The 57,671-nt window shown below is 28.3% G+C and carries 55 protein-coding genes, 1 tRNA gene and 1 rRNA gene; 56 read left to right on the forward strand and 1 reads right to left on the reverse strand.

What is annotated here, in order from left to right:
* Positions 1-138: 138 nt before the first annotated feature.
* A 5S ribosomal RNA gene (gene rrf, locus ACJDT4_RS09235) occupies positions 139-255 on the forward strand.
* Between the two features lie 543 nt (positions 256-798).
* Here rrf and ACJDT4_RS09240 read toward each other — a convergent pair.
* Positions 799-885 (reverse strand) — tRNA-Leu (locus ACJDT4_RS09240).
* 307 nt (positions 886-1,192) lie between these two features.
* Here ACJDT4_RS09240 and ACJDT4_RS09245 point away from each other — a divergent pair.
* The 55 genes from ACJDT4_RS09245 to cobC all read left to right on the forward strand — a co-directional run bounded on the left by ACJDT4_RS09245 (position 1,193) and on the right by cobC (position 57,615).
* Positions 1,193-4,168, forward strand: coding sequence for a 6-pyruvoyl-tetrahydropterin synthase-related protein (locus tag ACJDT4_RS09245; protein ID WP_406787273.1), 2,976 nt, complete (start codon positions 1,193-1,195; stop codon positions 4,166-4,168).
* Positions 4,152-4,790 (forward strand): Firmicu-CTERM sorting domain-containing protein, encoded by a 639-nt coding sequence (locus tag ACJDT4_RS09250; protein ID WP_406787274.1) that lies wholly within the window; start codon positions 4,152-4,154, stop codon positions 4,788-4,790. Before ACJDT4_RS09245 ends, ACJDT4_RS09250 begins: the two co-directional genes overlap by 17 nt.
* Positions 4,787-5,383 carry an exosortase family protein XrtG gene (gene xrtG, locus ACJDT4_RS09255; protein ID WP_406787275.1) on the forward strand — a complete coding sequence of 199 codons (597 nt, stop codon included), beginning with the start codon at positions 4,787-4,789 and terminating at the stop codon, positions 5,381-5,383. The genes ACJDT4_RS09250 and xrtG overlap by 4 nt, the downstream gene beginning before the upstream one ends.
* Entirely contained in the window at positions 5,364-6,734 is a 1,371-nt protein-coding gene (locus ACJDT4_RS09260; RefSeq protein ID WP_406787276.1) for a TIGR03111 family XrtG-associated glycosyltransferase, read from the forward strand. Before xrtG ends, ACJDT4_RS09260 begins: the two co-directional genes overlap by 20 nt.
* A 24-nt stretch (positions 6,735-6,758) precedes the next feature.
* Positions 6,759-7,970, forward strand: a complete 1,212-nt coding sequence (locus ACJDT4_RS09265; protein ID WP_406787277.1) for a diguanylate cyclase domain-containing protein — start codon at positions 6,759-6,761, stop codon at positions 7,968-7,970.
* Positions 7,960-8,433: a 6-carboxytetrahydropterin synthase gene (locus tag ACJDT4_RS09270; protein WP_406787278.1), complete on the forward strand. Its 474-nt coding sequence runs from the start codon at positions 7,960-7,962 to the stop codon at positions 8,431-8,433. The genes ACJDT4_RS09265 and ACJDT4_RS09270 overlap by 11 nt, the downstream gene beginning before the upstream one ends.
* A gap of 14 nt (positions 8,434-8,447) precedes the next feature.
* Positions 8,448-9,020, forward strand: a complete 573-nt coding sequence (gene mnmM / locus ACJDT4_RS09275; RefSeq protein WP_406787279.1) for a tRNA 5-(aminomethyl)-2-thiouridylate-methyltransferase MnmM — start codon at positions 8,448-8,450, stop codon at positions 9,018-9,020.
* A gap of 150 nt (positions 9,021-9,170) precedes the next feature.
* The gene (locus ACJDT4_RS09280; RefSeq protein ID WP_231015856.1) at positions 9,171-9,863 is read left to right on the forward strand and encodes an iron-sulfur cluster assembly scaffold protein; all 693 of its coding nucleotides are present in this window, start codon (positions 9,171-9,173) and stop codon (positions 9,861-9,863) included.
* A gap of 22 nt (positions 9,864-9,885) precedes the next feature.
* Positions 9,886-10,887, forward strand: coding sequence for a GGGtGRT protein (locus ACJDT4_RS09285; RefSeq protein ID WP_406787280.1), 1,002 nt, complete (start codon positions 9,886-9,888; stop codon positions 10,885-10,887).
* A 1,153-nt stretch (positions 10,888-12,040) separates the two neighbouring features.
* Positions 12,041-13,984, forward strand: a complete 1,944-nt coding sequence (locus tag ACJDT4_RS09290; RefSeq protein WP_406787281.1) for an AAA family ATPase — start codon at positions 12,041-12,043, stop codon at positions 13,982-13,984.
* Positions 13,977-15,020, forward strand: coding sequence for a hypothetical protein (locus tag ACJDT4_RS09295; protein ID WP_406787282.1), 1,044 nt, complete (start codon positions 13,977-13,979; stop codon positions 15,018-15,020). Before ACJDT4_RS09290 ends, ACJDT4_RS09295 begins: the two co-directional genes overlap by 8 nt.
* Positions 15,021-15,502: 482 nt before the next feature.
* Entirely contained in the window at positions 15,503-16,351 is an 849-nt protein-coding gene (locus ACJDT4_RS09300; RefSeq protein WP_406787283.1) for a hypothetical protein, read from the forward strand.
* Positions 16,352-16,450: 99 nt separating this feature from the next.
* The gene (locus ACJDT4_RS09305; RefSeq protein WP_406787284.1) at positions 16,451-17,170 is read left to right on the forward strand and encodes a hypothetical protein; all 720 of its coding nucleotides are present in this window, start codon (positions 16,451-16,453) and stop codon (positions 17,168-17,170) included.
* 94 nt (positions 17,171-17,264) lie between these two features.
* The gene (locus ACJDT4_RS09310) at positions 17,265-17,513 is read left to right on the forward strand and encodes a hypothetical protein (protein WP_406787285.1); all 249 of its coding nucleotides are present in this window, start codon (positions 17,265-17,267) and stop codon (positions 17,511-17,513) included.
* A gap of 175 nt (positions 17,514-17,688) precedes the next feature.
* On the forward strand, positions 17,689-18,918 hold the full coding sequence (locus ACJDT4_RS09315; RefSeq protein ID WP_406787286.1) for a competence protein CoiA family protein: 1,230 nt from the start codon (positions 17,689-17,691) through the stop codon (positions 18,916-18,918).
* A 121-nt stretch (positions 18,919-19,039) separates the two neighbouring features.
* On the forward strand, positions 19,040-20,806 hold the full coding sequence (locus ACJDT4_RS09320; RefSeq protein WP_406787287.1) for a hypothetical protein: 1,767 nt from the start codon (positions 19,040-19,042) through the stop codon (positions 20,804-20,806).
* 339 nt (positions 20,807-21,145) lie between these two features.
* Positions 21,146-22,300 (forward strand): AlbA family DNA-binding domain-containing protein, encoded by a 1,155-nt coding sequence (locus tag ACJDT4_RS09325; protein ID WP_406787288.1) that lies wholly within the window; start codon positions 21,146-21,148, stop codon positions 22,298-22,300.
* A gap of 76 nt (positions 22,301-22,376) precedes the next feature.
* Positions 22,377-22,550: a hypothetical protein gene (locus ACJDT4_RS09330; protein WP_406787289.1), complete on the forward strand. Its 174-nt coding sequence runs from the start codon at positions 22,377-22,379 to the stop codon at positions 22,548-22,550.
* 12 nt (positions 22,551-22,562) lie between these two features.
* On the forward strand, positions 22,563-23,201 hold the full coding sequence (locus tag ACJDT4_RS09335; protein ID WP_406787290.1) for a hypothetical protein: 639 nt from the start codon (positions 22,563-22,565) through the stop codon (positions 23,199-23,201).
* A 594-nt stretch (positions 23,202-23,795) separates the two neighbouring features.
* On the forward strand, positions 23,796-25,343 hold the full coding sequence (locus ACJDT4_RS09340) for a hypothetical protein (RefSeq protein WP_406787291.1): 1,548 nt from the start codon (positions 23,796-23,798) through the stop codon (positions 25,341-25,343).
* 56 nt (positions 25,344-25,399) lie between these two features.
* Positions 25,400-25,606, forward strand: a complete 207-nt coding sequence (locus tag ACJDT4_RS09345) for a hypothetical protein (protein WP_406787292.1) — start codon at positions 25,400-25,402, stop codon at positions 25,604-25,606.
* A gap of 694 nt (positions 25,607-26,300) precedes the next feature.
* Positions 26,301-26,744: a helix-turn-helix domain-containing protein gene (locus tag ACJDT4_RS09350; protein ID WP_406787293.1), complete on the forward strand. Its 444-nt coding sequence runs from the start codon at positions 26,301-26,303 to the stop codon at positions 26,742-26,744.
* A 50-nt stretch (positions 26,745-26,794) separates the two neighbouring features.
* Positions 26,795-27,232 carry a helix-turn-helix domain-containing protein gene (locus ACJDT4_RS09355; RefSeq protein ID WP_406787294.1) on the forward strand — a complete coding sequence of 146 codons (438 nt, stop codon included), beginning with the start codon at positions 26,795-26,797 and terminating at the stop codon, positions 27,230-27,232.
* Between the two features lie 66 nt (positions 27,233-27,298).
* Positions 27,299-28,273, forward strand: coding sequence for a hypothetical protein (locus ACJDT4_RS09360; RefSeq protein ID WP_406787295.1), 975 nt, complete (start codon positions 27,299-27,301; stop codon positions 28,271-28,273).
* Between the two features lie 273 nt (positions 28,274-28,546).
* Positions 28,547-29,224 (forward strand): Fic family protein, encoded by a 678-nt coding sequence (locus tag ACJDT4_RS09365; protein WP_406787296.1) that lies wholly within the window; start codon positions 28,547-28,549, stop codon positions 29,222-29,224.
* Positions 29,225-29,877: 653 nt separating this feature from the next.
* Positions 29,878-30,231, forward strand: coding sequence for a helix-turn-helix domain-containing protein (locus ACJDT4_RS09370; protein ID WP_406787297.1), 354 nt, complete (start codon positions 29,878-29,880; stop codon positions 30,229-30,231).
* 249 nt (positions 30,232-30,480) lie between these two features.
* Positions 30,481-30,708, forward strand: coding sequence for a hypothetical protein (locus ACJDT4_RS09375; protein ID WP_406787298.1), 228 nt, complete (start codon positions 30,481-30,483; stop codon positions 30,706-30,708).
* Positions 30,709-31,464: 756 nt separating this feature from the next.
* The gene (locus ACJDT4_RS09380; protein WP_406787299.1) at positions 31,465-32,754 is read left to right on the forward strand and encodes a hypothetical protein; all 1,290 of its coding nucleotides are present in this window, start codon (positions 31,465-31,467) and stop codon (positions 32,752-32,754) included.
* A 105-nt stretch (positions 32,755-32,859) separates the two neighbouring features.
* Positions 32,860-33,510 (forward strand): hypothetical protein, encoded by a 651-nt coding sequence (locus tag ACJDT4_RS09385; protein ID WP_406787300.1) that lies wholly within the window; start codon positions 32,860-32,862, stop codon positions 33,508-33,510.
* A complete protein-coding gene (recD2, locus tag ACJDT4_RS09390; protein ID WP_406787301.1) occupies positions 33,494-35,452 on the forward strand; it encodes an SF1B family DNA helicase RecD2 in 1,959 nt (652 codons plus the stop codon). The genes ACJDT4_RS09385 and recD2 overlap by 17 nt, the downstream gene beginning before the upstream one ends.
* Before the next feature lie 845 nt (positions 35,453-36,297).
* The gene (locus ACJDT4_RS09395) at positions 36,298-37,041 is read left to right on the forward strand and encodes a hypothetical protein (protein WP_406787302.1); all 744 of its coding nucleotides are present in this window, start codon (positions 36,298-36,300) and stop codon (positions 37,039-37,041) included.
* 144 nt (positions 37,042-37,185) lie between these two features.
* The gene (locus ACJDT4_RS09400; protein WP_406787303.1) at positions 37,186-37,497 is read left to right on the forward strand and encodes a hypothetical protein; all 312 of its coding nucleotides are present in this window, start codon (positions 37,186-37,188) and stop codon (positions 37,495-37,497) included.
* A 165-nt stretch (positions 37,498-37,662) separates the two neighbouring features.
* Entirely contained in the window at positions 37,663-37,938 is a 276-nt protein-coding gene (locus ACJDT4_RS09405) for a hypothetical protein (protein ID WP_406787304.1), read from the forward strand.
* Between the two features lie 28 nt (positions 37,939-37,966).
* Positions 37,967-38,380: a hypothetical protein gene (locus ACJDT4_RS09410; protein ID WP_406787305.1), complete on the forward strand. Its 414-nt coding sequence runs from the start codon at positions 37,967-37,969 to the stop codon at positions 38,378-38,380.
* A gap of 234 nt (positions 38,381-38,614) precedes the next feature.
* Positions 38,615-39,340, forward strand: a complete 726-nt coding sequence (locus tag ACJDT4_RS09415) for a hypothetical protein (RefSeq protein ID WP_406787306.1) — start codon at positions 38,615-38,617, stop codon at positions 39,338-39,340.
* A 20-nt stretch (positions 39,341-39,360) separates the two neighbouring features.
* Positions 39,361-39,774: a hypothetical protein gene (locus ACJDT4_RS09420; protein WP_406787307.1), complete on the forward strand. Its 414-nt coding sequence runs from the start codon at positions 39,361-39,363 to the stop codon at positions 39,772-39,774.
* A gap of 354 nt (positions 39,775-40,128) precedes the next feature.
* The gene (locus ACJDT4_RS09425; protein ID WP_406787308.1) at positions 40,129-41,646 is read left to right on the forward strand and encodes a type I restriction-modification system subunit M; all 1,518 of its coding nucleotides are present in this window, start codon (positions 40,129-40,131) and stop codon (positions 41,644-41,646) included.
* A gap of 97 nt (positions 41,647-41,743) precedes the next feature.
* On the forward strand, positions 41,744-43,033 hold the full coding sequence (locus tag ACJDT4_RS09430) for a restriction endonuclease subunit S (protein ID WP_406787309.1): 1,290 nt from the start codon (positions 41,744-41,746) through the stop codon (positions 43,031-43,033).
* Positions 43,034-43,069: 36 nt separating this feature from the next.
* Complete coding sequence (locus tag ACJDT4_RS09435) at positions 43,070-43,918, forward strand: HEAT repeat domain-containing protein (RefSeq protein WP_406787310.1); 849 nt, start codon at positions 43,070-43,072, stop codon at positions 43,916-43,918.
* A 63-nt stretch (positions 43,919-43,981) separates the two neighbouring features.
* Positions 43,982-45,049: a sigma factor-like helix-turn-helix DNA-binding protein gene (locus ACJDT4_RS09440; protein ID WP_406787311.1), complete on the forward strand. Its 1,068-nt coding sequence runs from the start codon at positions 43,982-43,984 to the stop codon at positions 45,047-45,049.
* 35 nt (positions 45,050-45,084) lie between these two features.
* Complete coding sequence (locus ACJDT4_RS09445) at positions 45,085-48,276, forward strand: type I restriction endonuclease subunit R (RefSeq protein WP_406787312.1); 3,192 nt, start codon at positions 45,085-45,087, stop codon at positions 48,274-48,276.
* Positions 48,277-48,325: 49 nt separating this feature from the next.
* Positions 48,326-48,565, forward strand: coding sequence for a hypothetical protein (locus ACJDT4_RS09450; RefSeq protein WP_406787313.1), 240 nt, complete (start codon positions 48,326-48,328; stop codon positions 48,563-48,565).
* A gap of 90 nt (positions 48,566-48,655) precedes the next feature.
* Entirely contained in the window at positions 48,656-49,369 is a 714-nt protein-coding gene (locus ACJDT4_RS09455; RefSeq protein ID WP_406787314.1) for a M48 family metallopeptidase, read from the forward strand.
* A gap of 112 nt (positions 49,370-49,481) precedes the next feature.
* Positions 49,482-49,736, forward strand: coding sequence for a CPCC family cysteine-rich protein (locus tag ACJDT4_RS09460; protein ID WP_406787315.1), 255 nt, complete (start codon positions 49,482-49,484; stop codon positions 49,734-49,736).
* A 286-nt stretch (positions 49,737-50,022) separates the two neighbouring features.
* Entirely contained in the window at positions 50,023-50,436 is a 414-nt protein-coding gene (locus ACJDT4_RS09465; RefSeq protein ID WP_406787316.1) for a hypothetical protein, read from the forward strand.
* 60 nt (positions 50,437-50,496) lie between these two features.
* Positions 50,497-50,733 carry a DUF1653 domain-containing protein gene (locus ACJDT4_RS09470; protein ID WP_406787317.1) on the forward strand — a complete coding sequence of 79 codons (237 nt, stop codon included), beginning with the start codon at positions 50,497-50,499 and terminating at the stop codon, positions 50,731-50,733.
* Positions 50,734-50,746: 13 nt separating this feature from the next.
* Positions 50,747-51,217 carry a hypothetical protein gene (locus ACJDT4_RS09475; protein ID WP_406787318.1) on the forward strand — a complete coding sequence of 157 codons (471 nt, stop codon included), beginning with the start codon at positions 50,747-50,749 and terminating at the stop codon, positions 51,215-51,217.
* 161 nt (positions 51,218-51,378) lie between these two features.
* On the forward strand, positions 51,379-51,768 hold the full coding sequence (locus ACJDT4_RS09480) for a VOC family protein (protein ID WP_406787319.1): 390 nt from the start codon (positions 51,379-51,381) through the stop codon (positions 51,766-51,768).
* Between the two features lie 245 nt (positions 51,769-52,013).
* A complete protein-coding gene (locus tag ACJDT4_RS09485) occupies positions 52,014-52,823 on the forward strand; it encodes a TIGR02452 family protein (protein WP_406787320.1) in 810 nt (269 codons plus the stop codon).
* Between the two features lie 19 nt (positions 52,824-52,842).
* Positions 52,843-53,364, forward strand: coding sequence for a cysteine hydrolase family protein (locus tag ACJDT4_RS09490; protein WP_406787321.1), 522 nt, complete (start codon positions 52,843-52,845; stop codon positions 53,362-53,364).
* 61 nt (positions 53,365-53,425) lie between these two features.
* Entirely contained in the window at positions 53,426-54,178 is a 753-nt protein-coding gene (locus tag ACJDT4_RS09495) for a helix-turn-helix transcriptional regulator (protein ID WP_406787322.1), read from the forward strand.
* 145 nt (positions 54,179-54,323) lie between these two features.
* Complete coding sequence (locus ACJDT4_RS09500; protein WP_406787323.1) at positions 54,324-55,019, forward strand: transglutaminase-like domain-containing protein; 696 nt, start codon at positions 54,324-54,326, stop codon at positions 55,017-55,019.
* Positions 55,020-55,128: 109 nt separating this feature from the next.
* Complete coding sequence (locus tag ACJDT4_RS09505; protein WP_406787324.1) at positions 55,129-55,884, forward strand: AAA family ATPase; 756 nt, start codon at positions 55,129-55,131, stop codon at positions 55,882-55,884.
* Between the two features lie 20 nt (positions 55,885-55,904).
* Positions 55,905-56,549, forward strand: a complete 645-nt coding sequence (locus ACJDT4_RS09510) for an HD domain-containing protein (protein WP_406787325.1) — start codon at positions 55,905-55,907, stop codon at positions 56,547-56,549.
* Between the two features lie 487 nt (positions 56,550-57,036).
* Positions 57,037-57,615 (forward strand): alpha-ribazole phosphatase, encoded by a 579-nt coding sequence (gene cobC / locus ACJDT4_RS09515; protein WP_406787326.1) that lies wholly within the window; start codon positions 57,037-57,039, stop codon positions 57,613-57,615.
* Positions 57,616-57,671 lie beyond the last annotated feature (56 nt).

Genomic DNA, 57,671 nt, shown 5'->3' on the forward strand with positions numbered 1-57,671 from the left:
TTTTTAGCTGACTAATACTAATAGGTCGAGGGCTTGACCAATTTAAAATAACTATTTGCTATGCAATTTTGAAAGTACAATGTACTTTCAATTACTACATATATAATTATGAAGTAATAAATAACTTAATAAGTGTAATCCGGTGACTATGGCTTAGTTGTAACACCCGTTCCCATTCCGAACACGAAGGTTAAGAACTAATACGCCGATGGTAGTGCAGGGGAGGCCCTGTGTGAGAGTAGGACGTTGCCGGGTAATTTTATTTTTTGGTGCTCCTATATACTTCTAATATAAGGTAGAGAGTTAGTTTAAATTTGGAGTAGCTAAAAAAGATATAAATCACTATACTAAGTAAATTTGTGTATGGTGATTTTTTTATTCTTTTGTATCTTTAAATTCAGTTGTCGAGATTATTTAAAGAGAAGTCAGGGTTTCCATGATGAATAATTTTAATATATAGATAAACCGTTTTAACTATTGAAATTCATGTGCACCATAATGTTCAGAGGACGGCATTTTAGTACAAATAAATTTCAAGTTTTAAAGTGGTTTATTTTTAGATCCACAAAAAAGGTTATGCCTATTCTATAAGGCACAACCTTTTTTATACTATAAGTTTACAGCAAGTCAATTTGGTGTAAGTTCTTTCTAAATTATCATATATACGGACTTTTATTTTATTCTTAAAAGTGTAATTTCTATAGAGAGACTAATTATAGCAATGGGAAAAGAAAAAACTAAAAAATAACTGTACTACAAAGCCTTAAACTAAGTAATACAGCCATTATCTAAAATTCTTGGTGCCGGAGGCGGGAGTCGAACCCGCATGGTATCGCTACCGACGGATTTTGAGTCCGTTGCGTCTGCCAATTCCACCACTTCGGCGTATCAACATGTAATAATATATCACAGTAAGCGAGGCTCGTCAAGCATTTTTTATAAAAATTATCTTTTTATATCATTATTTTAAGCAATAATTCATTAACGCATATTAACCATATAAATCTTTATTAAATTTACAATAGTTAAATATAAAAAAACTTACGTAAATATTTGGATTGATAATTGATTAATTTATTTTCTACTGATATTATATATATGTAGGATTTTAAGTAGAAATTTGAATAAAAACATACAAAAAAAGCAGTTAAAGGAAAAAATAAGCAATAAATACTTTTAATGGAGGACTAATGTGAAATTTAAAGGGTATGTATATAAATTTAAAATAAATTCTTCACACAATGTATTAATCAATGATAAACGCAGTAGTACCCACATTCATACATTTGTAATTTCAATTTTTGCTAAAATAATTAATGATGATTTTATTATATATGATGAAGTTGAAAGTATAGTGGAAAAATTTTTGCAAATTTATGATGGAAAGGAATTAAACAAAGTAAAACCCTTCAATAAGATAGAGCCAACCCTTGAAAATATAGGCGATTTTCTTTTTGATAAACTTAGGAAAATACTAAATGAAAATTATATTGAACTTGTAAAATTAGAAATTAATGAGACACCTACAAGGGTGTATGTAGTTAATTATAGTGAAGCTGAAGGTGGAATTACTAAAGGTTATAAAAATACTATATCGAAATTAGTGATAAATAGTGTTATGGAATCTTCAGCAGCCAATATTATGAGAAATTTTGAAGCTTTTGAGGATGAGGAGGAAGAAATTAGGTCTGAGGAACATGCAAAAGAATTGCTTAAGCCTAAAAAAAATAGAACTGCCATAAAAACAGCAGTAGCATTGGCATTTTTAATTATAGCAGCTATAATTTTAGTTATTTATTTAAAAAACTTAAAAGGATACCCTTGGGGAATAGATACCTATGGACATATATTTAAGGCAGATCTTCTATATAAAAACATGAAACAGGGAAATTTCTATCCTCTTTTTACAGGGCTTTGGTACAATGGAATACAACCCTTTAGATACTGGGCACCGCTTTCCTACTACATACTTGCACTGCTTCAGTTTTGTGCTGGAGGAAATTCTATAAATGCCTATATGCTTTTTATTGGATTTATATTTTTAACAGGAGCATTTGGGTGGCTTTTATGGGGAATTAAAGAGAATAGAATATTTATTTCTATAGTTTTTGGAGTTTTATGGTTCTTCTTACCAGAAAATATAAGGCTATTTTTCTTTGAAGGAAATATTCCAAGAGTACTAATTACAGCTATTATACCTTATCTATTTTATTTTTTATGGCAGTTTGTTGAGAAAGGGAAAAAGTCATCAATTGTTCCTGTGACAATATCTATGATGCTTATAACTTTGTCGCATCTTATGGTAGCTGCCATGACTGGAATTACTTCTTTTATATTTATGTTAATTTATTCTGTAACTTTCAAAAAGTTTTTAAGACCTTTTCAAGCTATAGCTTCAATGCTTTTATCCTTTGCTATTTGCGGTGTATGGCTTTATCCTGCACTTCATGGGGGACTTGTCTCTATGGATAGTGGAGCTACCTCTGAGGTTATGCAATCTTTAAGTACTCCATTTACGATTTCACTTAATCCTTTTGTTAGATTAAGTAGTATAGGGAATAATGGCTTTTTTTACTACGGTTTGTCTATTGTATTGATATCAGCCTTTGGAATTATTGTTTCAAATAAAAGAAGCATGTCTGGCTTTATTACAGTTATTATTGTATTTTTAGGAACTACAACAGCCTTTATACCAGTGCTTGTGAAGTTGCCTTTAAATCAACTCTTGTGGATGATGAGGTTTACGCCTATAGCTTATGGAATATTTATTTTAAGCTTGTTTAACTGGAAAAACTGCAAAAAAGTTTTTATGTTTATATTTATTATAATGCTTGCGTTAGACAGCTCTTTATCCTTTAATTTTTGGCTGTATCCTTCTGAGAAAAATGTGAAGGTAGAAAGTTTATTGAAATCGGCAAAAAATATTACAAGGCAAAGAATAGCACTTCTTGACAGCAGTATGTTTGGTTCATATCCATCTTTTTACATAAGCAGTGAAGGAAAAGAAACAGCATATTCTTATGGATGGGCATGGCAGGGAGCAGCAACAGCCTCCAATATAGTGCTTTTAAATACAGCACTTGAAAATGGATATTACAATTACATGTTCGATAGATCACTTGAAATGGGCTGTGATACTGTTGTTATAAGAAAAGCATCACTTAAAAGAGGAAAAACAAGCTTTGATGAAATTAATAGTGCTGCAGGACTTTCAAATTACAGATTGTATAAGGAAACAGAGGAAGGCTATGTATATCACAGAAAAACTCCAGCTAGCTTTGGTATTGTTTCAGATTATTCCAGCTTGTGCATAGGTCGTTCTGCAGTAGAGCTTCAACTTCAATATCCAAGCTTTAAGGCAGGAAAATCTTTAAATATTGAAGACTATTCTATTGATGAGCTTAAAAAATATAGAACCATTTATTTGTCAGATTTTAAATACAATGATAGGGCTAAAGCAGAAGCCATGATCTCAAAACTAAGCGGCCTTGGAGTAAATGTGGTAATAGATATGAATAAAATTCCATCGGATGATATTACAAAAAGAATGGTATTTATGGGAGTCAGTGCTCAGCCAATTGCGTTTGAATCAAAAATGCCGGATTTGTTTTTTAAGGAACAAAAATATGCTAGTGGAAAATTTGATTATAAGTATAAGGAATGGCATACAGTATATCTTCAAAATCTTTCTAAGGTAACGGGAATTTCATGGATAAACAATAAAAAGTTTGCGTTTATGGGACAAGGTCAGGGAGAGAATAAAAATGTGACCTTCGTTGGATTTAATTTAATGTTTCATGCTATGGAGGATGACGATGAAAATTCTATAAATATAATGAATGAGGTTATGAAAACCAATGAAGAGGTTCTTCCAAAGCGTAGCATTGAAGCTGTAGATATTAAATATGGAAAAAATTCTATTGTTATAAATTCGCCTAGAAATAATTTGAATACTACCCTTGCATTTTTAGATTCCTATAAGAGCAGCAGTAGAATATATGAAGATGAGAATCTTTTAAAAGTAAATAGAGGTTCCAGTTATATAAAAATAGGGTATCCATATTTGACAGGAGGAATACTTTTAACAATCCTTGGACTTATTGGTTTTCTTGGACTACTTAAATTTATATATAGAGGGGAGGAAATTAAAAATGAAAAAAATAGTTAAACCTATAGTTGTTTTAATGACGATTTTTGTATTTTTATTTCCAAAATCAGTTTATGCAGCTACAGGCAGTGAGATTGTACTAGATGGGTATTTTGACGATTGGGTAAATAAACCAAGCACTACAATAAAATATGGGTGGCAGAACCCGGGACAATATTCAACGGTAAAATGGTATTGTGATAATGAAAATTTATACTTGTATATAAAGATGGGTGAGGTTGGATACAGTAGCATGAGCAACAATATGATAGAATATTGGATTGATGGTGCACAAATGCCAGATATACAGCTTTCTCTTGATACACCAGCAAAAGGTCGTACATCAATTTACAATTACAGTTATGACTATAGACCATTTTCTGCAGATGGATATATAGTAAGAGGGGGAACTAATGGAATAAAAGGTGATCAAGCGGAGTTTAGAATACCTTTAACTCTTTTTCAAAAGAGCAGTAAAAATCAGATGCTTGATTTAAAAATGAGGTTTCCGGATTTGGGAGATCAGTATATAGAATTTCAAGTGGGAAGTACAAAGCCATATCTTGGAATAGCAGTTTCTGGTATTGCGGCAGCTTCAGGATTTATTATTTATAAAAGAAGAAAGAGAAGAGTACTTGCATGAAAATATTAATGTTTTTTCTACTTGTTATATGGGCATATTCAATAAGTGTGCTGGAGAGAGCAAAACTGCATTTTTTTAGGTTCCTAATTGGAGCTGTAGGATTATTTTTCTTTATGATGGTGTTTTTTCAGCCTTATCTTGTTAGTATTTTAAGCAAGCTTGTAACAGTTGTATCTGGAGCAATCGGAAACTTAACAGGGTACTATGATGCTTTTTATGAATATTCGCTGGTACTTATAAAAAGTGGAAATACTACAATTTCAATGTATATAGATTATGAATGTTCAGGAGTAATAGAAATACTTGCTTTTACAGCATTGTTGTGGTTTTTTCCATTATATAATGCTATGGAAAAGTTTATGTACAGCTTAATAGGTATACTTTGGATATTTATGGCTAATATAATTAGAATTTTTATAATATGTGTACTTGTGTATTATTATGGCAACAATATTTTTTACTTTGCTCATACCATATTTGCAAGAATAGTTTTTTATGCCTTGTCTATAGTCTTATATTTTTATGTTTTTACAAAGTCACAAATAAAAAGGCAGAAAGTAGGTAATGTTTTATATGGACATGATATTAAGTAAGAGTTATAAGGAAATGATCTTTTGGATGGCATGGATTATAATTCCATTTATAATGGAAATTGTTCCTGCTATAGGAGGTTTTTTTATACTAGCAAAAAAAAGAATGTCTATAAAAAAAGAAGATTTTCAAGGAAAACTTCCACAAATTACACTTATTGTGCCTGTATATAATTCTGAGAGGACCTTAATGGGATGTCTTGAATCCGTATATAATTCAGATTATCCTTCTGAACTTATTGATGTGATGCTCATAAATAATATGAGTAGTGATAAAAGTTTTGAGGTGTTTATGGAGAGCCAAAAGAAATTTAAAGGTCTTTCTATGAGATATATGAATGCCAAGCAAGGCAAATCTAAGGCACTTAATATGGCACTTTTCAATAGTGAGGGTAAATACATAATTCATATTGACAGTGATGGAAAGCTTCATAGGGATGCAATAAAAAATATGGTTGTTCGCTTTGAACAAAATTCAGATATCCATTGCATGACAGGAGCAGTTTTGACAGATAAAGATTACATAGAAAGCACTAAAGGTAGGTTTTTAAAATTGGTGCGTAAGTGCGAATTTTTTGAGTATGCACAGGCTTTTCTGGCAGGAAGAAATTTTGAATCTGAACTAGACAGCATATATACTTTGTCAGGAGCTTTTTCAGCTTTTAGGAAGTCTACAATTTTAAAAACACAGCTTTATAATAGTGAAACTGTATGTGAGGATACTCAAATAACCTTTCAAATAAGGCATTTGCTTAATAAAAAAGTATATTTATGCGAAAATTCCTTGTTCTTTGTGGACCCAATTGATAATTTGAGCAAGCTTTATACTCAGCGTCAAAGGTGGCAAAGAGGAGAGATAGAGGTTTCACATATGTTTTTAAAGGATAAGATGTCCATAACTAAGGGCTTTTTTAGCAATTTTATGATTAGGATGCTTATGTATGATCATACCTTTGCTTTCCCAAGAATGATATGGTATTTTGCACTCATATTTCTTTTGTTTATGAATTATCCATTTTATCTTATAGCAGGTTCTGTAATTGCAATATATCTTTTATATGTTTTGTCTGCAATTCTGTTTTATTTCAATATACTTTCATATTTAAAGGAGTATAAGGAAATTAGAAAGTATTACTCAAAAAAATTTTATTTGGCTTTATTAATGCCAATGTATAATTTGGTAATATTCTGGATAAGATTTGCTGGAATTATAAACAGCATAAAAGATGAGGGGACATGGAAAACATTAAACTTTAGTGAAGAATACAAGGCTTTCTGTGATGTAATTAAGGCTGATTGTAAAAGTGTGGTTAAGATAATAAAGACAGTAAGAAAAATTGTTAATAACGAATAAATTACAGAAAGGGTTATAATAATAATGAACAATAAAAATAAACTTGTTTTAAAGGTATTTGCGATTTTTGCATTAACTGCTTTATTTATTGCTGCTTCCTGGAGATTTGTAAAATATGAAATTGATAATCACAAAGAAAATACTATAAATTCTTTTCTAGATGAGCAGTATTTAGAAAATTCAAAGCTTGCAGCTGAGCTTCAAATAAATTTAGAGGATAATGTAAGCTATAAAAGATTAACTTCTGATTTATCAGAAAAAGCTGTAATAAAGGATATTATTAAAAAGGAAACAAACTCTAAAAATAGATACATATTTTTTTATGATGACAATGGCGTTCTCTTTGAAAAAAACGATGAAGCAACAAAAAAATATAATGGCAAAGATATAAAGAAGCTTTTTAAGGATTGGGAGTACAACGGAGCAAATGCTTCATATAACAGCGGCGTAAAGGGACTTATATTAAATGGTGAAAATGGGACAGGAGAGCTTGTAAAGGATAGTAGAAGAAATTATGAAGTTGTTTCTTGGTGCTTTTTTACTGCCAATGGAAAAAGATATTTAATAGGAATTTCTACTTTAGAAGATTACCTTATGAACAAAACGATGTTTAATCAGCATGCTTTGAGAATCTATTCTATGTGTGGTATATTTACTATAGTTTTTTTAATAATTTCAATAGCTTTTTCAATTGAGCTGCTATTTTCCTTTAGAAAGTCTAATGTTCTTCAAAGGGAAGCAATAAATAAGAATGTTCAAATACAAGAATTTGTCCAACGGGTAGATACCTTAACTAGAACGGCTAAAATGGCATGTATATATGATTCACTAACTAAAGTTTATAATAGAGAGTTTTTTTACACAGTTCTAAGAAAGCTGGATGAAGAATTATTTTTGCCAATTACAATTATAGTTGCAAGAATAGATAATTTAAATGAAGATGTTGAGTATAAAAAGTATGATGAAATGCTGGTAGATATTGCTAAAATATTTAAGGAATACTGTAAGACTCCAAATCTTATATCAAGAGTGGATGAAGATGAATTTGCCATGATATTTATAAATACAGATGAAAGTACAGTAAAGAATATATTAAATACTATAGAAGATGAAATAGGAAATAGCTATATTAGTGATTTATGTGAGATTCATTTTAAAACATTTGCTAAAGTCTCAGAAAAGCATAACTTAGTTAATATATTGAAGAGCATAAGGAGGGATAAATTTGAAGTATAATCAGTATAGGTTTAAGTTTTATCTTAACGCATCACATTCAATATATTTAAAAGGCACTCTTGGCCAGGAACATCCTCATACCTGGGAAATTATTCTTAATACAGTAAAGCTTAAAAGCAACTTTATTATTTTTAATGATATAGAAAAGAGTATAGAAAAATATTTAACTAAATATCAGGATTCATATCTTAATAATGTTGAACCCTTTATTACTTTAAATCCTACACTTGAAAATATATGCGAATACTTAAAAAATGAATTTCAAAAGTTACTATTTGAGAATGGTTGGCTTCTTTTGTCTATGGAAATAAGCGAAACACCAACACGTTCTTATATTATAGATATTTCCGATGAAGCCGACTATAATAAGATTTTTGAGGAGGAAGATGCAGATAGCTCTGATCTTGATATTATGGATGAAAATGCTAAAAAGCAAATTGAAAGCATAAAAGAGTCAATTTAACTGGAGATGTAAATATGAGTAGTGATAATTTTAACAATGTTGTGACTATAGCAAAGGATATATGTGAAAAAATAGTAAAGCCTGGTGATACTGCTGTTGATTGTACGGCGGGACATGGGAATGATACGGCTTTTTTAGCCAGTCTTGTAGGTGAAGGCGGTAAGGTTTATGCCTTTGATATTCAAAAAGAGGCTATAGAAAGTACAAGGAAAAAGCTTGAAGAAAATAATTTTTTAAAAAGAGTAAATTTGATAAATGATGGTCATGAAAAAATTGATGAGTACATAAATGAAAAAGTAAAACTTTTTATTTTTAACCTTGGATATCTACCTAAACTGTCACATGAAATTACGACTAAGGCAAATACTACTCTAGAAGCTGTAGTGAAGTGCATGGATGTGCTTCAAACAAATGGAGTAATTGTTATTAATATTTACTATGGACATGAAAACGGGAAAAAAGAAAAAGAAGTTCTTGAAGAATTTTGTCAAAAAATTAATCAAAAGGAATTCAACGTATTTAGGCTATCTTTCATGAATCAAGCTAATAATCCACCGGAATTAATATGCATAGAAAGAAGAAATTAAATATTATTTTATAAAAACGTATTGTTAGAAAGGTTTAGATTTGCTAAAATAAAAGAGTTGAAGAATAATGAAATTGGTAATAATGTGTTATTATTGATTGCGTTTATTTTAACAAGCTACATAATCAATTATAAGGAAGGAGATTTTTTTATGATTTATTCATCAGAAGTTGACAGAATGGTATGCGTAGCAAAAGGACCAAATCATGGACCAGCTCCAATACCAGAAGAAGGAAAATGGGTACAAGCTAAAGAAATAAAAGATATATCAGGTTTAACACACGGAATTGGTTGGTGTGCTCCACAGCAAGGTGGTTGTAAATTAACTTTAAATGTTAAAGATGGTGTAATTGAAGAAGCTTTAGTAGAAACAATAGGATGTTCAGGAATGACACATTCAGCTGCTATGGCATCAGAAATTCTTCCAGGAAAGACTATCCTTGAAGCATTAAATACTGACCTTGTTTGTGATGCTATAAATGTTGCAATGAGAGAATTATTCTTACAGATAGCTTATGGAAGAACTCAGACTGCATTCTCAGAAGGTGGACTTCCAGTAGGAGCAGGTCTTGAAGATTTAGGAAAGGGACTTAGAAGCCAAGTTGGTACTATGTATGGAACTAAGGCTAAAGGAACTAGATATCTTGAAATGGCAGAAGGATATGTTAAACACATAGCTCTTGACAAGAACAACGAAGTTATAGGATATGAATTCATAAGCCTTGGAAAAATGATGGACTTCATTAAAAAGGGAATCGAGCCTGCAGAAGCTTTAGAAAAAGCTACAGGAACTTACGGAAGATATGCTGAAGCTGCAAAAATTATCGACCCAAGACAAGAATAAGAGATAGGAGGAGAAGATTGTTATGGCATTATTTGAAAGTTATGAAAGAAGAGTAGACCAAATATTACCTGTATTGAAGAAATACGGTATAAATTCAATAGAAGAAGCTAAAGCTGTTTGCGATGAAAAAGGCGTAGACGCTTATAATATAGTTAAAGGCGTTCAACAAATTTGCTTTGAAAATGCATGTTGGGCTTATACAGTTGGAGCTGCAATAGCAATTAAAAAAGGATGCAAAAAAGCTGCTGAAGCTGCTGAAGCTATAGGAGAAGGCTTACAAGCTTTCTGTATTCCTGGTTCAGTTGCAGATGACAGAAAAGTTGGACTTGGACACGGAAATCTTGCTGCAATGCTTTTAAGAGAAGAAACTGATTGTTTCGCATTCTTAGCTGGACACGAATCTTTTGCAGCTGCTGAAGGTGCAATTGGACTTGCTAATTCAGCAAACAAAGCAAGAAAGAAACCATTAAGAGTTATATTAAACGGTCTTGGAAAAGATGCTGCATTCATAATCTCAAGAATTAATGGTTTCACATATGTTCAAACTAAGTTTGACTACTACACTGGAGAACTTAAAATAGTTAAAGAAACTGCTTACTCAGATGGAGAAAGAGCAAAGGTTAGATGCTATGGAGCAGACGACGTTAGAGAAGGTGTTGCTATAATGCACCATGAAGGCGTTGACGTATCTATAACTGGAAACTCAACTAACCCAACAAGATTCCAGCACCCAGTTGCAGGAACTTACAAGAAAGAATGTATCGAACAAGGAAAGAAATACTTCTCAGTTGCATCAGGTGGTGGTACTGGAAGAACTCTTCACCCAGATAACATGGCAGCAGGTCCTGCTTCATATGGTATGACTGATACTATGGGAAGAATGCATTCAGATGCTCAATTCGCAGGTTCATCATCAGTTCCAGCTCACGTTGAAATGATGGGATTAATCGGAATGGGTAACAACCCAATGGTTGGAGCTTCAGTTGCAGTAGCAGTTGCTGTTGAAGAGGCTATGAATAAATAGGATAAATTTGTCTACTAATAAAAAAACTCCCCATCTACAACTCAAAATCCCCAAACTCATAAAAAAGTTCGGGAAAAATAGATAGGGATTGGTTGAAAAGTACGATTTAAAAGCATGGAAGAAATGCAAGAGAAAATCTTGTGTTCTTTCATGCTTTTTTATTTTTAGCTCTACATTAAGCAATATTCATTGAGAATAGATTGGATGAAAGAAAGATAGACCTCATGAGGGATTGATTGAGAAAAGGCGTGTGGGAAGCGTGGGGGACGAGAAAGCTCCGCAGGAGCTTTCGAGATTACACTATGATGATTGGGACGTGGATTGATTCCATATTTGAAGGAAGCAAGCAAAAAACCAGTCATTTTAAACGTGTTTTTTTCATTGGATCTTTTGGGGAACTTTATTATGATTTTGATGTTTTATTCTTAACTCCAACCTGTGGATAAGTTCCAGAATAGAGCTGTTTTTGCTTGGGGATTTTTAATATGATACAGAAATTGGAATGTGGCTTTAGGGGAGGATGGATAAGTGGTGAGAGGGTGTGGGAGAGATGGGGAGGTTTTTTATTATGAAACATAGATAGAGAAAATCTTAATAGATTTTCAAAGGATTAAGGTTAAGGTTGAATTATATGCAGGATTTAGTGAAATGAAATGTAGTAGGATTAGAAATTAAGGGATTAGCAGGTTATTAGTAGAAATTAATATAAAAAACAACTTAAATGATGATATAATTAAAATATGCTTGTGTATAAATAGATTTTTAAGCAAGGTGTTTTTTTATTAATATGAATTATTTTCATAATTTAATTTAGATGAATTGATAACTGAGAAGGTATGGGTAGTTAAGGAAATGATTCCATAATTAGGCTATCAGTCAAGAGAATGACAAGAAGATACGCTCTTGATATTTGTGATGTTATTGTAGAAGATAAACATATTATAATAGAAGTAGCTGTTGGAATAGGAATTTGTTGTGCGATTTTTTTTGGTGATATTATATTGGTAGTATTCTGAAAAGCAATAATAGATATAAATTTTCGCCTATTCGGAAATAAATTCTTTATGTATTTGAATTGGAAAATTTTAAAATTGAAAAGATAGCTTTAATGTGCAAAAAAATTAAAAATAAGTGAAAGATAGATGAGATAAAAATGGAATTGATTTATGTTTGGATTGAAAAGTTTAGAAATATAGAACAATGTGGGATTAGATTATCTAAAGATTTTTTAGTTACAATAAAAAATTGTGGTATTAATGAAAAAGATAATATTAGCATAAGTGTTAAAGAAATTATTGTGAAGAAGATTTCAGAAAGTCCCAATATATATGGTGATAATGTTATTAATATAAATGCAATTGTTGGTAAAAATGGTGTTGGTAAAAGTAACTTTCTTACATGTATCGGTGAATTAGTGACGTCATTTCATGAATCAAGTTTTATTCTCATATATTATAATAGAGAGAAAAAAAAATATGTTTTGGAATGTAATCAAATTGCCTTAAAAAATAGAAATGAGGAAATAATTTATTCTATTCAAGAAAATTGTCAGCCTAAAACATCAATATATAATTATTATAATGGGGAAATTACTCAATATAAGATTAAGGAGCCAATATTATATGATATTGAGTTTATAATGATTAGAGAAAATATGGATATTATGACTCATCCGAATTCTAATAATGTCTATTCTTACATTGGTAGATTTGGTTTACCATTAAATAGAAGTGGATTGTTTTACAAGTTTATGTATTTAATGAATTTTAATAATCATGATGAAAATTTAAAAAATAATGACATAAAAATTAGATTTGAGATTAAAGATGTAATTAGTAATGAAAATGCATATAAATTAAAAATTTTGCCTGAGTTTTTTCCTAATGATAGATGTCTTTTTGATTTTAACGAGAAAGATGGTAAAAGTATCTATAAAAAAGTTTTTATGTTGAGGTTTTTCGAGAAAGTTATAAATAATATGCAACTTGTTGAATACAATAATGTCCCAAATATGATAAATGATTTACATGAAATAATAAAAAATTGTAATGAAGACATATACAATTTGCTAAATCACTATGATGAAATTAAGTGTAAAACTATAGAGTTAAAAGATGCACTTATGAAGGGGAGATATGAAAATGTTATAGATATAGATAAGTGTTATAAGGATTTTGTAGATCAATTAGAAAAAGTATTAAATATGATTGATAAAAACAATTTTAGAAATTCTTTTACATGCTGGATTAATGGTTCTGATATTATAGGTAAAAAAGATTTTGCTGACAATATTGAAAAATTATTAAAACTTGCAGATTCTGAAGATGTTTGTAAAGAATTTGTGCCTCGGAATATAGATATTAGTATTGAAAATTTATCAGATGGAATTAAGTATTTATTATCATTATATTCGGCAATACATAAGTGTTTTAAACATAATGAGATTAATAAATATAAAACTATAGTTTTAATTTTGGATGAACCTGATGTACATATGCACCCAGAATGGTCAAGGAAATTAATAAACAGTATTCTAAAATTTTTGAAACAGGAATTTCCTTGTAATAAGTTCCAAATTATTTTCTCGACTCATTCGCCGTTTATTTTATCAGATATAATTAAAGAAGATGTTATATATTTTCATAAAAATAATGAAGGACAATCTATAGTGAAAAACTGTAATTTAAATACTTTTGGAGCAAATATTCACACGTTATTAAAGGATAGCTTTTTCATGGATTCAACTATTGGTGAATTTGCTAAAATTCAAATTAATGAAATTATTGCTTTTTTATTGAATGATGATTATATAGGGGATATGAATAAGGAAAAAGCAAAATATATAATTTATAATATAGGTGAAGGTTTAATTAGAAAAAAAATTTTAAAAATGTATTTTGACAAATATCCTGAAGAAATACAAGATGCAAATGATCAGATCAAGTATTATCAAAATGAAGTGGCATATTTACAAAAAATTATAGATAGTGGAATGATCATTGATAGAACGAGACTTTCTAATTTTCAGTCAGAATTAGAAAATACATTAAAGGTTGTTGCAAAGCTAATAAATAGTAATGGTGAACGAAATGATTAGAATAGATAGTACAAAACTTAATAATTGGAATGAAATAAAGAAAGATCAATGTGAGTATTTAAAGCTTGCAGTGGAAAAGGAGTTAAGTAATTTATATATTAAGAATAATAGTTACATTAGAAGTCGTAAAATACGAAAATCAAAAAAATATCACACGTATTATAAATTAAATAATAGTGAAAGAGAAGAAATAGAAAATATTTTTGGTGGGGTATTTACTGTTAAAAATCAAAAAAGCAAGTTTGTAGTTAGTGATGATAAAAAAATAGAGAAATTAGTAGTTGGCAAATTGGAAGAAGTAATATCTATATTTGAAAAGAATATAATTAATAAAAATGTAATTAATAGAATTTTTAATTATGAAAAATTTTGTAATAATAATGGATGGAATAGACATAGATTAATATCTAAACTTGGAATAAAAGTTTGTCCATATTGTAACAGACAATATATAACAAATTATGAGGATTTAAAAGGTAATAAAGAAAAAACTACAGCAGATTTGGACCACTTTTATTCAAAATCTTTATACCCATATTTGGCACTATCATTATACAATTTGATTCCAAGTTGTCAAATATGTAATTCACGATTTAAGTTAGATAAAGATTTTAGAAAGTATCCGCATATATACCCATATGAAGAGGGATTTGGGGATAATGCAAAGTTTAAGACTCGTGGCAATACGGTTGAATATCTTTTAGGAAATACGCTTGATTTTGATATATATTTAGATGTTTTTGAATCTAAATATAAAAATAAAATAGAAAACTCAATAAAAACTTTTCATTTAAATGAATTGTATAAAGTGCATACTGATTATGTACAGGAAATTATAAAAAAAATTATTATATATAATGATAGCAAACTTAATGAAATTCTATTAGATTTTCCTGAATTATTTTCATCTAAAAATGAAATGTTAAGGACGATATTTGGAAACTATATCGTTAATGAAGAGTTAGGTAAGAGGCCGCTTTCTAAATTAACAAAAGATATTTGTGAAGAGTTAGGATTAAATTTAAAAAATGTATAAGTTAAAAAATATAGAGTTTTAATGGGATTGGATTAAGAAATGAGACCAGGCAAGGATTAATCATCAATTAATCCAAAGCTAATCATTAATAAAAAAAAGAATATAATGTGAGATTTTTTGTGAGAAATAAGGAAAGGCTTTATTTGAATTAAATAAGGGTTTTCCTTTTTATATGATCTTAAGTACATATATATTGGCTTAATGAAAATTTATTTTTGAATTGTTGCTGGAAAATGAGGGGTTAAGGTGGAAACGTAGAAAATAACTTTTTTAATTGAACATAGTAGTAATAAAAATATAATGATTTTTATTAAGTTTTTTAGAGTTAGGGAATAAATTGTAAATGGTAATTAGAATTTTTGGGCTTATGTATCAAGAGCGGAAACTAAAATTTTGAAGTGGATTTTTATTGTATATTTTAAAGGAAAGTATAAAATTATAATAAGGACTTTCAAAATAAGGTAAATGAAAAGGGGATTAGAATGGATTATGGAAAGATGCCTATTTATTTTATTAGGCACAATATAAAAAAATATGAAAATATAGTAGATAATTTAAGTAAAACCAATAGAATAGCTATTCATGTAGCTTCTAACGAAGAAAAAAAGGACTGGAGTAATTTTTTAAATAGAAAAAAATTAAATATGCAACTTATACAGAGATGGGACGGACTTTGCAAATGTATTGAAAAGAGTGATGTTATTGTAATATCACAATATAATTCGCTTGGTTGTAAGATTGGAATAATTAAAAAGAACACAGAATGGACTGAACTAAATGAAGATAAGGATTTTAAAGTTTTTGAAATGAAGGAAACAAAAAGTATAAACTATAGTGATTTTATTTTACTTCCAGTAATAATACCAATCTCAGTTACATTAAGTCCAATTAAAAGTTTAAGAAATTATATACTGTATGCATATGGAAAAGAAAAATTAAAATACTGCTTAGAAAATCTACATTATAAAATGCAGGAGCAAATGTGTGTTGAATGGCTTAGATCAGAATTGTGTCCAAGCAATCTCAGAATTAAATATCAATTATTACAGACTGGGCATAACATGCGTGATATTGATATATATGGAGTTAATTATGCTGGAAACAAGATTTATGGACAAGTAACTTTTTATAATACTAATAATGGTAAGATAAATAAGAAGATTGATAAGCTTAAACCTTATTTAAAAGGTAACAATATAGTAATTATGTTTTCAAATGATGATGAAAATTTAAAAGGTTCAATATTATATATATCACTTAAAAAGGTTTGGGAGGATTTATGGAATAGCGAGTATCAAGATATGATTAAGGAAATGGTTGGAGGGTGTTAATGAGTGGAAGCTGATAAAAGTGATTTTGGAAAGTTAGTTAAGGACTAAAGAAGAGATTTTAACTAAATTTATTGTGATTTTATGAAATGGAGAATAAAAATGAGTAACTATATAATGCTAATAATGTATGCTTATAATGAAAAAGGTAAAGAGAAAAAAATAATTAAACCTAAAATTAATTTTTTTTGTTTTTTAGAGGAAAATAGAAAGTTTTCAATAGTTTTAATAATGGCGTTAATATCACTTATATTTTATATAACGGTATCATTTATAAAAATAGAACATAGTGGTCTATATCAAGCAATATCTTTAATAATATATATTATACTTTTAATAATCCTAATACCTTTATCTGAAAAAATAAATCAGAAAAACTATAAGAAAATTATTAAAGCACATGATTTGAGAATGGAAATACTTAGAGATGTATTAAAAAACGATTTCCGATTATACGAATCAGGAAGAATTCAAGAATTGATTAAGCAATGTGATATGTCAATAAAGTCATATAAACTTAGCACTGAAATATTTAAGCCATTAGTAGATATAGCAAAATCAGTATTATTTCCAATAGTAACATTTTCCTTTGGGTTAATAATTAAGAAGGTAGAAATAAGTGTAGACGATACTATAAGAATAACTAAATTAGTAATTGTAGTAATAGTAATGTTTTTTGGATTATTTCTTATAGTTAAAAATCCAGTAGAAAGCTTTTTAGATAGTCAAAGTAATAAAATTAAGGAGTTGAAAAATATGCTGGAAGATATTTTCATTAAAGATTTTATTAATAAAGAAACTAAAAATAAATTTTTATTGTAAAATGAATGTGATATTGAATGAAATACGATATAATACAGGCAACTGAGAGAATCTATACACTGGTATCTATTTTGTTATAAAGGAGAATAGCTTGATGGAAAAAATTATTTTAGACGACAAAGAATTTGAAGTTGTTTTAGAAAACAAAATAATTGATAAGTTAGAAAAAATAAATAAAACTAAAAAACAATTGATAGATATTTTAAATAGCAATAAACAGGAGTTAGAGGATGTAGATGAAAATGAAGATTTTATGCTTGAAGGTGACTTTGTTGTTGCTGGATATAAAATGGATTCTAAAATATTCATTATAGCTGTAATTAAAAAAGAAAATATATATTAATAAGATATGGCAAGTATTGAGGATTAGGAGATAATCCTCATTTTTGTTTTTTGTGAATAAAATTGAAAAAATCTATTGAATTATATTCATAAATAAAAAATTATTAAGGATACTTTTATTTGTGAAATATTAATGAGATAATTGTAATATTAGGAATAAAATGGGGTGTGGTAATATGCAGAAATGCCGATTAAATGGGGAAGCAGTATATGCTTTTAAGGTAATGGATGAAAATGATGTTGTAAATGTTGAATATGAAAAGATGTTAAGAAGAGCAAGTGAACAAGGAGAATTAAAATGTGAAGATTGTGGAGCAGATATAGTATTCAAATTTGGAGATGTTAAAATTCCGCACTTTTCACATAAAAATGTTTTAGTTGGCGGTGGGTGTTCGTATTCAAAAGAATCAGAAGAACATATTAAGGGAAAAAAGTTATTATTTGATTTAATGATAAAAGATTATCCTGATATTAAAGCAGAAATGAGATGTAGATTTTCTAATGGAAAGTGGGCAGATTTATATTTTGAATTTAATGATGGACAAAAGTTAGCTATAGAATTTCAGAGGAAGCTTAATAGCATAAGCTATTGGGAGGATAAAAGGAAGTTCTATAAAAGCATTAATGTTAAAGATTTGTGGATTGCCAGTGGTAAAAGGGATCAATTTGAAAATATATTAAGAGAGTATGAATTCATGTTTCAGCATAGGCTATTTCTTAATGATAATAGCAATAAGTTGCTTGTTTTAGATGTTGAAAGAAAAGAATTTCTTATAGCTTCTAAAATTATAGTTAGTGACAAAGAAACTAATAAAATAATTATGGATAAAATATTTTGGAGAATTTATAGTTTAAATGATATAAAAATTTTACCTAATGGTGATATAGAATGTGAATTTGATAAAGAATTTAAATATGAGGTTGATATATTTGTACAAGCATATTTAGAAGAAAAGCATAGAGCAGAAGTTAAGCAGGAGCTTCGCAGAAAAGAAGTGGAAGAAAGAAATAGAAAGAGAATTGAAGAACAGCAAAGAAGGTATAATGAAGAACATGAACGATTGAGTCAATTTACGGACCAAGCAAAAAATAATTATAAAAAGACAAATGATTTTAGCAAGGGTGGGTATGGTGGAAAAAGTTATAGTTGGAATGGCTATAAGAAAAAAACTAATTCAAGTTACAGTGCTTATAATAGAAAAAATGATGATTATTATAAAGATAAAGTGAATAAGGCAATTTTGGAATATAGATATGGTATGGATAATTTAGTAAGGATATTAGTAAATGGAGGATCAACTGAATACAATACTATTAAAAAAATGTTTGAAGAGAAAATTAATAAAGGTGATGTAAGAGCTGATAGAGTATTTAAAGAAGTAATGAGATTAGCAGGACTTGACTAAAAGATAAGTGCATGTAAGCATAAATATTGTCTAATTGTATAAAGATGAGAGAAGTTATATGTGTAAAGAGGTGTAATAAGATTATACAAAATAAATCTTTATAATATTAAGGAGGATGTATATGGATATAAATAATTATATACAGAATTATGATTTTAGTAACTACATTAAATGTTTGAAAGATGATTTTAAACAACGACCAAATGTAGAAAGGTATTTACAAAATAATTTGGAAGAGAATTTTAGAAAATTTTCAGAGGAATTTTGGGAAAATCCAAATATATCTATTGATTTATTAAAAGAGAGATATAATATTAATAGGCAAATAGCATATAGTGATATTATTAAAATTTATTCTTCTAATAGATATATGGAATTTTTAAAATCATATTATAATAATGTAACTATAGATAATTTAATAAAAGAGTTCGCTATACCATATAATAGAATTGAAAACCTGATAATACCAGTAATAATCAATGATTCAGAAAAGTATTGTAGTAATTGTTTTAATAATTCATTTGAAATTAATGTAAGTATAAATTCGTCGAGTCAAGAAAAGTTAACGTATAGATGTCAACAATGTAATAGAATACAAGTATATCCTGAGTTGTTGACTAAAGAAGATGCAGATATAAAAATGGCAAAGAATGTTAAGGAAAAGGCAGAATTTGATGAAGAAATTTTGAAATGTGAAGCTATCTTAGAAGAAATTAAATGTCCTAAATGTCAGGAAGAACTTTATATTAACAAGTTGGATAATTCATTTGAATATTTGATTAGATGTAAAAAGTGTAATTATGTAAGTAATAATATAGAAGAAACTATTGAGGCATTTCAATCATGGAAAAGAAGAGCGGCCATGATGATAGCAATTAAAGCAAAAGAGCAAGAATTAATTGAAAAAACATTAGAAAGTAAAAAAGAGAAGGATATAATATTTGTTAAAGAAGATATTATAGAAAATAGTGAAAATAATAAAACCTTAGCTTTTTTTCAAACAACTTCTAAGATGGATAATATTCAATTATGGAGAGAAGTTTTAACACGAATAAAATCGTGTAATAGATTAGAAAAAATATTATTAAGTAAAATAATTAAATTAGCTAATGGACAAACTGGCAAAAAAGTAATTTCGTTTGGAGCAGAAAAAATTTCTATATATGCGTATATGCCTAAAGATCCTTTAGTTTATGATTTGATAAATAAAACGAAAATAATAGTTGTAAGGCAAATGCTCAGAAGACTTATGAAAAGAAATTTTATTGTAGTAAGTGAAGAAGGAAATTATATATTAATTCCTGAAATTTTAATTAACAATTTAGAAGCTATAGAAAAATTAATAACAGTAGCTAATGATGAAAATAAAAATATAAAGTATTTAATTTTTCAAAGACAAGATTTTACATGCATGACTTGTGGAGAAACAGGAAGACCGCTAAAAATTGCTTATTTAACTTCTGATAAAAATATTAACGATTTGGGTAGCATGGTAGCTCTGTGTGATCAATGTTATGAACTTATGACAAAAAATGAAATTTTGATTGATGGAAATATAACATTTGAAGTTGATTTTTTAGAGAAAAAGAAATTAAAGAGTCTTGAATTTTTAATTCAATATCATCCTGAATTAAAAGATAATGAAACCGTGATAAAATCCTTAGAAAATTGGGAAAATGATTTTAACATAAATGATGTGATAAAAGCATTAACTATTACAATTGATAGAATTAAGAAAAATAAAGTAGAAGGAACTGTAGGTACTCTAATAAGCTATACAAGTGGTATTTTAAGGAGGACTGCTGAAACGGGTGATTCTGTAAACATATATGGAAATTTAAACGAACAGTATGATTTGGAAAAATGGATAGAAGGTGTTTTTGATTAAGTAATTTATTTAAAAAAATGAATTTGGAATTTGTTAATATACTTATACTTCTTACAATACCATTAAAGTATTTTCATGGATTATTAAGAGATATGTTTACACATTTAATATTATCTAAAAGAATACATAGAGCAGGCTTAAATAAGACCAGTGTGATAAAAAAGCACTGGCTTAATTTATGTAAATAGCTATTTTTTTATTTGCTAACATAGATAGGGGAAATTCAAGGGAATTTCAAAGGATTAAGGTCAAAAGAGAATATATTATATTACAAAGACTACTGCTTTTTTATATAATAAAATTAGTTATAAATTGGATTATGTATAAGAGGGGTTAATGATGAGAGATAAAAAAGATACTTTCCGAAGAATAAAGAAATTAATAGACAGTAAATCAGAGGGTGATTATTGGGATTTTAAACAAGAATGGCATAAAGATAATGAAAGGCTCTTACATGATATTATTTGTTTTGCCAATACAGTACATGATAAGGATTGCTATTTAATAATCGGTGTATCTGATACAGGGCAAATAGTTGGAGTGAGTGAAGAAAATAGAAAGAAACAAGCTGAAATACTGGATTTACTTTCGAATACGGTTTTTGCAGGGGACAATATTCCGAAGATTGAGTTAACTACAATAGAAATCGAAGATAAAGAAATTGATGTATTAACAATATTCAATTCTTATTTAGTTCCTTATTATTTAAAAAGCAAGAGTAAAAAGTATAATAATATAAGAGAGGGATACATATATACAAGAGTTGGTGATAAAAATACTCCAATAAATCAAAATTCAAGCATACATAATATAGAAATGCTTTGGAAGAAGAGATTTGGGTTAACACAACCGCCATTAGTGCAAATAGTAAATAGATTAGAAAATAAATTAGAGTGGGTTCAAAATGATGATACTTATTACAATACTTATAGACCAGAATTTAAGTTAGTAGAAGAATATGATGACGATGAGTACGAAAGAAGAAAAGGCGAATTTTATGTATACTCTCAAATGAATTCAAGATGCATGTATAAAAATTTAAAAATAAAGTATAACGAAACTATTCTAAAGGAGCTTCAATTAGTAATTTTAGATAGTGGGAGATATAAAACACCTGTGCCACGATGGGGGTATGCAGGCTATGATGAGTTTGGTGTTAATTACAAGTATGCTTATAAATACTTCTTAAAAGATAGTATTGATTATAAATTACAGCGTTTTTTCTTTGACACGGAGGATAGAGAAGAAGTATATGCAAAAGATAGATTAGATGAAGTAATAATATATTATGAAAATGAGGAAGAAAAATTAGCATTTGAATATTATGTGGAAAGTAATCAAGCAATGGTTGAGTCTTATATAAATAAAGCTGATGAGGTATATTTTCAAGTAGATACTAATAATAAATTAGAAGCCAAAACTTATAAGCATAGACTATCAACAGGGTTGGCATTAAATAGAATTTTGAAAGAATTTAGAAAATTGTATAAATAGTGAGTTGAAGTATATAAGGATAAGTTAAAATAATACGATATAATTATATATTATACTTATACAATGGAGGTAACAAATGAGTAGTTATACAAAATTGGAAAATGTAGGTTATGTCGCAGTAGGTAGCAATGAACAATTTTCATTTAAAGATGAAGAAAGTATAAATGATATTAAGCGAATTAAGAAAATTTTAAATTATATAGGTAAAAATGCAGATAATCTATATATTAATATGTTTCCCTTATTTTAAGGTGCGACAGAATTGGTATACTTTGATGGAATTTGTTTATATAAGTTTCCTCCTTATCAAATTACTGATTATGACGTGTTTAAAAGTAAGTTTTTAGAATATGAAAATAAATTTTATAAAGCATATGAGAATGGACAATATGATAATATTAGTATTTATATAGATAAAAAATTTGAACCTATAATATTTAATATTTTTTACCACAAAATGTCTGATGAAGATAAGTTTATAAATTATATATATATGTATAAAAATTGTGATTATGCTTTGCAAAAGTTGCCTTTAAAACTTATAAAAGAAATTTATAAGTTCATACCTAAAGATTTATTAGAAAAGCGTAAGAATAGTGGCTTAGTTGACTGTAATGGGTATATAAATATTTATCGGGGAGTAGGATCTAAATCATCAAAAGGTAGCAGAGCAATTTCGTGGACTACAGACAAGAATGTAGCTAAGTGGTTTGCTAATAGATTTAACAAGGTTGCAAAGATTATTAATGGCAAAATTCATATTAATGATGTTATATTTATTTTTGATGAAGAATTGGTATATTTAAGTGAAGATGAATTCTATAAAGACGAGGAAAAAGAAATAATTGTTATTCCAGAAAAGGTTGTTATTATAGGGGAAGATAAAGTAAATAAAAATTAATGAGATTGTTATAAATTTTATTAGTAATATACTTTATCGATATAACTAATAAAGGATTTATATATATTTTAAATAACAATAAACAAGAGTTAGAAGATATAGATGAAGATGAAGATTTTATGATTCAAAGTGACCTTGCTGTTACTGGCTATAAAATGGGCTCTCAAATATTCATTATTTCTGTAATTGAAAAGGAAAATATGTATTAATAAGATATGATACGTATTGGGTATTAGAATATAATCCTGGCAGTTTTAGAAGAATAATTTAATTATTGCTATTTAAATATATAATTTGTATAATGAAATTATAGAGTAGAAAGAAAATGCTCTAAGTAAAAAAACACCATTGATGTACACACTCTATTTTTAATGTGCGAGAGATATATCTAAAAAATTAACTAAGGTGATTAAATGGATAAATACTGTTATCTTGTAAAATTAAATATAAATTTAAAAAAGACATCCTAAAAGTTTTTGGGGTGTCTTAATTTTTTCGTTGACAATAGTAAATATTTTAGATAGGAGGAAGACTTAAGGAAAATAATAAGGGATATTTGCAAAATACTAAAAATAACTAAGGAGGATGAAGAATATGGGAGTATACATTAATTTAGACATTATGCCAAGCAAAATAAGTAAGGAAGATTGGGAGGGTGTGTATAAAGAGACTTTGGAGCTAATACATGCATATGCTTTTGCATGTATAAAAACAGATTGTGTACAGGATATAGAGAGGATATTCATTGATAGGGCTGAGGAAATCGTAGAAGATGATGTGGACAGAGAAATAAGATATTGGAGGGTATGCGGAGACTTAGAGACAAAAAGAACAGGAGAAACATTTTTATTATACGAAGATATAGAAAAGTATAATAAAAACGCCGAGAAAGATATAAATGATATTCTTGAACTTTATTTAAATGATGATACAAATGGAGTGAGCAGAATCTTTAACAGCAAAACACAGGGAGAGGAGTATCACATATATGTTCTTGCAATAGCCTGCCTCATTGAAAGCAGACTAAAAGGAAAAGCAGTTGTATATGGAGATGTTACAAAAGAACAAGCAGAGATTGCCATAGAATGGGCAAATGGAATTCTTAAAACTCCAATACAGTTACCAGTCAGGACAGATTATAATGAGTTAGTTTCAAGGTTAAATGGATTAGTAGGGGAGAATGTATTAGGTAGCTTTATGTCACTAAAAATTGGAGAAAATGAAGAGAGATTAAATGAATTTATTGCTGAGAATTTTGATAAAGAAGAAATTAATAAATATTATATGTCCAAGCTGAAAAAGCATTATACAAGTTTAGGACAACTTGGAGCTGAAAAAATACTTATAAACTATTTGAATATGGGATATTCTTTAGAAGAGATAAGCGATTTGTTTTGTTATAAGGAAGAAGGACCAAAATTTAATGAAATTGATTTTGTAAAGGCTATTGCAGATACATGGCTGTTTATTCCATTAAAACATCGAGAATGCATGAATATATTGAAAAAGTCCTCAGATAATCCTACTAAAATATATCATCAATTTGGTCTTATGTTTTTGAATATGGGCTTTTTGGGAAGATTAAATAATAAGTACTTACCTTTTGAAGAGGGGTTAGCTATACTAAATAATAAATTTCCAGAGGTACAAGATATAAGAAAACTTGTTGAGGATAAAAATATAGAGATAATAGGTACTCTCCAAAAGATGGAAACTGAACTTAGTCAAATTTCTGAGAGCGCTATTGAATTGCATGAAAATAAAATAATTTGTGATTTTGATGAACTTATGTATTATACGGCTGAACATCAATTAAGTCAGGAGATTGAGGAGCTGATTAAGCAAGTAAAAGAGTTTGCATTAAATATAATGAAGAGCAATGAGAATATAATAGAAATATTAAGGGATATTGATAAAAAAGATGATTATGTAAAATTATTAGTTAGAGTAACTAAGAAAGATAATTTATTACTATCCAGACAAGCATGGAATTGGGTGGAAGGAATTAACGATATTAAGGTATATAAAGTTTTAATAGGAATTGCTTTGACGGTTGCAAGCGAAAACGTAAGGGATTTAAAGAAGGCAGTTTTTGAAAATAGAGAATTCTTTACAAAATATATAGCGTCAATCTGCAAATAAAAGCTGTGAAGGGTATAAGCGTTGCAAGTAATATTAATACGAAGGGGCGATGTATTATGGATGATAATAAATTAGATTGTGATAAACTTTTGAATATGATAGCCGAGTCTATGGGAGGGAAAGTAGTAACTTGGAATACCGTAAATGAAACAATAACGAAGAATATATCATTCGCCAGAATAGTTAGTACATCGAAATATATAAGTAAGGAAGAGCGTGAGATAATTGAACAGAGAAGCTATGTTGGAGAAATACAAGAATAACCATTAAATTGTAAGGGGCTTAAATAAAGCTATCTTCTATTTAAATAATTTATTGACAAACAGGAAAGCATATAAAAAATTTCCTACTAATAGATTTTAAATGAACGGTTGAAGATAGGATATTTAATAATACAGACGACATACTCCTATTATATTTGCAACTTTCAGAATATTCACCACATGGTCTAAAACATAAACCTATATATAATATAAAAAGTTTTGATTAAAAAATAATATGTTTGTAAAATATTAAAAAATATATAAAGATAAAATATATAAAAATACAAATGATAAAGAAATATTTATGAATTTGAGAGATAAATCTAAAAACAGTAATTTAAAAAGTTTTTTAGAAAGGCAAGGGTATACCTTTAAAAAAGAAGATAAAGATAGTTACACATAGAAGTGTTTTTGTAGCTATTATAAAGTCAGAGTATAGAGAGCTGTAACAATAAGAATAAATTCTACAACATATTGCATTATCAGTTGATTTATAAAGTAATATGTTGTATGTAAAATTCTTAATGTGACAGCCTTTTTTTATTCTTTTTTTGCTGAAGAACATAACGTACAATTTTAGTATCTACCAAAATACTATTTATAAAAACAGAAGCTACTGTATATAATACATTATTAAACAAATAAAAAAGGAATTGTTTAATGCAGTTGATTAACAAAGGAAAGGTGATGCAAAATGGAAGATACAAATGTAAGCTTTGGAAAGCTAATTAGACATCTTAGAATTGATAAGAATATGTCATTAAAGGAACTGTCTCAAATCACCACTTTGAGTAAATCTTATCTATCGCGCCTCGAAAATGAAGAAAAAAGAAATCCAACCATTTTTGCGGTAAATAAATTGGGAAATGCGTTGGATTTGGATATTAAAACAATAGAGAAGTTATTGGTAGATGAAGAATGTCACCAAGATGATGAAGCATTGGAAGGGATTGATAAATTACTATTAAACAGCACATACACATTTGCAGAAAAGATAGCGACTGTTGAAATACAGTTATTGCTTAGGGATATCGTCAGATTCCTTGAAGTATATTGTATTAAATGTAATTTAAGCAGGCAGGATGAATATGAGTTATTAGAATTAGCGGACAAGCTAAGAAGCGTAGTACTTAATTAATAAAGGGGTTGCTATAGAGTAACTATTTACTAAGGAGGCTGATGTAAAGTATGGAAGGTAAAAATTTTGGCTTGATTTTAAAGAAAGTAAGGCAAGATAGGGGATTAAGCATGAGTGATTTAGAGAAGGCTATAGGAATTAGTTCAGCTTATATAAGCAGATTGGAAAATCAAAATAGGGATAACATATCACTGCAATACTTTGTTAAATTGTGTAAAATATTTAAGCTGTCATCAACTTTGATATGGGAACTTTATCCAGACTGTTTCATAGATGAAAATTTGCAAGAAATATGTACATTGGATGAGGTTATAAGTAAAAGTAATTTTAAATTTGCAGAGAAAGATAGCAATATAGATATAAAATTTAGCTTTCAAAAAATTATTAAGCAATTGGAAAAATATATTCTTCTGAATACAAGAGATTCACAAATAAAATTGCTCATCGAAATAGATGAATTAAAGGATAAAATTTTAAAACAGTCTTAATTTAAAAGTCAGCATAGATATTATAAAAATTTATGCTGGCTTTTGTTGTAGGGGAGGAAAATGATATTGAGTAAGAATGGAAGTAACAAAGAGTATTTATTTAGTTTATATTCGGCTAAGCTAAACTCAAGAAGATTAGAAGAAACGTTAAAGCTTAATTTTGATGCGATTGCTCTTGAAAAATGGCATGAAGGAAGAAGAGTTGATATAAGTGGGGTGGATAAGAATGGAACAAATGTGCTAATAGATTGGTGTTTGAAAGATTTTGACAAGGAACATTATATGCAAATTAAGAGTTTAATATCTATAGTTTCAAAAGAATATAAAAGCTTGATTGTAGCGGGAGCTACTTCATTTAAAAATGCAAGTTATGTTATGGGACTAATACAGGAAGTAATATCTGAAAATAAAAATATAGAATTGATTTTTTTGGAAATTAACTCTGAGGTAATACCAATTTTACAAGAGGTAAACAATATGGACTGTTTAGAACAAATAGAAAATTTGAGTAAGCTTAATTCTATTAACAATCATTTTAAAGTAGTTAGAGCAATTAAAAATTATAATAATGATGAAACTATAAGTGCAAAAGTTATAGAATATAAGAATTATGATTACAAACAACGTTTATTGTATGATATTTTGGAAAGGTTAAGGGAGGACTCTCCACATATAAACTTATATACATACAAAAAAATTATTGGGAATTCATTTTTTATAGGAGGAGGAATGGCAGAAATTACGTATAAAGTAACATGGGATAGGCGTAATAGGTTAGTTTGTGAAGCCACATTTACAAATAAAAAAGGTAAGGAAGTATATTATAAACTTTTAGAGAAAAAAGCTGATATAGACAATTATATGGATTATATGATTACTTGGAATGATAATCCATTAAAGATATTTACTTATATAAATCCTTTAAGCTATATAGATAAGAATAGAATGGTGAAATATTTTTCCAGGATCGTTAGAAAATATATTTATGGTTTACATAAGTTTATAATAGAAGAGATTAAAAATATACAAAATGATATATGATTTAAAGGAGGGCCGCATTAGCGTATTTTTTTCTAATGCGACACCACCTTTTTTTACTTATATATTTAAAGTCATAATCCTTATAATTTGGAATAGTACTAAAATATTAAGGTAGGCAAAATTTTGTGAAATATAGTTGTGATATAATTACTATGCAAGAATGTAAAAGCATATGTTTGAATTAATAATTCAAGGATAGTAGATTAGCAATGCTAAATTTTATATGGGGATTTAGTATATTGAAGTAAAATAATTATTTATGGAGTGCAATTAATGTATTATAGTGAGTCTGTAAAAGTATGGAGAACAAAAAATAAAGAAGAAGCATTAAGGGATTTTTTCATAAAGTTTATTTATTGCTCTAACAAAATAGAAAATGATGAAGTAAGACTTGTGGATGTAGAAGCAGTGGTTAATGAAGAAAAAATAAATTATTTTAGTGAAAGTGAAAGAAACATTATTGAAATAAAAAAGCATATTGAACTTTATAAAGATATTATTAAATTAGACGGTAATATCAAAGAAAAATTAGATATGGATATAATTAAACGTGTTTACTTTTGCTTTACAGGAAATAAGTTGGCAAAAGATATATATAAGAGTATAGATGAATTAGTACAAGATATCAATAATATGCAAATAAATGAGGAGACTGCTTTAGATGTAGTAAGTTATTTCTGCTGTTATTTTGAGGAAATAATTAACTGTGAGGACGGCAGGGTGGTGAGGATATTGATTAATTATATACTTATAGCTAATAATCTTGCACCAATTAATATTTTTTATTATAACAAAGAAGAATATTATTTAGCATTAGAGTCCTTTTATAAAAATAAAAAAATTGATAGGATGAGAAAGTTTTTAGATGACCAAGCTTATAAAACGTGGATTAAGAATTATAATTTAAAATTAAAGAGCTTAAAGGGATTTTTAAAAGGCTGTAGTAATTAGGGGATTTATAATAAAGGACCAAGTGTTGGCAAGAATTTGTTACATAATATAAACATTACAAATGCAATATTTATGTTATGTTTGTAACATTTCTATTATGATTAAGCTTTCAGAACATTTACAATACTGCGTAAGACATAATCTTGTATGTAATATATAAAAATTTTAATTTAAAATGAAGTTAATTATATAAGGATAATTAACTAAAATATTGATACTAATGCATATACATTGTATAATTATATTAAAGGAATTTAATTATATATGTACTTAAAGAAATTATAAAGGTAAATATTAAGGTGATATTAATGTTTAATAGTGATAATTTTACTTTAAAAATAAATAAGTTATTAAAAAATGCATCTGTTGTAAATACAGGTGCATTTTTATTTTATATTTACTTTAATCAACAAAATCCTTAACTGTTTACATTTAGAAAGGAGGTATGATGAAAATGTCTGAAACAATAGCAACTTTAATTGTAGCAATATTTGGATTGGCTTGTATAACCGTACTTGGTATCTATGTAATAAAGTCAATAAAGGATATTAGTAGAAAATAATAAAAACGTAGAAAGGATATATGTACATCAAAACTTATATTTATGTAGTGAAAATATAAGTAACAAGAAACAAAATATGAAGAAAATGGATGTGAAAAAATTAAGATACGTAATTGATTTTCCTAACGAATTTCAAATTAATGAAGCGAAAGAAAGATTTGAACTTGATGATATTCTGTGCAAAATAGCGATGATGATATTCAGCTACAGAATATCACATAATCTGTCTGAAAAAGAATTGGCAGATAAATTACAAACAAACCAGGAAATAGTGTCTAAATTAGAAAGTGGAGAGTTTGTTCCAAATATTGAGCAATTATGGGTAATTAGTAAAAAGCTAAACATAAAATTTAATGTTTTATTTGAAGATAATGAAGAGAAAATAGAGTATTCTGCTGACGCTATATCGAAAAAAATGAAATTGAAGCAGTTCAATCTGAAATAAAGTTCTTTGAAAATAAATATAATGGAAGATACGAGAATACTCTTAAAATAAAAGAGAATAAAACAGATGAAGAGATTAATGATGGGAGCGAATGGTTATATTTTTTAGGAAGAATAAATTTGACTTAGATGAAATTGTTAACAATGAAGCTAATAGAGCATATGTAGCCATTAATATAATTATTGCAAATATAATATAGGCAATTTATTAAAAACAGAATGTGAGTTTAATTATGAAGGAGGAAGAATAGTGGAAGAATTTTCCGTAGATAACATGAGCAAATTTGAAGAAGAGCTATATATAAGATATTTACAGAAAGAACGTGAATGTAAAAAAATGATTGAACAAGCTGAGATTTTTGGGGCAATGAAAGAAGATATTAATATTGCGTTAAAGCTAATTGGAAAGGTAAGAGATGAAACAATTTCTGAGGTAACAGGAATTAATATCGGTCACATTAAATGCTTAAAACATTAAAAATCGAATATGCACAATTTTAACAGAGTCTAAATACTTATATTTAATGAGAAACCCAAGTGGTTTCTTTTTTTATACATTAAGTTAGCATGATTACTATACTAAATCAATACAAAACGTAAATGACTTTAAAATGAATAAATTCAATAATATGTAAGTGGGTATTTCTTCCCCTAAATGTATGTGAATATTAAAGCAATCGCCTAACGGCTTTGAGCTATTAAAAAGTATTGTGTGTGTATTTATATATATCGCCTAACGATTATAATGCAACCAAAACTATTATAAATCAGCAAACTTGTTATGCAGGTTTTATATATATAAAAATAAGCTCATAAATTTTTTGTGCCAGAAAACTTAAAGTAATTACTAATTTTAGCGAAGAATCTGCTAATGCAGATTTATATATAATAGTAAGCCTTACCTTTAGGAGAAACAATAAGTACGAGCGAACTCCATTATTGTGGGGGAAGCAATAAAAAATTATTTATATTATTAATTAAGTAAATATGTTATAAAGTTTTAAAATTTTCTACTTTCACTGGGAAAAAATAAATATTTCCATATTAGCACAATATTGTGGTAAACATTGATTAAGCAATTTTACTATAGTATATTTTTATAGATATTATTATAATTATTATTGTTATATATAATGTTTGTAAAACTAATTAGTTTCGCAATCCTAATATTATTAGTTAGATTATATATTCAAATTTCAATAAATTAACAAATGATGAAATGAGGAGTACGCAGATGATAAAAAGCCAAAGAGACAAGATAAAAAACTTAAAAGAAAAAGTTGCAGATGTACAAGATGGCAGTGAGAAGAAAAAAGTAAAAAAGGAGATTGGAAATATAATAAGGCAAGGAATTATAGAACTAAAGAGCCAAGTAGATAAAAATAATTTATATAAAAAATATATAGATAACAATATGGAAATGATTACGAATAAGTATGCGTTTAATGTAACTGTTAATGATCATAAAGAAGCTGTAGAGTTACTTAAGACATTAGATATAAGGCAAATATTAAATATAGGTGTAAAACTTAATGTACCGTTTGAAAGTAAGATATTCTTTAATGTGGAAGAATTGGAAGGGAAACTATGTGATACAGAAGAAGAAGCGAAAATAGCAATAGAAGATTTGAAGTTAAATGGCAAAACAATACTACTTTATAGCATAAAGCAAACTAAGTTTAAAAAGTGGACATATAAAGTAACATATAAGAAGGAAAATGAAAGAGTATATATAAATAAGGTGAATGGTAAATATAAACTCTTTTTTAAAAGAAATGAGGAAGTAGACAGAGGCGTAGAAGAAGAAAGTTTTGATATCTTAAATTTATATGAAATAATTATGGATGAAAAAGATACTTATCAATGCATAAAGCAATTATGTACATTGTTTAATATAAAAATTAAATATTGTATTGACCAAGAGAAAAAATATAATTTCAATGTAAAAATTATGCTTGATAAAGATTATATGAAAAATAAATATAAAAATTTATATAAATATATAAATCGGTATTTGCATATTTTGGAGGAAATACTTGAAGTGGGAAGTAAAAATATAAATCATTCAATGAACAATTTTATGGGGGAAAATGTATTTTTTTGTTCGGGAAGGGAGTTAAGTGAAAGATTAAAAGAGAAAAATAAGATTGATTTAAATGTTAAGACTAAGACACAAAGCCAACTTTCTAAGATAATAAATGTATTTTGTATTTTAGGATTGCTTATAAAACTTAGAAATGATCAAGTTCCTGACAACATGTGGAGGGAACCGAAAAAAAATAATAAATTTCAGAATTATTTTATAGTTAAGCGATATACGGATAATGATTTTAATGAAGCGGAAAAAATTGTTATAAATTTAAAACAAAATAAAATATCAGTTACAAAAATGACGGGAGACCTTTGCAAAAAAATACTTGGAGAAAAAGTATATAACGAAGTTTATCTAAATAATGAAAAAAGTACTAAGAAGGCACAAGCAACAATTAAAAAAAAAAGGATTAAATGTAGAGTATTAATATAAAGGCAATTACCTCAATAAAAAGTCAAGCAATATAGAGAAGTCAAACTATTTAATAGGATGTTTTATATTATAGCTCTATAGATTATTGAGCTGGAGGAGATAGTATTGTTTTATACAAAAGAAGAATTGGTAAAAGAATTAAGTGGTAGAGTATATACAATTTATGTAAGTCGTTTGATGGACATGATTATAAGTTATAAGTCGCAAGAGCAAATTATCCAGTGTATACTTAATGATGCTTTTAAACTAAATATAGATCTTAATGCTGATGGCTGGAGAAGTTTAGTTAAAAGAAAATTAGAGACTAAGGATATAAAAAAAAGCACTTTAGATATGATGTTTAGCAAAACATCTAATCCAATATATAACATAATAAATAAATATATTGCTATAGATAAGAAAGTAAAAGATTTGAATATATTATATAATCAATTAGGATTAAATCATGATTTAGAAGAGGAAATAAGTGTCAATAAGCAATTTAAATTTGGTATAAATGATGCAGGGTTTATTCAAATTACAATGCCTACATTTTCTGGTCTTACGAAGGAAGAAATAATTTCCATAACCGGATTTTGGGAGAGCATGGAGTTTACAAGTACTGAACAAATAATAAATTGGTTAAATAAGCATGACAATCACTTTGAATCAGGATATAGTTCTAACTTTCTTATTAAAGGAAAAATTCTTTATTTAACAGTTTATGGCAGTGAACAAATGTCAAAAGGGGAGAAAAGCAATGGGGATAGATTTTAAAGAAAAAACACAAAGAGGAAAGTTAATGGAATTTCTTAAAAATAATGTAGCAAGAATTAATACTATAAAAGCCGAAAGTATTGTTAAATTGCTTGCAGATAATTCGTTGGATTTATTATTAAATGATAATAAGTATTTGCTAAATATAAAAGGTATAAATGAAAAAACAATTGTTAAGATAAAAGAGTGCTTGCAAGTATATATTGGATTAAAAGAAATTTTACAACAAATAAAAATGTTGGATGATACAGAATTATTAATTAATGAAATTTATAAAGGAATAGGCAGTAAAGCTGTTAATGAACTTAAGGAAAACCCATATTATATTTGTGATAAATGTGATATTAATTTTAGTGTTGCAGATAAAATAGCATTAAATCTTGGATTGCCTTTTGATAATAAAAACAGGATTAAACAGGGAGTAATGTGTGTTATAAATAATGAAATAGAGAAAAAAGGTAATATATTTACATACAAAGATAAAATAGCTGAAGAATTACTGAGATTTATAAACAAAACAAATATATATAATAATAAATTTGATGACATTAATAAAATGGTTTATGATGCATTAAACAGCTTATATATAGATGGAAAGATAATTATAGAGGGAGATGCTGTATATAGGGAAGATTATTACAGCATAGAAAAAAATATAATAGATAGAATTAAGAATTCTTTAAAGATGAATGGACTTTGTGAAAATGGTGACATGGTATTAAAACATGAAGCACTAAAAAATTATAAGTTAAGTGATGAACAAAAAGAAGCTGTAGTTACGGCTATTACAAGTAAAATTTCTATAATAACTGGTGGACCTGGTACTGGAAAAACTGAGATTATAAAAGTACTATTATCTATAATTAATGTGATAAATCCAAAGGCAGAAGTGAAAATATCAGCTCCTACAGGAAAAGCGGCCATAAAAATTTCCAAAACAACAGGACGTGAGGCGACAACTATACATAGATTATTAAACCTTTTTGTTGGAGATGCTAAAAAGAATAAAGTAAACACAATTAATTGTGACTTCCTTATTATAGATGAGGCTTCTATGGTAGATGCGTATTTATTTTCTCAGTTATTTACTAATACCAATTATAAAACTAATGTTGTAATAATTGGAGATTACAACCAACTCCCGAGTGTAGGAGCGGGCTCTATTTTAAAGGATTTGATTAATTCTGAAAAAGTTCCTGTTGTTATATTAAAAAAAGTATATAGACAAAGCAAAGAGAGTTTAATAATAAAAAATGCCCATAGATTAATAGACAATTCACAGAGGGAAAATAACATAGAGTTTGATGATAAAGAATTTATATTTATAGATGAAAAAGATGATAAGATTATAAGCACACTTATAACAATGATTGACTCTTTGAGTGTTAATGGTGATTATTCGTTAAATGATATTATGGTTTTATCTACGGTAAATGATGGTATGGTTGGCGTAAAAGAGCTTAATAAAAAAATACAAAGTTGGTGTAGGGAAGATGAAAGTGATGGAACTATAAAGAATCACGATAGAATTATTCAATTAGAAAATAATTACAATTTAAAAGTGATGAATGGAGAAGTTGGAGTTGTGAATGGAGTTACTAATAATGTAGATACTGGGGAGATAAGATTTAATGTAAAAATTGATGATAGAAGTATAGAATATAACAACGATACTATAAAACAATTACAATTAGCATATTGTATAACTGTTCACAAGAGCCAAGGCAGTGAATATCCAGTGATTTTAATTCCTATTAGTAAAGAGAATATGTATATGGCTAATTTGAATACTATATATACAGCTATAACGAGAGCTAAGGAAAAAGTGGTGCTTATTGGAGATAGAAACGCGTTTCTTCAGAGCATAAATAGAAAAGAAGAAGGAAAAAGAAATTCGAAAATTGTGGAAAAGTTAAGAATGGCAAATAAGGCGATATCTTAGGTGGAAATCTTTTTATTATAAATAATCAAGATTAAATAAGGTCTCATTCAATAATCTAAGAATGGTGCATGTATTTTGAGAATTTAAGAGTTTAATAGTGAAAAATGATTGAAGTTTACTTCTCAACATCATTGACGCTAAAAAAAATAAGTAATAAAATATAAAGTTTATAGTTGACTATAATGGAAAGACATGATATAATTTATTTAAAGTAATCAAGAAAACATTTTTTTAATATTTAGAATATTTTTTTAAAACGAATTTTTATTTTTTAAAACATTTTTTAACAATTGAATATAGCATGAACATGAAGTGTAGTATAGGTATAAATATTATTACTACAGGTTTGTTAGTGCTGTATTTGTTGATTGATGTTTTGAAAATGAAAATTCGTTTTTTTGCTTTCTTGATACAATAGGTACTTTAAAAATAAAAATTCGTTTAAATTTTCTTGATACTATCACAAGCTAATAAAGTATATAAATAATCAAAAAATTCAATAAAAAATAATATAAAAGGAGTGAACAAATTATGAAAAATGTAAATGAAATGAATATGTATGGCTCACCAGAGATAGAAAAAATAATTAAAGAGATATTTTGAATAAATTAATTTTAAAAATAAAAAATAAGATTGGGCTAATATTCCAGTATTAACTCAATCTATAAATAAAAAATTAACCAAACAAATTATAAATCAATATGTAGATATTTTCAATAAAATATTGATGAATTACATATCTAAAATTGAAAAGATAATGAGATTTAAACTGCATAAATCAATATATAGAAGATTAATTCAATTTAAACTTCTATATATTGGTAAATAGAAAAGGAGAGATAGAAATGAATAATTATAAGAATGTTAAAGAAGTAGAAAATAAAAAATTTAAAATATATACACACAATATAAATAAAGTATTGCAGGAATTAGTTTATAGTAATGGCGGTTCTGTAATATATGAAGACATTTATAAAGCAAATAAAAAAATTAGTTTTTTGGGTATCCAAGAGTTTGAAATGTTGTACATGATAAATAATAATGAGTATGCTCTTCACATTGCTGTACCCAGGGATAGCTACTTGAGTCAAATTGGTATAAATATTAGTGAACCTGAATGTGTTGTTGAGATGGATGATGAACAAGTTATTGCATATTTGGAAAGTAGAGTTGCGACAGATGTAATACTAAAATATTTTGGTGATAAATTAATATGGGACAAGCATGATATTACATCTCCTTTACTATGTTATGTAAAAGATAGAAGAGTATATGACATAAATAAATCGTATAGCTTGAAAGTATATACGGATGTGTATATTGAATTTTGTGAAGAGAAAATTGAATATGAGGAATTATATATTTCAGTTGATAATAAATTCTTTCTTAACCTTCTTAGCGATAGTGTACGAATAGTAAATTCAAATTTGTATTTCAGAAATAAAGAAGCAGAAGAAAATGAGCAAGATGATATACTTCCAATGTCTGAAGAAGAGGCTGTTAAGTGGTATTTATATAGAGGTGGAAGTTTTGAAGAATTTCGTACAAATGTAGAAAGAGCTAAGATCTATCTTAGTAAGATTAAGTGATGATAGCAATTATTGAAAGTAAGACATTGGTAAATTAATGAATAGTTATATTGTACTGCAAAAGTACAGAGTAATAGATAATCTATTTAATAGATTTGCATTAAGTAGGAAAATTAGTATGAAATTACGAAGGAGAAATGAAATATGAAAAAAGTAATTGAAAAGAAGGTATACAATACAGAGACAGCAACATTAATCGCAGAATACTGGAATGGATTAGGAGAAGATGACTTTATGTATTGTGAAGAATATTTATATAGAACAAGAAAAGGTAGTTATTTCTTACGTGGCTCTGGTGGACCATTAACTAAGTATTCAGAATCAAATGAAAATCAAACTTGGGGAATTTCTACAATAATACCAATTAGCAAAGAAGAAGCTTATGAATGGTTAGAAGCTAATGATAAAACAGAAGCTATAGAAGAGTATTTCTCAAATGACATAGATGAAGCATAAAATAAAAGGTAAATTATTATAGCTAAGCATAGATAGTTTGGTCAGCTTAACTATTAAATTGTACATGTTTCATAATGCACTAAATATAGTGATTTGAAACATGTAGTAATTAAATTTGTGGTGCTATGAGTAAATAAAAAATGTTAAGAAAGTGGAGGAAAACAAATGAAAATTATATTAAGTAATAAATGCAGACAACACATGGAGGCACATAAAAATGATTTCGTAGTTGATTGGAAGGAATTAATAGAACTATGTGAAGTTGAGGGTAAATTTAATCACTTGCATAAATCATTTGAAATTATTAAAGTGGAATTTCCATTTAGTGTAGGGTACTGTAATTGCATAGAAACAGATGCAAATGATGAGATAGTATTTGCTAAGAGATATGGTAGAGATACATATTCAAGGTTTATATTAAATAAAAGTAGTAACTTATGATTTTAAAATAACAAGGAGGAAGAATATTATGTCAAGTAGTAAGGAAGAAATATTTGAAGCTTTTAAACCATTTATTGAGAAAGGAATTGTAGGCATAGTATCAGACTTAAAAGAAGATAGAGAATGTAGTGTTCTATATAACAAAATGTCTTCTTTAGATAAAGTATTAACGTCAAAAGAATTTTGGATGTTACAGCCATCAAAGAATGAAATTGAAGCAAGAAAAAGTGGATGTAATACAGATGATGAAATTATTGAATATTGCGATGCAATTTATAATATAAAAAAAGAGGAAGCAATGAAAACTGGAATGCCTGTAAAGTGCGATACAATCGGGATGTTTTCGTGCAAGGACATACATGAAGATTGTAGTTGGGACATAGTATATGTAGTTGTAAATCCAAGTGGGGAGTTTTTATATATCAGAGAACATTGTTATTGATAAGAAGAGGGGTTATATAGGTAAGAATATATATATTGTCCACAATACTATAAATAATTTTATAGTAGGGTTAATTTCTAATGATAAAAGCGCATAGTTAATGGATGATTAAATTAATGAGAGTGTTGATGAGTTGGGAGTTTAAGTACAAAGCATAATTAGAAGTTACTAAAGCAAAAGATAAAAATAATAATTATTAAATATAAACAAATGAAAAAACGGAGGATGAAAATTATGAAAAAATTAAAGGTATTACAATTGACAGATGCATTTGGTGGAGAATTGAATTTTTATTCCAAGCAACTTGAAGTTGCTATAGAAGGAAAACATATTGCAGAGACATATTATTTTTTAACTGATGGAAATATGTTGGTAGATATTAATAAAGATATAGATATGGAAGATATAAATATAAAGAAAGCTATAGAACTTGGAGCAATAATTAAAAGTATGTTCTTTGTTGAAGATGGATTCTTTTCAGACCATATTTATAATTTTAAAGCTAAAGGAATGTGGGATGGCGTTGAATATTCAGAAGAACATGGGGTGTTTTTTGAACTTGAAGATGACGCAATAAAATATGAGAGATATGTTTCTTTAGTACAAGAAAAGATAGAAATAAATGGGTGTGAGGTTATTGAGAAAGAAAATGCAATAAAAATAGTTGAAGAAACGTCACTTAAAAAATTAGCCAAGCTCCTTATAGGTAAGCAAATATATAATGTATGCGGAGCAGTATGCTTTTTAGATTTAGAAATTGGAATTGTAAAAGTAGTAGAGGATACAGAAAAATTAGAGGATACAGAAATTATTATTGCTAAATCATATAAAAATGACAGATTTGGTGGAGCAATAGAAAATGGGGTATATAATGAGGAATATCATATTTGCCTATTAGCAAGTATGTTAGAATTGGACGAATTTAGACAAGCAGTTGAAGAATTTTATGTTGAATATTAAAGTTAAGAGGAGATGATTTTATGCAAAAATTAAATGATATTATTGTTAATTTCAATGAACTTACAATTGAAGAGTTACAGCAACTTAAGCAAGAAGTTGTTGAACATATAAACGCTAAAAGAGAGAATAAGCAGGTAATATATGTCCATGATTGTTGTTATAGTAGTAACTATCATCGTGGAAAATATAAGCATTTTGCAAAGTTGTTAACTTCTATTGATGATACAAAAACTAATGGATTTGCTTTTAATGGAAAGTTTTTAAAGGTAGATAAAGAAAATTTAGTTGAAAAAGAAAATTATGTAGTAGAAGTGTGTAATTGTTCTATTAGATTATATAAAGTTGAAGAGGATAGTATAAATTTAATACTTGAAGGTAATAGTCGCCAATATGTAAGTTTTATCCGAGAAGCTAAAAGGCTTACAGGGCTTTAAATTAAATATGCTGGTTTTAAGATGATAAAGTAAGAAAAGTATAAAGAGGAGTGGTTAAAAATAATGGGATATAATTTATAAAGGAAAAATAAAAATAGATTTATGAAAGTCCATGACATGATTGGTGAGGAATGAAATAGTGTTAAGGTCAAAGTAGTCAAGTTAATAAGTCATAAGTTAATTTAGAATGAAGCTCTGTATATATTACAGGGCTTTTTAATATAATTTAAACTAATATATTAATTCACTTAATTCTATACTATGTAGACAAAAAAATACAAGATTGTGGTAAAATAAAGTAAGTTAGAAGGCTATAATTTTATATTAAATATATATGTACGAGGAGAAAAGATTATGGAAAAATTGACATTACAGCAATTAGAATCAAAACTATGGGAGTGTGCAGATGTTTTAAGGGGAGAATTATCGGCAACTCAATACATGGATTACATATTTGGAATGTTATTTTTAAAGAGAATGAATGACGAATTTAGTGCAGAAAGAGAAATAAGATTTAATGAATTTAAAGAGCAGGGCATGATAGAGAAAGAAATAGAAGAGCTTCTTAATGATCCTTCAATTTATGAAACCTTTTATATACCAGAAAGGGCAAGATGGGATAAACTAAAGAACTTAAATTTAAATATAGGCCCAGAACTTGATAAAGCATTTAAAGCAATAGAAGATGAGCCTAAAAATAGTGAACTTATAGGAGTTTTAACTACAGTTAATTACAATGATAAGGAGCGTGTACCTGATAAGAAACTCAGTCAATTACTTCTTATTTTTGACGGCATGAACCTTTCAAACGAATATCTCGAATCAGAAGATATTTTAGGAGATGCATATCAATATTTAATTAAGCAATTTGCAGATGAAGGCGGAAAGAAAGGTGGAGAATTTTATACTCCTACAGAAGTTGTTAAGATAATGGTTAATTTGTTAAAGCCTGAAGAAGGAGATAGAATATATGATCCAACTTGTGGTTCTGGTGGTATGCTCATTCAAAGTATTCGATACATAAAAGAGCACGGTGGTAACTATAAAAATGTATCTCTTTATGGTCAGGAAATAAATCTTTCTACTTGGGCAATTTGTAAAATGAACATGCTTTTACATGGTGCAAAGGGAGCGGATATACAAAAGGGAGATACTATAAGAGAACCTAAGCATACAGAGGGTGGAGTGTTAAAAACCTATGATAGAGTTCTTGCCAATCCTCCATTTTCCTTAAAGAATTGGGGACTTGAAGAAGCAAGTGCTGATGAATTTCATAGATTCTCTTATGGATTGCCACCAAAGTCATATGGAGATTTAGCTTTTGTATCCCATATGGTAGCGAGCTTAAATCAAAAGGGCAAGATGGCTTCCGTAGTACCACACGGAGTTCTTTTTAGGGGTGGAGCGGAACAGAAAATAAGAACAGGATTTTTAAAAGATGATTTAATAGAAGCAGTAATTGGATTACCCCAAAACATTTTCTATGGTACAGGTATTCCAGCAGCTATAATTGTTATTAATAAGAACAAGGTTGAAGAGCGAAGAAACAAGGTTCTATTTATAGATAGCAGTAATGATTTTGTTAAAGAGGGGAATAAAAATAAACTTAGAGATGAAGATATTGAAAAGATAGTTAAAGCATTTGATGAATATAAGGATATAGAAAAGTATGCAAGTGTAGTTGATTTAAAAACCATAGAGGAAAATGATTGCAACCTTAATATAAGTAGATATGTTGATACTACAGAAGAAGAGGAAGAAGTGGATATTCCTTTAGTATTGCAAGACATCAGGGAACTTAAGATGAAGATGGCAGACTCGGAGGAAAAGCTTAATGGATACCTAGAAGAATTAGGATTTGATACGATTTAAGAAGTTAAAAGTAAGGATGGATTTTATGAAAAAAGTAGGAGCGGTAATTAATTTAGATAAAATGAAAGTGACTAATGGTAATAGGTAGGTGATGGCGGTGAAAAAGGTTAGAGAAGGATATAAGATGACGGAGTTAGGTGAAATACCAGTTGATTGGAATGTAGAATGTTTAGAAAATATTGCTCAACGATTATCAGGTCATACACCTGATAAAAAAATATCTGAATATTGGAATGGGGATATTCCATGGATTTCCCTTAAAGATACTAAAAGGTTAGATAAACGGTATATAAGTGAAACAACGGATTATACAACTGAAGCAGGAATAAGCAATTCATCAGCAGTTATATTACCTAAAGGTACTGTAGTTCTATCAAGAGATGCTACGGTGGGCAAAGTTGGCGTTACTGATAAAAAAATGGCAACGAGTCAGCATTTTATTAATTATGTATGTGGAGAAAATTTGCATAATTTATATTTATATTATGATTTTTGTAATAGGAAATCATTATTTAAAAGAATTGGCATAGGAAGTACAATAAAAACTATAGGAGTATCATTTTTTAAATCATTAAGTATAATACTACCACCTATTAAAGAACAACGAAAAATAGCGGATATTCTTTCATTAGTGGATGACCAAATAGAAATAACTGATAATCTTATAGAAAAGACAAAGGAACTTAAAAAAGGGGTTATGCAGAAGCTTCTTACAAAAGGAATTGGGCATAGTAGGTTTAAGGATACGGAGATAGGAAGGATACCAGAGAAGTGGGATGTTAGACCTCTATTAGAAGTAAGTGATAGAAGCAAAGAAAATTCTTTTATAGATGGCGATTGGATTGAGGCACAATACATAACAGATGAAGGAATTAGATTAATTCAAACAGGGAATATAGGAGTAGGAAATTTTATTGACAAGGGTGATAAAAAATTTGTATCAGAAGCTACTTTTGAAGATCTGAAATGTAAGAATGTTGAACCAGGAGATATATTAATTTGTAGAATGGCAGAACCTACAGGAAGAGCTTGTATAGTTCCCGAATTAAGTAAATTAATGATTACTGCTGTTGACTGTACTATAGTAAAAGTAGACACAAATAGATTTGATACAGGATTTATAAACTATTTTTTAAATTCAGATTATAACTTAAAAAGAGTAGTACAATTTGAACAAGGTTCTACAAGAAAAAGAATAAGCAGAATAAATCTTGAAAAACTTATGATACCAATTCCTAAAATTGAGGAACAAAAACAAATATCATCAATTATATCATCTGTAGATGACCAAATATCCCAATATGAATCTAAAAAAGGAAAACTTCAAGAACTTAAAAAGGGGCTTATGCAGAAACTTTTGACAGGAAAAATTAGGGTTAAAGTATAAAAAGTTTTCAATTTATCTGAATGGGGTGAAATAAATATGGATTATTCAGAAATGACTCCATATGAACTTGGGGAAACGGGAGATAAGAGAGCGATTAGACATCTAATAAAGTATATTAAAGATGGAACTGAAAATGAAAAAAGATTATCAGCTTCAGCTATAAATAAACTTTCAAAAAAATATAGAGAAGATTGTAATGTTGCTAAAGCATATCTTGTAAATAATTTGAGTGATGAATATCCACAAGTTAGAGAATATACTTTAAAAGCATTATTTAATTTAGAACTTTCAGATGATGATTTAGATATAATTAGAACAATAGAAAAAAATGATGAGAAACATTACAATAAAGTTGAAACTAATAAAATATTAAGTAAATATAAAGTGTCAATAAAGAATTGTGAACGAAATATAAAAAGTATACCTGTAAAAGATATCACAACAAGGTTATCAAATGTAGATAAATTAGAAAATCAGTTATTAAGTGAAGAAAAACAAGTTATGGATACATCTAAAGAGGAATTAATTACCAAGGAGGATATACTTGATAAAACTAATTCTAATGTAAAAAATGCAGATGAGCTATTTTTTGAACAAAACACTCTTATAGGAAAAGAAGTAGTATTTAAAGAAATTTTTAGTAATGAAGAATTTATGTTATTTTTAGATTACTGTTATGATACAAAATATAAATTTTGTGAAAATCCATCAAATCAGATGAAACAAGTAAAAAAGTTTAATGATTTAATGAAATCTATAAAAGTTTCAAATATTAGTAGTGAGCTAAAAGACTTAATTAAACAGTATAGAATATTTAATATAACTACAAATGAAATTAATCAATATTTCAACTTAGAACGAGAAGTTAGTGAAGATTTAAAGTAAGAATATGTATTATTAGCAAATGAATTTATCAACTTACTGATTGATGGAATAAATTCTACTAAAATGAAGCAAAGAGATATTGAAATTTTGATATTAAGATATAATTTAGGTGGTTATGAAAGAAGAACTTTGCAAAGTATTGGAGATAGATATGATATAGGTAGGGAGAGTGTTCGTCAAATTGTAAAAAAATCTAATAGAAAATTCAGTGGTTTTTGTAGAAGGTATAAGAATAGCGAGCTCCTTAAGTTAAAGTTATTTACAAATAAATTGCTAAGGCCTGGTGAAAGTGAATTTGAAAAAAGGTTTGTATTATTTTTAATATTTGGTTTTGAGTCTTTAAATATCAATGTACTTATAACTTTGCTTACTGAATTGATTTTTGGAAAAGAATATGAAGAAAATATTAAAAATACTTATAATAAATACATTTATGAATTAAATAGAAAAATTGAAGCGGATAAAAAGATGGAAAATCAAATTAATGTGTTTAATAAGAGGATTAAAGATAAGATTATTTGGTTTAGTAAAGTTAAAAACTTAAATGAAGAGGATTATATAAAAATTACGCCTAAAAGAGAAGTTAATTTTGACGGTGATGGTTATTGTGGAGAATTTTATAGTAATAAAATGGGCAAAAAAATTCAATATGAATCTCAACTTGAAAAAGAGATATTATCATTATTAGAGGAAAGTCCTAAAGTGTTATTCTATGTTGCTCAACCATTTAAAATACCATATTTTTATTTAAAACAAAGAAATTATACACCAGATATCTTTTGTGTATTAGATGATGGAAAAGGAGCAGTAATAGAAGTAAAACCTACATTTAACATGGTATTAGAGTTGAACCTTCAAAAATATTATGTATTAAGAAAATTTTGTGAAGAAAATGGATATGGAATGTTAGTAACTGATAGATATACCTCTATAGAAGAGTTTGTAACATATGAATATAATGAAAGGTTTGAAGAAGAGATGCTTAAAAGGTTAAAGAATGGACCAATTAAGTGGAGAGAGTTATTAATTTTAAAAGCAAAATATAATATTTCATATAGAGATATAGCAAGTATAATAATGAAAAATAATTTGATATATAGTACAGCATCATTTAACATCGAAATGAGATAGAAAAGTTAGGACATTGGGAAATAAGGTGATAAAAAATGAATGAGTATTTTGGTAATGAAGAAACTCTCGTAGAGCTTCCTGCAATCAAATACATAAAAGATATTTTAAATTATGATTTTGTTCATGGAAAAGAATTAACCCCTGAAAATGGAGAACGTGATTCTTTAACTGAGGTTGTATTAGTTAGAAGACTTGAAAAAGCGTTAAAGAGGTTAAATCCATGGATTGATGAAGGAAATTTGCACAAGGCTGTTAGATTTTTAAGTAGAGCAGAAAATTTAGGGACAAACCTTTTAGAGATAAATGAAAAAATTTATGAGGCCATAGTAGATTTGAATTTTACTGTTGACCAAGATATTTATGGAAATGGTCAAAAGAAACCTCAGACTGTGAAGTTTATTGATTGGGAGGACGCAGCCAACAATGATTTTTTAGTTACAAGGCAGTTTGAAGTTAAAACTCAGCTTGGAAAAAGCATTTATCCCGATATAGTTATATTTGTTAATGGAATTCCTGTAGCAGTTCTTGAGTGTAAGTCTCCTTTTTTAGAGAAAACTAAAAATGAAAGTATGGGCAAAAAAGAAGCCTTTGAGCAAATTAGAAGGTATATGAACGAAAGAGACAAAAGCGTTTTAGAAGGAAACCCAAGGCTTTTTTATACTAACTTTTTTACAGGAATACTTAATAAGTATCATGCTTATGTTGGAACAATCAGTTCAAAGTATAATCATTATTTAGAGTGGAAGGACCCATACCCAGTTTTAAAGAGCAAGATTCAAGATGTGGAGGATAATGGACAAAATTTATTCATTCAGGGAATTTTAGAAAAGAAAAATCTCATTGATATCATGAGGAATTTTATAATATTTGAAACGGATAATAATGTAACTGTTAAAAAAATAGCCAGGTATCAGCAGTTTAGAGCTGTTAATAAGGCAATTAAAAGACTGAATGAAGGTAAAGATTCCTTATCAAGGGGTGGAGTTGTTTGGCATACTCAGGGCTCAGGAAAGTCTTTAACCATGGTAATGCTTGCAAGAAAGATAAAAAGAACCAAGGAACTTTGTGATGCTACTATAGTTGTTGTTACAGATAGAATTGATTTGGATAAACAAATTTACGCAACCTTTATGCGAACTTTATCTAAAATTACAACACCAGTAAGAGCAGATAAGATATCCGTAATGAAGGAGCTTTTGTCAAAGGCACAGCCTAAAATAATAATGACTACAATTCAGAAGTTTGAAAGTGAAACGGAAGAAAAAGAAGTCATTGAAAATGGCATAAAGGTTAAGAAAAAATTCATTAAACCATATGAAGTTTTAACTCCTAAGCCTAATGTTATTGTTCTTTCAGATGAGGCTCATAGAAGTCAATATAAAGATACAGCTTCAAATATGAGGACGGCTCTTCCTAAAGCAACTTTTATTGGGTTTACAGGTACCCCTATAGATAAACAGGATAAGTCAACTCCAAGAACTTTTGGAGGATATATTGATAAATATGGAATTAAGGAAGCTGTGGATGATGGTGCTACTGTAAAAATAGTATATGAAGGAAGAAAACCAGAACTTCATATAAAAGGTGAAAGCCTGGATGAATTGTTTGATGAAGCTTTTGAAGATAAAAGTGATGAAGAAAAGGAAGCAATAAAGCAAAAATATGCTAATAAGAAAACAATAATTGAAAATGATAATAGAATTAATGACATTGCGGTAGACATACTTACACATTACAGGGATAATATAATGCCTAATGGTTTTAAAGCTCAAATTGTATGCGTGAGCAGAGAAGCTTGTGTAAAATATTATAATGCTTTAAAGAAACATATGAAGGAAATCATAGGCGAAGATTTAGAAGTTAAAGTGATATTTTCTGGCAAGTTAAATGATCCTGTTTATTTAAAAGAACATTTTACAACAAGAGCAGAGCAGGAAACTATAATAGATAGATTTAAACAGCCTATAGAAAAAGATAAGTTGTGCTTTATTATAGTAAAGGATATGCTTTTAACTGGCTTTGATGCACCAATTGAACAGGTTATGTATTTGGATAGGTCACTTAAAGAACATAATTTATTGCAAGCAATTGCTAGAGTAAATAGAACCTGCACAGTGGATATTAACCGTAAATTAGATAATAATGAGGTTAAAAAAGAAAGTATCATAAAACAGTGTGGTTTTGTAGTTGATTATTATGGTGTGTCAGATTATTTGGAAGAGGCTTTATCTATTTTTGATAAAGAAGATTTGGGCGAGCCTATGCAGGCTGTAGATGATTTATATAAAGAAATGCTTTCCTATAGAGAAGATGTTATGAACCTATTTACTGGGAAAGATAAAAATAATATTGATGAATTAATAAATATTTTAGAACCAAAGGATAAAAGAGCAGAATTTGAGATTGGGTATAAGCGTTTTTCAAGTGCTGTTGAATCATTACTGCCAGCTCATGTAGGAACAAATATTTTAAATGATGTAAAGTGGCTTTCTTATATTAGGGCAGGGGCAAAGGCAAAATACAGTCCAGAGGAAGAAATTGATATAAGTGACTGCGGTGAAAAGGTAAGAAAAATAATAGAAGAACATTTAAAATCCCTTGGAGTCATTCAGTGGATAGAGCCTATTACATTATTTGAAGATGATTTTAAAGCAAAGCTTAATACCTTAAAGTCAGATGAGGCTCAGGCTTCTGCTATGGAACACGCTGTTAAACATGCAATTAGTGTGAAGATGGATGACAACCCTGTGTTTTATACAAGCTTACTGGAAAAGCTTCAAAAAATACTTGATGAAACTACAAATGATTGGATTGAAAGAAAAAAGAAGCTTGAAGAGTTTATTGAAAAAGAAGTTGAAAAAGGAACGAAATCTCAGGCTGAAGGTTTAGGATTAGATGAAAAGGAATATGCTTTCTTTGAAGTAGTAAAAAAATATATAGAGGGTGAAGAATCTCAAAATGATGTTGTAAAAGAAGAAGCAGAAAGTTATGTAAGCAGTGAAATTATAGAATTGTCTAAAAGTATAGCTGTAGATGTGCATAAAGTAGTAGTAGATAATTATGTGGTAGATTGGACAAATAATCAAACTAAAACTTCTGATATAGAAAGAGCAATATTTATGCTACTTAATAAAAAGTATTTTAAACAGATACCACTTAAAAGTAGAAAAAATATGGTACAGCCGTTATTAAATTTAGCAAAGACGCATTTTGCGGTGATTATTTAGCAATAGTAAATTATTGAGAAGAGTATTATCAAACGAGGAGTGATATAATTTGTTAATTAATATTAATCCTAAGTATAAAAAGCAAGCCATTATAATTGTATTATCTGTTACTTTTATGTACTATCTTATAGGACGTTTATTTAAAACTGATGAACTGAATGTTATATTTTGGCATAAAAATGAAATGAATATTAGTATTGTAGCAGTTTTTTTAGTAGTAATTACTTCGATTTTAATTACATTGATTGTTGAATTTATTAAGAAGCATATAAGTAAGGGGAATTTGTAAATTTAGTGATTGATTAAAATTAAGAAAATTATAAACAAATTTAGAACTTGTGATTGGTACTTAAACATAAAATATGTCGGGGGTCAGATAATGAAGTTGGAGCTTAAATATGGAACAACAAATATAGCATTTGATGTAATCTTTAAAAATAGAAAGACAATGGAAATTGCTGTAGAACCACCTAATATTATTACTGTTACTGCTCCAATAGCTATAAAAGAGGAAGAAATACTTAAAAAGGTTGAAAGTAAAGGAAGTTGGATAATTCAAAAGCTTTATTCCTTTAAGCATATGCAATACAGGCATATTGAAAGGGAATTTGTTAATGGAGAGTCCTTTATGTATTTAGGAAGAAATTATTCTTTGCAAATAGAGTTAGTTTCAGATATAAAGAAACCAGAAGTAAATCTATATCGTGGTAAATTTTTAGTTAAAGCAAGCAATAAATATGAGAAAGCTATAAAAAAGGCTATGGAACAGTGGTATAGGGATAAGTCTTTAGCGGTAATAGAAGAAAGGATTAAATACTACAGCAGATTTTTCAATAAAAAGCCTGCTAATATAAAGATTAAGGAACAGAAAAAGAGGTGGGGAAGCTGTACTTCAAAAAATGAATTGCTGTTTAATTGGAGATGTGTTATGGCTAAATCCAATGCCCTTGATTATATTGTAGTGCACGAGATGTGCCATATGTACCATAAAAATCATTCAAAAGAGTTTTGGGAGCTTTTAGCCTTAGTACTTCCAGATTATGGAGTAAGAAAAGAATGGCTTAAAGATTACGGCGTTAGGATGGATTTGTAGGTTAGTAGAAATTAAGATATTATTTAATACTTAGTAATGACTGCTGGAGTGATATTTTAGTAGTCATTAAATCATTAAGGAAATTTATATTATAAATTAAAGGAGATTAGAAATGAAATATAAATGTCCATGCTGTGGTTATTATACATTTGCTGAAAAACCTGATGGAAATTATGATATCTGTGAGGTATGCTTTTGGGAGGATGATCCAATCCAATTGAAGGATCTAGCATACGATGGGGGTGCCAATCATGTTAGTTTAATTCAGGCACGGGAGAATTTTTTTAAATTTGGAGCATGTGAACGAGAAATGATTATACATGTAAGAAAACCTAAACCAGATGAATTAAAAGGAATTGATTGGTAATGCAATAAGCGGAATATTAATTTGTTGACAATTTTAATTTTACACAGGTAAAAATAGATTTTTTGATGGTAAAAAATGATATGGTGAGATGTATTAACTTATTTCATTATATCTTTTTTGTGTTTAGGTACTTAATCCTTTAAATGTAGAGCTAAATAATATTGTAGGAGTTTTTATAATGTAAAGGCACTGTGAAATGATTTGATAATAAATAAGAAAGTGCTTAAAATTAATATATAAAGTATAGTTAATAGGTAATGTTAGTGATAAATGTAGGGAGATAAAAATGAGAGAGGATTTGCTAGAAAAAATTTATGAACAAGAAGATGAAATAGAAAGTTCATTACCTGTAGTTTCGCTAGAATTGTTTTTTGAGGGGAACAATGATATAGGATCAATAGGATGTAATCTATTAAATCATCCGGGTATAGAAAAGTTTTACTCTATATTAAAGCAAGTAAGAAATAAACCAAATGTGCAGGACATTTTAGTAGAAATAATGGAGCATGATGAAGACGAGGAAATGTGGCCTTTTTCAGAAAGAGTATATATACTTACAGATGAAGAAGAGTATGAAGTGATAAAATGGGTAAGGGATCTTCAAATAAGTGAAATTTCACAAGGTTATATGTATGGACAACCTAAACTTGCACCAAAACTTGGGAAAGGATATAAAGTATATTCTTTGTGGTGGGATTAATTATCAGATAATTCTTATGCAAGGAGAAGTTAGCCTTTTAATTTAGGAGGTAGTAAATAAGTGGATAAAAGGAAAATAAATATAGGTGGAAAGTACAGGCATTTTAATGGAAAAGAATATTCAGTCCTTTATGTAGCAAAACATTCAGAAACGCTTGAAGATATGGTTGTTTATCAGGCACTTTATGGAGATAGGAAAGTATGGGTTAGACCGTTAGATATGTTTTTAGGCAAAAAAGAAGTTGATGGCAAAGAAATCTATAGGTTTGAAGAGATAAATGATGTGAATATGTTTTAAAGAGGAGAATTTTATGCAAAAATGGAGAAAAGTTTTTCTTGTGCTTTTTTTTATGGCGGTAATAATAGGCGGTTTTGTGGGATTTGCTATGGCAAAATATAAGGTGGCTGAAATTAAAGTTTTTGGAAGCACGGATGTTCTTGAGTTCTTTATGTTGGCTTTATTGGTAATTGTAGTTATTATTATGATTGTAGATATTTATAATACATATAAAAGTAAGAGGCAATTTGGATATGCAAAATTTAAATTAATACCTAGTGCAAGGAAAAGACTTAGAAATGTTTTTATATTCCTTATAGTAGATACAATTTTTATATTTGGAATATTTTTAATTGTACATGATATGGATATACTTCATTTATGCTTTATGATGTTAATATTAACTTTGATACAGGGGGGCATTATAGAGCGGATAATGAAATTGGAAAAATGGAGTATTAAGCTTTGGAATTTACCACAGTTGGTAGGATGTAAAAGCTTATAAGTTTGAAAATGAAACATCGCTTGAAATGAATGTGCCAATTAAGTCATGTGGTTTTAGGCATGATAATAAAATTAAATTTGATTTTGATAAAAAGGACAAGAATGATATTGAAATATTTTTATCAGAGAAACTGTAAATTTTAATTGAAGGGAAAATTTAAAATGAAATTAGATGGTATTGGAATATTTGTTGTCAATATGAAGGTAATGGTTGATTTTTATAAAAATGTCCTTGGCTTTGAAATAGAATGGGATGGAAAAGAACCCAATGTAATGCTTAAAAAAGATGGAGTATTATTCATGTTTTATGGAAGAAATGATTTTCAAAATATGACAAATAACAGATTTAATTATGCTAAGGGGATAAATGGTCACTATGAGATTGCTTTAAGCGTTCCTAAGCATACAGATGTTGATTTGACATATGAAAATGTTATTTCTAAAGGTGCAAAATCAGTGATGAAACCGACAACAGAGCCTTGGGGTCAAAGGACATGCTATATTGCAGATCCAGAAGGAAATCTTATTGAGATTGGGTCCTTTAATAGATAGTAGGAGATATTAATATGATTAGAAAAGCAGAAAAAAAAGATGCATCAAGGCTTGCGGAAATTTTTGAACTTTATATTGATGCCTTTTTTTCAAGGACAAGGTATAGAAAATATTCTAATCAAAGATTGAATTGAACATGCAAAAGAGCAAGGTGCTGCAAAAATATTTTTGTGGGTACTAGAAAAAAATTATTTATATAATCTTTATACTAATTAAAGTTGGATATAATTGTGGGGTGATTATAATTGAGACAATATTATAAGAAGATAGCTAATGAAACTTTAGCTGTAATTAATAATGGATATTATATTAACAGTCTTAAAGAAAAAGTAGACGTAAAAGACTTAGTAAATAAGGCTGTAAAAGGCACAGAATTAATTAGAGAATTTGGAACTAATAAAACTTCAAATGGTTCTTTTGATAAATTGAAACCTGTTATTGTTAATAATACTACTATTAATACAATAATAGAGTTAAGAAACAGTGGAATTAGTGGAAATATAGTTGCTCTTAATTTTGCTTCTGCTAAGAACCCTGGCGGAGGGTTTCAAACTGGTGCTAATGCACAGGAAGAAAGTATTGCAAGAGCTTCTTCACTATATCCATGTCTTATAAAATGTTCGGAGTTTTATGAATTTCATAGAAAGCAGGGGAGTCCATTATATTCAGATAAAATGATTTACTCACCTGATGTGCCAATTTTTAGAGATGACAGCGGCAAATTTCTTGATAAACCTGTTCTCTGCTCATTTATAACCTCTCCTGCTGTAAATGCTAACGTGGCAAGAGGAAGGGGAATTAGTGAAAGTATTATAAACGAAGCTATGAATATAAGAATTAATAAAATATTAAAGTTAGCTTTTAGCAAAAATCCAAGCGCTGTTGTACTAGGAGCTTTTGGCTGCGGAGTATTTGGAAATAATCCTAAAGAGGTTTCACGTATGTTTGCATCACAGCTAAAAGAAAATATGAAGAGTAGTGATGTAAAAATTGTTTTTGTTATATATGATAGGAATATGACAATGATAGATATTTTTCGCAGGGAACTAAGATAATTTATAAGGAGTGATTAAAATGGTTTTATTAGTAGTTGATACGCAAAGGTTAATAGTAAATCAAAATTTATATGAATTTAATAAATTTGTTTCTAATGTTAAAAAGATAATACATGCAGCTAGAGAAAATAATATTGAAGTAATATATGTACGTCATGATGATGGGGCAGGAACTGAACTTACAAAAGGAACTGATGGCTTTGAAATATATGAGAAGTTTCAGCCTATGGAGAATGAGAAAATATTTGATAAAAAGGTCAACAGTGCTTTTAAAGGAACAGGTTTATTAGAGTATCTAAAGAATAAGGGAGAAAAGGATATAATTGTTGTAGGGCTGCAAACAGATTATTGTATTGATGCTACTATAAAATGTGGCTTTGAACATGGCTTTAATGTTATAGTTCCAGCATATGCAAATACAACAGTTGATAACAAATTTATGCCTGCAGAGCAGAGCTATAAGTATTACAATGAATTTATGTGGAATGGCAGATATGCAGAATGTATTTCAGTAGATGAAATAATTGAAAGAATGAAGTAGTTTATAGGAAGAATAATATTAATATATAGGTGAATTAAATGGTAAATTTGTTGGTGATAAAATGAACTATATTATTAAATATGGTAAAAATTTTGCTGCAATCTCAGATAGTGTAAGCGCCGAAGTTCATAAACATTGGTTGCTGCAAATGTTTCTTAGCTGTGAAGGTAACCTGAATATTGAAGTTGATGGAAGCATTATTACTTGCAATGCTGTTTTTGTAAATATGAACACAGTACATAAATTTAATGCAGAGGGAAAAATCCATTTTACTATGTTGCTTGATCCTACAACACAGCTAGGGCTTGTGATGAGAAGAAAGGTAAAAGATAAATCCTTTTATGTTTTTCCCGACGAAGAAACTGCTATTATGCAGCAAAATTTTAAAAACGCACTTTTAAAGAGAAGAGAAGATGATTTAATCTCCTTTGTTAAGAGTATTGATTATAAATTTGCTTCCTGTAATATAATAAGCTTTGATGAACGAATTGAGGAGGTTCTAGAACTTTTTAATCACTATTCTTGTGAAGATGAATTTCATCAAATAAAATATTTATCTGAAAAAATATATATTTCTGAAAGCCGTTTAGCACATTTATTTAAAAAGGAAACTGGAATTCCACTAAAAAGTTATATTGTTTTGCGTAAACTTCAAAGTGCATATGAATTAATATTTAAAGGAGAAAACATAACGACAGCAGCACTTAATGCTGGCTTTGATAGTCCATCACATCTTGCATATACAAACAAAATGATGACTGGAATGTCCGCTAAAAATATAATAAGAGATAGCGGATTTTTGAAAGTTTTCTGATGTGTATTTTGATATTGTGTAATTAAAGATAAACCGCTTGGAACTTCAAAATTAATTTGTATCAAAATGCTGTTCTCTGAGCATTATGATACAAATTGATTTTGGTAGTTGAACCGGTTAATCTATAGAAAGGGAGTGTTACACAATGAACGAATATTTAAAGGAAACTCAAATGTTAAATTTTAGCCATAGCTCAATTCAGAAATTGATAGGGGAAAAGCAGTGGTCAAATGAGGATGACTTTGAAAAAATCAGAAAAATCTATAAATTTGTTCGTGATGATATCAGGTTTGGATATAATACAGATGATACAATTTCCGCTTCTGAAGTTTTAAATGATGGTTATGGGCAGTGCAATACAAAAGGAACTTTATTTATGGCACTTTTAAGAGCAGTTGGAATCCCCTGCAGAATTCATGGCTTTACCATCGATAAAAGCTTGCAAAAGGGTGCAATGAAAGGATTAATTTATAGGCTTGCTCCCCAAAATATTGTTCACAGCTGGGTTGAAATTCAATATAAAGTATGCTTTTATAACATAGAGGGATTTATTTTGGACAGTGAATATTTGAAAAAACTCCAAGAAAAGTTTTTTGATTGCAAGACTAGTTTTTGTGGGTATGGTGTTGCTACGGATAATTTTCAAAATCCTCAAATAGAGTGGAATGCCAATAATACATATATTCAAAAAGAAAGCATTAACTATGATTTTGGAGTGTTCAATTCACCTGATGAATTTTTTGAGAAGTATAAGCAGCGGTTATCTCCGCTAAAAAGGTGGATTTATCAAAATATTGGACGTAAGCTTATGAATAGAAATGTAGAAAAAATTCGAAATTAGTGAAAGTGCATATTTTAAATAAGTGTAGAATAATACAAAAATTACTTGTTACTTACCTAGGGTAATGGTATAAATTCGTATTAAAATAGTTAAATTTAGGAGATTATATATGGAGATATGGGAAAATAATCAATATGTAAAGAGCATAGAACTTAAAAGTGATAAAATAGAATCCTTTTCTAAGTATCCATTTAACTTGCCTGCAATAAAAAATTTATCAAAGTTAAAATTACATCCTAAAGTAACCTTTATAGTTGGAGAAAATGGCTCTGGTAAATCAACAATATTAGAGGCAGTTGCAGCTTCATACGGATTTAATGCAGAAGGTGGAACTAAGAATTTTAATTTTTCATCATGTGATACCCATTCTGAGCTGGAAAATTATATTAAGCTAGTAAAAGGTATTAGGAAGCCAGAGGATGGATTTTTTCTTAGAGCGGAGAGTTTTTATAATCTTGCTACAAATATTGATAATTTGGACTTGGAACAGCCAGCAATTTCAAGAATAATAGATTCCTATGGGGGAATTTCGCTGCATAAACAATCTCATGGAGAATCCTTTTTTTCAGTATTTATGAATAGATTCAGAGGAAATGGCTTATATATACTTGATGAGCCTGAAGCGGCGTTGTCTCCATCAAGGCAAATGTCTATGATATCGAGGATGCATGATCTCGTAGAGGATAATTCACAATTTATTATTGCTACGCATTCTCCAATAATTATGGCATATCCTGATTCAATAATATATGAAATAAAAAATGACATTAGAGCTGTTAGATATGAAGAAACTGAAAATTATTTAGTGATGAAAGGTTTTTTAAATGATAATGAAAGAATTTTAAATATACTTTTAGGAAAGTAGTGTTATTGGAGGGTTAAAAGATGTTTCCAATCAAAGAAATAGCAGAAAAGGAACTAAACATAGCAGGGCAATTAAATCCTGGACCATGGACAGAACATTCTATCAATGTCGGACTAGCAGCTCAAATAATTGCGCAAAAGTGTAAAAACCTTAATCCACATAAAGCATATGAATTAGGACTTCTCCATGATATTGGTAGAAGGTATGGTATAAGTGCAAGAAGACATATTATTGATGGATATAATTTTGCTAAAGAAAAAGGCTTTGATGAGATTTCACGAATTTGCTTGACGCATTCATTTCCAGTTCCAGACTTTGATAAAGAAATAGGAAAAAATGATATGAATGCAAAAGAAAGTGAGTTTGTTCGTCAGTATTTAAAAAGCATAGTATATGATGATTATGATAAGTTGATTATACTTTGTGATTCACTAGCCGATGCTCAAGGTTTTTGTATGTTGGAAAAACGCTTTGTTAATACGACAAGGCGATATGGAGTATTTCCATTTACTGTTGAACGCTGGAATGCTACGTTTGAAATAAAGGAATATTTTGAACAGCAAATGGGATGCTCTGTTTATGACATGCTTCCAAATATAAAGGAAACTACATTTAAGGATGCACCATTATGGAAACCTGCGAATAACAATGCTTCGTCGCATTAAAAAAATCCTATAAATCTAAGGCTCAAAAATCATAAAATCCTAAGAAATTTCAATAACTCGCTGAAAAAATACTCAGACAGATTGAAATATCTAAGTATTTTATGATTTTTGAACCAAGATTTATTAGAATTTTTTTAAACTGTTCCTTCAGCATTGTTATTTCGCATCCACGGTAGTGCAAGGAAAAAATTCGAGGCCACTGAAAAACTAAAAAACATTACTAATTTAGATATATCTGTATATTTTTGCAGGTCATTTATGTCTAAAAAGTTGTTGGAGGGCTATTAGAAGGCCTCCTAGAGCCTTACTTATTTTACCAAGTAATTTGTGCAAAAAATATGGGGACTTTTTCAGTGGTCTCAAAAATTCCTCCGTTCCTACGGAGTTTTAGGTGAGAATCTTTATTAAGGATAAAAATGTAAAGTTAATAAGCAATTATAAAGAATTAGAACAGTTTGTAGATGATATTTATATGGAGGAGTAATTTATGAAACTATTTTTAATAAGACATGGACAAACAGATTGGAATGTAAAAGGAAAAATACAAGGAAGCCGTGATACTGAACTTAATGATACTGGTATCAAACAAGCAGAGGAACTGAGTAATATGATACTTAAAAATAATTATAAATTCTCAAAAATTTATTCAAGTCCACAAAAAAGAGCGCTTAAAACAGCAGAAATTTTGAGTAGAGTTACTAATGTGGAGCAGGTAGCAATAGAAGGTTTAAAGGAGATTAATTTTGGAGAGTGGGAAGGCATGTCATGGAAAGAAGTTAAAGAAAAATATCCAATGGAATATGAAAAATGGTACATAAATCGAAGATACACAAAACCTCCTAAAGGTGAATCATATCAAGAAATGCTAGAGCGTGTTTTAGCGGTACTACATAGAATTATTAATGAAAATCGTGATGATGTTGCAATTGTAACTCATAGTGCTGTGATTATGTCAATACAATGTTATTTAACCAATACGCCTTTTCATAAAATGCTGAACTTTAAAACAGATAATACTTCAATTACAGAAATAGATAATGATTTGTTAATACAAGTTGAGAAGTAACAATGCTTCGTCGCGTTAAAAAACCCTCTGTTCCTATGGAATTTTAGGTGAGAATC

It is taken from the genome of Clostridium neuense (assembly GCF_045310695.1).
Taxonomy (GTDB): domain Bacteria; phylum Bacillota; class Clostridia; order Clostridiales; family Clostridiaceae; genus Clostridium_S; species Clostridium_S neuense.

Coding starts and splice junctions, on each gene's coding strand:
- ACJDT4_RS09325 (WP_406787288.1), top strand. CDS start 21,146: ATGAGAGATAAAAAAGATACTTTCCGAAGAATAAAGAAATTAATAGAC.
- ACJDT4_RS09415 (WP_406787306.1), top strand. CDS start 38,615: ATGAAAAAATTAAAGGTATTACAATTGACAGATGCATTTGGTGGAGAA.
- ACJDT4_RS09505 (WP_406787324.1), top strand. CDS start 55,129: ATGGAGATATGGGAAAATAATCAATATGTAAAGAGCATAGAACTTAAA.
- ACJDT4_RS09510 (WP_406787325.1), top strand. CDS start 55,905: ATGTTTCCAATCAAAGAAATAGCAGAAAAGGAACTAAACATAGCAGGG.
- ACJDT4_RS09480 (WP_406787319.1), top strand. CDS start 51,379: ATGAAATTAGATGGTATTGGAATATTTGTTGTCAATATGAAGGTAATG.
- ACJDT4_RS09405 (WP_406787304.1), top strand. CDS start 37,663: ATGAAAATTATATTAAGTAATAAATGCAGACAACACATGGAGGCACAT.
- ACJDT4_RS09355 (WP_406787294.1), top strand. CDS start 26,795: ATGGAAGGTAAAAATTTTGGCTTGATTTTAAAGAAAGTAAGGCAAGAT.
- ACJDT4_RS09265 (WP_406787277.1), top strand. CDS start 6,759: ATGAACAATAAAAATAAACTTGTTTTAAAGGTATTTGCGATTTTTGCA.
- ACJDT4_RS09250 (WP_406787274.1), top strand. CDS start 4,152: ATGAAAAAAATAGTTAAACCTATAGTTGTTTTAATGACGATTTTTGTA.
- ACJDT4_RS09410 (WP_406787305.1), top strand. CDS start 37,967: ATGTCAAGTAGTAAGGAAGAAATATTTGAAGCTTTTAAACCATTTATT.
- ACJDT4_RS09400 (WP_406787303.1), top strand. CDS start 37,186: ATGAAAAAAGTAATTGAAAAGAAGGTATACAATACAGAGACAGCAACA.
- cobC (WP_406787326.1), top strand. CDS start 57,037: ATGAAACTATTTTTAATAAGACATGGACAAACAGATTGGAATGTAAAA.
- ACJDT4_RS09285 (WP_406787280.1), top strand. CDS start 9,886: ATGGCATTATTTGAAAGTTATGAAAGAAGAGTAGACCAAATATTACCT.
- ACJDT4_RS09495 (WP_406787322.1), top strand. CDS start 53,426: ATGAACTATATTATTAAATATGGTAAAAATTTTGCTGCAATCTCAGAT.
- ACJDT4_RS09380 (WP_406787299.1), top strand. CDS start 31,465: ATGATAAAAAGCCAAAGAGACAAGATAAAAAACTTAAAAGAAAAAGTT.
- ACJDT4_RS09420 (WP_406787307.1), top strand. CDS start 39,361: ATGCAAAAATTAAATGATATTATTGTTAATTTCAATGAACTTACAATT.
- ACJDT4_RS09475 (WP_406787318.1), top strand. CDS start 50,747: ATGCAAAAATGGAGAAAAGTTTTTCTTGTGCTTTTTTTTATGGCGGTA.
- ACJDT4_RS09465 (WP_406787316.1), top strand. CDS start 50,023: ATGAGAGAGGATTTGCTAGAAAAAATTTATGAACAAGAAGATGAAATA.
- ACJDT4_RS09455 (WP_406787314.1), top strand. CDS start 48,656: ATGAAGTTGGAGCTTAAATATGGAACAACAAATATAGCATTTGATGTA.
- ACJDT4_RS09365 (WP_406787296.1), top strand. CDS start 28,547: ATGTATTATAGTGAGTCTGTAAAAGTATGGAGAACAAAAAATAAAGAA.
- ACJDT4_RS09425 (WP_406787308.1), top strand. CDS start 40,129: ATGGAAAAATTGACATTACAGCAATTAGAATCAAAACTATGGGAGTGT.
- ACJDT4_RS09310 (WP_406787285.1), top strand. CDS start 17,265: ATGGAAAAAATTATTTTAGACGACAAAGAATTTGAAGTTGTTTTAGAA.
- xrtG (WP_406787275.1), top strand. CDS start 4,787: ATGAAAATATTAATGTTTTTTCTACTTGTTATATGGGCATATTCAATA.
- ACJDT4_RS09395 (WP_406787302.1), top strand. CDS start 36,298: ATGAATAATTATAAGAATGTTAAAGAAGTAGAAAATAAAAAATTTAAA.
- ACJDT4_RS09460 (WP_406787315.1), top strand. CDS start 49,482: ATGAAATATAAATGTCCATGCTGTGGTTATTATACATTTGCTGAAAAA.
- ACJDT4_RS09295 (WP_406787282.1), top strand. CDS start 13,977: ATGATTAGAATAGATAGTACAAAACTTAATAATTGGAATGAAATAAAG.
- ACJDT4_RS09320 (WP_406787287.1), top strand. CDS start 19,040: ATGGATATAAATAATTATATACAGAATTATGATTTTAGTAACTACATT.
- ACJDT4_RS09330 (WP_406787289.1), top strand. CDS start 22,377: ATGAGTAGTTATACAAAATTGGAAAATGTAGGTTATGTCGCAGTAGGT.
- recD2 (WP_406787301.1), top strand. CDS start 33,494: ATGGGGATAGATTTTAAAGAAAAAACACAAAGAGGAAAGTTAATGGAA.
- ACJDT4_RS09305 (WP_406787284.1), top strand. CDS start 16,451: ATGAGTAACTATATAATGCTAATAATGTATGCTTATAATGAAAAAGGT.
- ACJDT4_RS09435 (WP_406787310.1), top strand. CDS start 43,070: ATGGATTATTCAGAAATGACTCCATATGAACTTGGGGAAACGGGAGAT.
- ACJDT4_RS09315 (WP_406787286.1), top strand. CDS start 17,689: ATGCAGAAATGCCGATTAAATGGGGAAGCAGTATATGCTTTTAAGGTA.
- ACJDT4_RS09260 (WP_406787276.1), top strand. CDS start 5,364: ATGGACATGATATTAAGTAAGAGTTATAAGGAAATGATCTTTTGGATG.
- ACJDT4_RS09300 (WP_406787283.1), top strand. CDS start 15,503: ATGGATTATGGAAAGATGCCTATTTATTTTATTAGGCACAATATAAAA.
- ACJDT4_RS09290 (WP_406787281.1), top strand. CDS start 12,041: ATGGAATTGATTTATGTTTGGATTGAAAAGTTTAGAAATATAGAACAA.
- ACJDT4_RS09500 (WP_406787323.1), top strand. CDS start 54,324: ATGAACGAATATTTAAAGGAAACTCAAATGTTAAATTTTAGCCATAGC.
- ACJDT4_RS09490 (WP_406787321.1), top strand. CDS start 52,843: ATGGTTTTATTAGTAGTTGATACGCAAAGGTTAATAGTAAATCAAAAT.
- mnmM (WP_406787279.1), top strand. CDS start 8,448: ATGAGTAGTGATAATTTTAACAATGTTGTGACTATAGCAAAGGATATA.
- ACJDT4_RS09350 (WP_406787293.1), top strand. CDS start 26,301: ATGGAAGATACAAATGTAAGCTTTGGAAAGCTAATTAGACATCTTAGA.
- ACJDT4_RS09345 (WP_406787292.1), top strand. CDS start 25,400: ATGGATGATAATAAATTAGATTGTGATAAACTTTTGAATATGATAGCC.
- ACJDT4_RS09440 (WP_406787311.1), top strand. CDS start 43,982: ATGAAGCAAAGAGATATTGAAATTTTGATATTAAGATATAATTTAGGT.
- ACJDT4_RS09340 (WP_406787291.1), top strand. CDS start 23,796: ATGGGAGTATACATTAATTTAGACATTATGCCAAGCAAAATAAGTAAG.
- ACJDT4_RS09280 (WP_231015856.1), top strand. CDS start 9,171: ATGATTTATTCATCAGAAGTTGACAGAATGGTATGCGTAGCAAAAGGA.
- ACJDT4_RS09445 (WP_406787312.1), top strand. CDS start 45,085: ATGAATGAGTATTTTGGTAATGAAGAAACTCTCGTAGAGCTTCCTGCA.